50 protein-coding genes and 1 pseudogene (2 of these 51 running past the window's edge) are annotated in these 56676 nt (G+C 72.6%); 16 read left to right on the top strand and 35 right to left on the bottom strand.

Annotation, left to right across the window (positions count from 1 at the left end; all coding sequences use genetic code 11):
- Positions 1-989, bottom strand: a pseudogene (gene abc-f, locus HNR68_RS27690) (ribosomal protection-like ABC-F family protein); it reaches 609 nt to the left of the window's first position.
- Positions 990-1142: 153 nt separating this feature from the next.
- On the opposite strand from abc-f, the gene HNR68_RS21390 reads away from it, so the two are divergent.
- Positions 1143-1748, top strand: a complete 606-nt coding sequence (locus tag HNR68_RS21390; RefSeq protein ID WP_179723541.1) for a TetR/AcrR family transcriptional regulator — start codon at positions 1143-1145, stop codon at positions 1746-1748.
- Positions 1749-2118: 370 nt separating this feature from the next.
- Here the strand turns inward: HNR68_RS21390 and HNR68_RS21395 are convergent, their stop codons facing one another.
- Together HNR68_RS21395 and HNR68_RS21400 are read right to left on the bottom strand one after the other, a co-directional pair.
- A complete protein-coding gene (locus HNR68_RS21395; RefSeq protein WP_179723542.1) occupies positions 2119-2433 on the bottom strand; it encodes a hypothetical protein in 315 nt (104 codons plus the stop codon).
- A gap of 76 nt (positions 2434-2509) precedes the next feature.
- Complete coding sequence (locus HNR68_RS21400) at positions 2510-2797, bottom strand: hypothetical protein (RefSeq protein WP_179723543.1); 288 nt, start codon at positions 2795-2797, stop codon at positions 2510-2512.
- A 526-nt stretch (positions 2798-3323) separates the two neighbouring features.
- On the opposite strand from HNR68_RS21400, the gene HNR68_RS21405 reads away from it, so the two are divergent.
- From HNR68_RS21405 to HNR68_RS21415, 3 genes are all read left to right on the top strand, one after another.
- Positions 3324-4616: a hypothetical protein gene (locus tag HNR68_RS21405; RefSeq protein WP_179723544.1), complete on the top strand. Its 1293-nt coding sequence runs from the start codon at positions 3324-3326 to the stop codon at positions 4614-4616.
- Positions 4617-4910: 294 nt separating this feature from the next.
- Complete coding sequence (locus tag HNR68_RS21410) at positions 4911-5321, top strand: hypothetical protein (protein WP_179723545.1); 411 nt, start codon at positions 4911-4913, stop codon at positions 5319-5321.
- Between the two features lie 81 nt (positions 5322-5402).
- Positions 5403-6740: a hypothetical protein gene (locus HNR68_RS21415; RefSeq protein WP_218888377.1), complete on the top strand. Its 1338-nt coding sequence runs from the start codon at positions 5403-5405 to the stop codon at positions 6738-6740.
- A gap of 129 nt (positions 6741-6869) precedes the next feature.
- Here HNR68_RS21415 and HNR68_RS21420 read toward each other — a convergent pair whose 3' ends face one another.
- The 9 genes from HNR68_RS21420 to HNR68_RS21460 form a co-directional block, all read right to left on the bottom strand.
- Positions 6870-8288, bottom strand: coding sequence for a selenium-binding protein SBP56-related protein (locus HNR68_RS21420; RefSeq protein ID WP_179723546.1), 1419 nt, complete (start codon positions 8286-8288; stop codon positions 6870-6872).
- A gap of 75 nt (positions 8289-8363) precedes the next feature.
- Positions 8364-8885 carry a DinB family protein gene (locus HNR68_RS21425; RefSeq protein ID WP_179723547.1) on the bottom strand — a complete coding sequence of 174 codons (522 nt, stop codon included), beginning with the start codon at positions 8883-8885 and terminating at the stop codon, positions 8364-8366.
- 54 nt (positions 8886-8939) lie between these two features.
- On the bottom strand, positions 8940-10601 hold the full coding sequence (locus HNR68_RS21430) for a GAF domain-containing sensor histidine kinase (RefSeq protein ID WP_281377498.1): 1662 nt from the start codon (positions 10599-10601) through the stop codon (positions 8940-8942).
- A 117-nt stretch (positions 10602-10718) separates the two neighbouring features.
- Positions 10719-11360, bottom strand: a complete 642-nt coding sequence (locus tag HNR68_RS21435) for a response regulator (protein ID WP_179725349.1) — start codon at positions 11358-11360, stop codon at positions 10719-10721.
- Positions 11361-11400: 40 nt separating this feature from the next.
- Positions 11401-11826, bottom strand: a complete 426-nt coding sequence (locus tag HNR68_RS21440; RefSeq protein ID WP_179723548.1) for an FHA domain-containing protein — start codon at positions 11824-11826, stop codon at positions 11401-11403.
- 1101 nt (positions 11827-12927) lie between these two features.
- A complete protein-coding gene (locus HNR68_RS21445) occupies positions 12928-13752 on the bottom strand; it encodes a carbohydrate ABC transporter permease (RefSeq protein ID WP_179723549.1) in 825 nt (274 codons plus the stop codon).
- Positions 13749-14681, bottom strand: a complete 933-nt coding sequence (locus HNR68_RS21450; RefSeq protein WP_179723550.1) for a carbohydrate ABC transporter permease — start codon at positions 14679-14681, stop codon at positions 13749-13751. The genes HNR68_RS21445 and HNR68_RS21450 overlap by 4 nt, the downstream gene beginning before the upstream one ends.
- Positions 14678-16021 carry an ABC transporter substrate-binding protein gene (locus HNR68_RS21455; RefSeq protein ID WP_179723551.1) on the bottom strand — a complete coding sequence of 448 codons (1344 nt, stop codon included), beginning with the start codon at positions 16019-16021 and terminating at the stop codon, positions 14678-14680. The genes HNR68_RS21450 and HNR68_RS21455 overlap by 4 nt, the downstream gene beginning before the upstream one ends.
- Entirely contained in the window at positions 16011-17015 is a 1005-nt protein-coding gene (locus tag HNR68_RS21460) for a zinc-dependent alcohol dehydrogenase family protein (protein ID WP_179723552.1), read from the bottom strand. The genes HNR68_RS21455 and HNR68_RS21460 overlap by 11 nt, the downstream gene beginning before the upstream one ends.
- 121 nt (positions 17016-17136) lie before the next feature.
- Between HNR68_RS21460 and HNR68_RS21465 the strand changes: the two genes are divergently transcribed.
- Complete coding sequence (locus HNR68_RS21465; RefSeq protein ID WP_380574923.1) at positions 17137-18117, top strand: sugar-binding transcriptional regulator; 981 nt, start codon at positions 17137-17139, stop codon at positions 18115-18117.
- A 3-nt stretch (positions 18118-18120) separates the two neighbouring features.
- Here the strand turns inward: HNR68_RS21465 and HNR68_RS21470 are convergent, their stop codons facing one another.
- The 3 genes from HNR68_RS21470 to HNR68_RS21480 form a co-directional block, all read right to left on the bottom strand.
- On the bottom strand, positions 18121-19317 hold the full coding sequence (locus HNR68_RS21470; RefSeq protein ID WP_179723553.1) for an erythromycin esterase family protein: 1197 nt from the start codon (positions 19315-19317) through the stop codon (positions 18121-18123).
- Positions 19318-19996: 679 nt separating this feature from the next.
- Positions 19997-20821: a protein kinase domain-containing protein gene (locus tag HNR68_RS21475; RefSeq protein ID WP_179723554.1), complete on the bottom strand. Its 825-nt coding sequence runs from the start codon at positions 20819-20821 to the stop codon at positions 19997-19999.
- A complete protein-coding gene (locus HNR68_RS21480; protein WP_179723555.1) occupies positions 20818-22659 on the bottom strand; it encodes an ABC transporter ATP-binding protein in 1842 nt (613 codons plus the stop codon). Before HNR68_RS21480 ends, HNR68_RS21475 begins: the two co-directional genes overlap by 4 nt.
- A gap of 375 nt (positions 22660-23034) precedes the next feature.
- On the opposite strand from HNR68_RS21480, the gene HNR68_RS21485 reads away from it, so the two are divergent.
- Positions 23035-24987: a hydantoinase/oxoprolinase family protein gene (locus tag HNR68_RS21485; RefSeq protein ID WP_179723556.1), complete on the top strand. Its 1953-nt coding sequence runs from the start codon at positions 23035-23037 to the stop codon at positions 24985-24987.
- Positions 24984-26534, top strand: coding sequence for a hydantoinase B/oxoprolinase family protein (locus HNR68_RS21490; RefSeq protein ID WP_179723557.1), 1551 nt, complete (start codon positions 24984-24986; stop codon positions 26532-26534). Before HNR68_RS21485 ends, HNR68_RS21490 begins: the two co-directional genes overlap by 4 nt.
- 114 nt (positions 26535-26648) lie before the next feature.
- Here HNR68_RS21490 and HNR68_RS21495 read toward each other — a convergent pair whose 3' ends face one another.
- From HNR68_RS21495 to HNR68_RS21510, 4 genes are all read right to left on the bottom strand, one after another.
- Positions 26649-27584: a LysR substrate-binding domain-containing protein gene (locus HNR68_RS21495; protein ID WP_179723558.1), complete on the bottom strand. Its 936-nt coding sequence runs from the start codon at positions 27582-27584 to the stop codon at positions 26649-26651.
- A 57-nt stretch (positions 27585-27641) separates the two neighbouring features.
- Positions 27642-29072, bottom strand: coding sequence for an Nramp family divalent metal transporter (locus HNR68_RS21500; RefSeq protein ID WP_179723559.1), 1431 nt, complete (start codon positions 29070-29072; stop codon positions 27642-27644).
- 38 nt (positions 29073-29110) lie between these two features.
- Positions 29111-30373 (bottom strand): MFS transporter, encoded by a 1263-nt coding sequence (locus HNR68_RS21505; RefSeq protein WP_179723560.1) that lies wholly within the window; start codon positions 30371-30373, stop codon positions 29111-29113.
- Between the two features lie 159 nt (positions 30374-30532).
- Positions 30533-31516, bottom strand: coding sequence for a hypothetical protein (locus HNR68_RS21510; protein ID WP_179723561.1), 984 nt, complete (start codon positions 31514-31516; stop codon positions 30533-30535).
- 62 nt (positions 31517-31578) lie between these two features.
- Here HNR68_RS21510 and HNR68_RS21515 point away from each other — a divergent pair, with 62 nt between their 5' ends.
- Positions 31579-31761: a PspC domain-containing protein gene (locus tag HNR68_RS21515; protein ID WP_179723562.1), complete on the top strand. Its 183-nt coding sequence runs from the start codon at positions 31579-31581 to the stop codon at positions 31759-31761.
- Positions 31762-31815: 54 nt separating this feature from the next.
- Positions 31816-32898 carry an LLM class flavin-dependent oxidoreductase gene (locus tag HNR68_RS21520; RefSeq protein WP_218889580.1) on the top strand — a complete coding sequence of 361 codons (1083 nt, stop codon included), beginning with the start codon at positions 31816-31818 and terminating at the stop codon, positions 32896-32898.
- Here the strand turns inward: HNR68_RS21520 and HNR68_RS21525 are convergent.
- The 8 genes from HNR68_RS21525 to HNR68_RS21560 form a co-directional block, all read right to left on the bottom strand.
- Entirely contained in the window at positions 32850-33395 is a 546-nt protein-coding gene (locus HNR68_RS21525) for a hypothetical protein (RefSeq protein ID WP_179723564.1), read from the bottom strand. The genes HNR68_RS21520 and HNR68_RS21525 overlap by 49 nt on opposite strands.
- Before the next feature lie 265 nt (positions 33396-33660).
- A complete protein-coding gene (locus HNR68_RS21530; protein WP_179723565.1) occupies positions 33661-34746 on the bottom strand; it encodes an acetate/propionate family kinase in 1086 nt (361 codons plus the stop codon).
- Positions 34743-37160 (bottom strand): phosphoketolase family protein, encoded by a 2418-nt coding sequence (locus HNR68_RS21535; RefSeq protein ID WP_179723566.1) that lies wholly within the window; start codon positions 37158-37160, stop codon positions 34743-34745. Before HNR68_RS21535 ends, HNR68_RS21530 begins: the two co-directional genes overlap by 4 nt.
- A 118-nt stretch (positions 37161-37278) precedes the next feature.
- Positions 37279-38328 carry a Gfo/Idh/MocA family protein gene (locus tag HNR68_RS21540; protein WP_179723567.1) on the bottom strand — a complete coding sequence of 350 codons (1050 nt, stop codon included), beginning with the start codon at positions 38326-38328 and terminating at the stop codon, positions 37279-37281.
- A 67-nt stretch (positions 38329-38395) separates the two neighbouring features.
- Positions 38396-39091 (bottom strand): response regulator, encoded by a 696-nt coding sequence (locus HNR68_RS21545; protein WP_179723568.1) that lies wholly within the window; start codon positions 39089-39091, stop codon positions 38396-38398.
- A gap of 36 nt (positions 39092-39127) precedes the next feature.
- Complete coding sequence (locus tag HNR68_RS21550; protein ID WP_179723569.1) at positions 39128-40360, bottom strand: sensor histidine kinase; 1233 nt, start codon at positions 40358-40360, stop codon at positions 39128-39130.
- Between the two features lie 154 nt (positions 40361-40514).
- Positions 40515-41144 carry an MBL fold metallo-hydrolase gene (locus HNR68_RS21555; RefSeq protein WP_179723570.1) on the bottom strand — a complete coding sequence of 210 codons (630 nt, stop codon included), beginning with the start codon at positions 41142-41144 and terminating at the stop codon, positions 40515-40517.
- Positions 41144-42223 (bottom strand): S-(hydroxymethyl)mycothiol dehydrogenase, encoded by a 1080-nt coding sequence (locus tag HNR68_RS21560; protein ID WP_179723571.1) that lies wholly within the window; start codon positions 42221-42223, stop codon positions 41144-41146. The genes HNR68_RS21555 and HNR68_RS21560 overlap by 1 nt, the downstream gene beginning before the upstream one ends.
- A 141-nt stretch (positions 42224-42364) precedes the next feature.
- On the opposite strand from HNR68_RS21560, the gene HNR68_RS21565 reads away from it, so the two are divergent.
- On the top strand, positions 42365-43177 hold the full coding sequence (locus HNR68_RS21565; protein WP_179723572.1) for an SAM-dependent methyltransferase: 813 nt from the start codon (positions 42365-42367) through the stop codon (positions 43175-43177).
- A 10-nt stretch (positions 43178-43187) separates the two neighbouring features.
- On the opposite strand, the gene HNR68_RS21570 is transcribed toward HNR68_RS21565, so the two are convergent.
- On the bottom strand, positions 43188-44354 hold the full coding sequence (locus tag HNR68_RS21570; RefSeq protein ID WP_218888380.1) for an MFS transporter: 1167 nt from the start codon (positions 44352-44354) through the stop codon (positions 43188-43190).
- Positions 44355-44531: 177 nt separating this feature from the next.
- Here HNR68_RS21570 and HNR68_RS21575 point away from each other — a divergent pair, with 177 nt between their 5' ends.
- Both HNR68_RS21575 and HNR68_RS21580 read left to right on the top strand, forming a co-directional pair.
- Positions 44532-45998 (top strand): amidase, encoded by a 1467-nt coding sequence (locus HNR68_RS21575; protein ID WP_343050312.1) that lies wholly within the window; start codon positions 44532-44534, stop codon positions 45996-45998.
- A gap of 94 nt (positions 45999-46092) precedes the next feature.
- Positions 46093-46851, top strand: a complete 759-nt coding sequence (locus HNR68_RS21580) for an SDR family NAD(P)-dependent oxidoreductase (protein WP_179723573.1) — start codon at positions 46093-46095, stop codon at positions 46849-46851.
- 268 nt (positions 46852-47119) lie between these two features.
- On the opposite strand, the gene HNR68_RS21585 is transcribed toward HNR68_RS21580, so the two are convergent.
- Positions 47120-48313: an acyl-CoA dehydrogenase family protein gene (locus HNR68_RS21585; protein ID WP_179723574.1), complete on the bottom strand. Its 1194-nt coding sequence runs from the start codon at positions 48311-48313 to the stop codon at positions 47120-47122.
- A 95-nt stretch (positions 48314-48408) separates the two neighbouring features.
- Complete coding sequence (locus tag HNR68_RS21590) at positions 48409-49575, bottom strand: CaiB/BaiF CoA transferase family protein (RefSeq protein ID WP_179723575.1); 1167 nt, start codon at positions 49573-49575, stop codon at positions 48409-48411.
- 123 nt (positions 49576-49698) lie between these two features.
- Between HNR68_RS21590 and HNR68_RS21595 the strand changes: the two genes are divergently transcribed.
- Complete coding sequence (locus tag HNR68_RS21595; RefSeq protein ID WP_179723576.1) at positions 49699-50352, top strand: GntR family transcriptional regulator; 654 nt, start codon at positions 49699-49701, stop codon at positions 50350-50352.
- Positions 50353-50368: 16 nt separating this feature from the next.
- On the opposite strand, the gene HNR68_RS21600 is transcribed toward HNR68_RS21595, so the two are convergent.
- Positions 50369-50947: a TetR/AcrR family transcriptional regulator gene (locus HNR68_RS21600; RefSeq protein WP_179723577.1), complete on the bottom strand. Its 579-nt coding sequence runs from the start codon at positions 50945-50947 to the stop codon at positions 50369-50371.
- Positions 50948-51046: 99 nt separating this feature from the next.
- Here HNR68_RS21600 and HNR68_RS21605 point away from each other — a divergent pair, with 99 nt between their 5' ends.
- The gene (locus tag HNR68_RS21605) at positions 51047-52093 is read left to right on the top strand and encodes an alcohol dehydrogenase family protein (protein ID WP_179723578.1); all 1047 of its coding nucleotides are present in this window, start codon (positions 51047-51049) and stop codon (positions 52091-52093) included.
- The gene (locus HNR68_RS21610; RefSeq protein WP_179723579.1) at positions 52090-52950 is read left to right on the top strand and encodes an alpha/beta fold hydrolase; all 861 of its coding nucleotides are present in this window, start codon (positions 52090-52092) and stop codon (positions 52948-52950) included. Before HNR68_RS21605 ends, HNR68_RS21610 begins: the two co-directional genes overlap by 4 nt.
- A gap of 211 nt (positions 52951-53161) precedes the next feature.
- Here the strand turns inward: HNR68_RS21610 and HNR68_RS21615 are convergent, their stop codons facing one another.
- The 3 genes from HNR68_RS21615 to HNR68_RS21625 all read right to left on the bottom strand — a co-directional run bounded on the left by HNR68_RS21615 (position 53162) and on the right by HNR68_RS21625 (position 55974).
- Entirely contained in the window at positions 53162-53722 is a 561-nt protein-coding gene (locus HNR68_RS21615) for a hypothetical protein (RefSeq protein ID WP_179723580.1), read from the bottom strand.
- A 349-nt stretch (positions 53723-54071) separates the two neighbouring features.
- A complete protein-coding gene (locus tag HNR68_RS21620) occupies positions 54072-54932 on the bottom strand; it encodes a 3-hydroxybutyryl-CoA dehydrogenase (RefSeq protein WP_343050313.1) in 861 nt (286 codons plus the stop codon).
- Positions 54933-55173: 241 nt separating this feature from the next.
- Positions 55174-55974 carry an Fpg/Nei family DNA glycosylase gene (locus tag HNR68_RS21625; RefSeq protein WP_179723582.1) on the bottom strand — a complete coding sequence of 267 codons (801 nt, stop codon included), beginning with the start codon at positions 55972-55974 and terminating at the stop codon, positions 55174-55176.
- 112 nt (positions 55975-56086) lie between these two features.
- On the opposite strand from HNR68_RS21625, the gene HNR68_RS21630 reads away from it, so the two are divergent.
- The gene (locus HNR68_RS21630; RefSeq protein WP_179723583.1) at positions 56087-56539 is read left to right on the top strand and encodes a peroxiredoxin; all 453 of its coding nucleotides are present in this window, start codon (positions 56087-56089) and stop codon (positions 56537-56539) included.
- Here the strand turns inward: HNR68_RS21630 and HNR68_RS21635 are convergent.
- A protein-coding gene (locus HNR68_RS21635) for a trimeric intracellular cation channel family protein (protein WP_343050314.1) crosses the window boundary here: on the bottom strand, positions 56534-56676 show its 3' portion. The gene runs 493 nt beyond the window's last position; only the last 143 of its 636 coding nucleotides appear in the window; its start codon lies beyond the right edge, outside the window — the gene reads right to left on this strand; its stop codon occupies positions 56534-56536. The two genes, HNR68_RS21630 and HNR68_RS21635, sit on opposite strands and share 6 nt — an antisense overlap.

Here is a 56676-nt window from a genome sequence, read left to right on the forward strand (position 1 = left end):
CGGTGGCGGCGGCACCGGCTCGGCCAGCAGCCGGCGCAACCGCTCCTCGGCGTTGCGGACCCGGCTCGCCACCGACCGCTGCACGCGACCGCCCGCCCGGTCGTAGGCCATCTTGTTGCCGTCCCGCATCGCCCGGCCCGGGGCGACCTGGCGCGCCGTGGTCGCGACCACCTCGCGGAGCCGCTCGGTCTCGGCCTGCCACTGCGCGTGGGCCTGCGCCCACCGCTGCCGCGCGGCTGCCTTCTCCGCGCGGAACCCGGCGTAGCCGCCGCCGTAGCGGACGACGCGGTGCCGGTCGGCGTCGACCTCCAGCAGGTGGTCGCGACCCGCTCCAGGAAGACCCGGTCGTGCGAGACGGCGACCGTCGTGCCACGACGGGTGCGCAGGTGCTCCTCCAGCCAGGTCAGGGCGTCGTCGTCGAGGTGGTTGGTCGGCTCGTCCAGCAGCAGCACCTCGGGACCCGCCGCCAGCAGCGCGGCCAGCCGCAACCGGGCCTGCTCCCCACCGGACAGCCCGCCGACGGCGCGATCGCGGTCCACCAGCCCGAGACCGAGACCGTGCAGGGCGCGCTCCACCCGGGCGTCGGCGTCGTAGCCGCCGCGCGCCTCGAAGGCGGTGGTGAGCTCGCCGTACTCGGCCACCACCGACTCGTCGCCGTCGGCCATCGCGGCTTCCAGGTCGCGCAGCCGCTGCTCGAGGGCGCGCAGCTCGCCCAGCGCCCGGTCGATGACGTCCTGCACCGTCCGCTCCGGCGGCAGCTCCTCGTCCTGCGCGACGTGGCCGACGCCGCCGTCGGCCTGGACGGCGACCTCACCCGCGTCGGGTCGCTCCTGCCCGGCGAGCAGCCGCAGCAGGGTGGTCTTGCCCGACCCGTTCTCCCCGACGATGCCGGTGCGCTCGCCCACGGCGAGCGAGCACGTCACGTCATCGAGGACGGGCCTGCCGTGGAAGGACTTGCTGATGTTGCGCGCGGTGATCTGCGTGGGCATGCGTGGTCTCCGAGGCGTTCGAGGGGGGCGCGGCCACCAGGGCCGCAGATCGGGACGAACGCGTCAGAAGAGCATCGGCGACCTCGCTAGCGCGACAACAGTTGCGTTGAGCTTGCGCGCGACCGAACCCGACGAGCAACAGGACCTCCTCCGATGAGCCCCGCACCTCCCCCGGGCAGCGTGCGACCGGGCGGCCGCACCGCGCGGACGCGTGCCCGCGTGCTCGCCGCGGTCAGCGCGGAGCTGGCGGAGAACGGCTACGACGCGCTCACCGTGGACGCCGTCGCGGCCCGCTCAGGCGTGCACCGCACCACGGTGTACCGCCGCTGGCGCGACGTCGGCGGCCTGCTCACCGACCTGCTCGATGCGACGACCGCCGACGACTGGCAGCCCGCGGACACCGGCTCCCTGCGCGGTGACCTCGCCGCCCTGAACCGGGAAGTCCAGGCGGCGCTGACGGAACGCCCGTCGGTCGCCGCTGCCGTGATCGCCGCGTCGTTCCGCTCCGCGGAGAACGCGCGGGCGTTGCGGAGGATGTGGCAGGACCGCTACGCCCGCTGCGGCGTCATCGTCGACCGCGCGGTCGAGCGCGGCGAGCTCCCGCCCGACGTCGACGCGCGCGCCCTGCTGGTCGCCGCGACCGCACCGCTCTACCACGAGCTGGTGCTGCTCGGCACGCCACCCGACCCGGGACTCCCCGACCGCGCGGCCGAGAGCGCCGTGCTCGCCGCGTCCGCGGGCGCGTTCACCCGCTCCTGACGCGCGGACGGGCACCCACGGTCCTCCGGGCTCAACCCCGGATCCGATCGCGAAACCTCGGTCGTGCGCACGGGATCACCGGACGCGGCACGACCGACGACCGTGGCGACACCACGACCCCACCGCGACCGCGGGGTCGCGACAGCGCCCCACTCGTCCCGCCACTGCGGAGCCACCGGAGATCCACAGTGGACCACGCGCCCGGCCGCAGTGCGCGCGAGGACGGGCTGCCCAGCGAACACGTCGCCGAACAGCCCGTTCTCATCGCGTCGCGCGGAGCGCACCGCGACAAGGCCCAACCCCTCTCATGGGAGCTCCGCGCGCAACGCCTCACGGCAGGACGGGGGCTGCACCTGCACCCCCAGCACGGTCAGGGCCGGAAGAAGGGCCCGCCCGCACCGCCGGTACCGGAGCCCCCGGCACCAGCGCCACCGACGCCGGTGCCACCGTTCCCGCCGCTCCCGCCAGCGGAACCGGCGGTGGAACCGTCGCCGCCGTCCCCACCGTCGCCGCCACCGGTGCCCCCACCGGTGCCGCCGCCGTCACCGCCGTCGGCGCCCTCGACCACGACACCGCTCCAGCCGCCGGTGGTCGACAACGTGGACAGGGCCGTGCGGGCTGGGAGCAACTCGAGATGCTGCTCGTCGAGCTCCGCAGCGCTCAACTGCCGCTTCTTCTCCAACATCAGGTCCTCCTCGGCCGTCAGAGCGGATGTGGCGGTCCACTCAGGCGTACCCAAGGAGGTGCGGCGTCAAGGCAGATCACCAACCGAAAATCGGCCCGCCGGCGCCACCGATGCCCGGACCACCGATGCCGAAGCCGCCGAAGCCGAAGCCACCGTCGCCGCCAGGACCACCGAGGCCACCCACGTTGCCGTCGCCGCCGTCGCCGCCGTCACCGCCACCGGTGCCGCCGCCGGTGCCGCCGCCGGTGCCGCCGGCGCCGCCCTCGATCACGACACCGTCCCAACCCCCAGCGTGGAACAACGTCATGACCGTGCGCGGCGGCAGGAACTCCAGGCGCTGCTCGCCCAGCTCTTCGATGCTCAACGGTCCAGTCTCATCGAACACTGTGATCCTCCCCAGTTTCGAACGGGCTCGGAGTGCAACGCGGAGATCGATGCCGGACAAGGTCTCGAAAACCCAGACCCCCGATCCGACGCCCCCAGTCAAACGGCATCAGTTCGGAGGGTAGAGGTGCCCGGGATCGGTCGCAGTCCGAAAACCACGAACCGCCGCGACTCGCGGGAAAATGCCTGGTCGCACGCCACGTTGGCGATTCATCACAGAATTGCGGAAGTGGTTGGACACCCTACCGCGAATTGTGGAGGAGAACCCTCGCCGGAAAAGCGATCCGGCCCCGCGGCCCCGATTCGCACCCCCCGGCCGCACCACCTCTGTCCGGCGCGACGGTCGGACCGATCCGCACCCGCGACGGCACCGCAACCGGTTCGGGTGGTCCGCGCCCGCACTTGCTCGCGCCACCCGCTCGGCTACCGCCACCACTGATCCACCCGGCCTAAACTCCCGCACTGTTTGGCCCAGCCGAAACCATTCCGGTTAAGGAGTAGTGCCGATGCGCAATCTCCCGCTTCGGACCGCGAGGGGCAGCCAGGCCCGGCACTGGTGGCCGCTGCCCAGCGCCGCGATGCTCGCGGTCTCGTTCAGCATCGCCGCGGTCCCGACCGCCCACGCGGCCCCGCCGTCCTGCACGCGGACCCCGAACGCCACGGGGGTGGACGTCGTCTGCGACCGCGGCGTCCCGGAGGGCACCACGCTCGAAGGCACCGACGGCAACGACCGCTTCTACATCAACGGCGCCGTGGCGGGCACGCTCAACGCCCGCGGGGGCGACGACCTGATCATCGTGACCGGCCGCAACGGCGGCCACGGCGGCAAGGGCGGCAACGGGTACCTCGACAGCACCGGCCGCAGCGGCAAGGCCCGTGACGGCAGGAACGGCACCGACGGCGGCAAGAACGGCGGCGAGAACGGCGGAACCGCCGGGACCGACGGCGCCCCCGGCCCCAGCGCGCGGGCCGGCGGCAGCGCCGGGACCGGTGGCCACGGCGGGTCGGGCGGCCCCGGCGTCACCGAGACCGGGGTGATCATCGGGGGCGCCGGCAACGACACCATCACCGTCACCGGCGGCAAGGGCGGCAACGGTGGGCGGGGCGGCAACGGCGGCCCGGGCACCGCCAACCCCGCGGACTCCCGGGGCGGCCGCGGCGGCAACGCCGGGGACGGCGGCACCGGGAACCTCGGCCGCATCGAACCCGGCGCGGGCGAGAACACCGTCACGGTGACCGGTGGCGACAGCGGCATCGGCGGCACCGGCGGCACCGGCGGTGACGCGGTCGCCGGCACCCGCAGCGGCAACGGCGGTGACGGCGGCAACGGCGGCGGTGGCGCCACGCACGCCAACGGGCGCGGCGGCACCGGCAACGGGCCGACCGGCACCATCATCAGCACCGGCGTCGACGAGATCACCGTCCAGGGCGGCAAGGGCGGCATCGGCGGCCGCGGCGGCGACGGTGGCAACGGCCACGAGCCGAGCGCGCGCAAGGCCGCGACGACGAGCAACCAGGTCGAAGGCTCCGGCGGGACCGGTGGGACCGGCGGCGCGGGCGGCATCGCCAACGTCGGCAAGATCCTGTCCCAGGGCGGCGGTCAGGCCGTCGTGCACACCCTCCCCGGCGAGGGCGGCCCCGGTGGTGACGGCGGCACCGGCGGCGACGGCATCACGTCCGGTCTCCCGGGCATGCGCGGCCTCGACGGTGTGGGCGACATCGGCGGCAAGGGCGGCGCAGGCGGTGCCGGCGGGTACCTCGCGACCGCCGTCGCGGAGGCCGGGCGCCGCGACTCCTGACGTCGACGGGGGCGCCCGGCCCCCGTCACGGGAACGGCTGTCCGACACCGGATCCGCTGATCCGGCTCGGACGGCCGAGCACCACCCGGAATGCGAGCACCACGCCTCGACGCGACGCACGGCAGTCCCGCGAACGGTGAACCACGAGCGGGTGATTCGAGGTGCACCCCGCCCTCGGTGCTCCTACGTTCTGCCGTGCGCCAGGAACGTGCCACTGGAGCGCGATCCTCGAGGGGGTGGCTTCGTTCCGGTTCTTCTCGGTGAATCCACTGAATCCTTGCGAAGGAGCACCTGATGCCACGAACCTCTGGACCGCTCAGCGACGCCGAACTCGAGGTCCAGCGCGTGGAGTTCCTCCCGGCGCGCACGGTCATGTCGACCTTCTGGCTGCCGTGGAACGGCACCGACGTCGTCGTCCTCGAACCGGTCCTGACCAATGACGTGGTCGTCCTCGACCCGGCCCCGACCACCCACATCGACGCCTACGGTGAGACCGACGTCACCTCCACCGGTGACATCACCGGCGGTGACGGCGGCACCGGTGGCGGCACCGGTGGCGGCCAGGGTGGCGGCAACGGTGGCAACGGCGGTGACGGCGGCAGCGGCGGCGACGGTGGCGACGGCGGCGATGGCGGCGACGGCATCGGCGGCGACGGCATCGGCGGCAACGGCATCGGCGGCAACGGCGGTCCGAACCTGCACTGACGTCTGCCGTCCTGGTGGTGCGCCGTCCGCGCGACGGCGCACCACCTGCCGTTCTGGGGAGAGCACTGACGAGGAGTCGTGATGGTCGCTGAGGGGCACCGCACCGGGGAGCCCGCGGCCGACGAGGGGATCGCGCAGCTCGTGGTGCCGTCCCTGGTCGAGGGGACCGAGCTGATCGGGCAGTACCAGGGATCCGGTCACCGCGAACCGCCCTACCTGGTGCGCCGCGTCGACGGCCAGGTCCTGCAGCTCTCCCACCTGCTCTACCTGGTGGCGGCCGGGCTCGACGGCCGCCGCACCTACGGGCAGCTCGCCGCCGAGCTCAGCTCCGCGTGGAACCGCGAGATCGCCCCGGAGCAGGTGTCCTACCTCGTCGAGAACCGGTTGCGGCTGGCCGGGATCGTGGCGTCCGGTGCTGGGACCGCGCCGGAGCAGCCCGCACCGCTGCTCAAGAGCCGCGACCGCCTGCTGGCGTTGAAGTTCCGCGTCGCGCTGGTGCCCGAGCACGTCGTCGCGGTGATCGCCCGCACCTTCCAGCCCCTGTTCTGGCCGCCGGTCGTGGTCCTCGTGCTGACCGCCTTCGTCGCGGCCGAGACCTGGCTCGCCGTCCAGGGAGGAGTCACCCACCTGCTGGCGGGCGCGCGGGAGATCGTCGACAAGCCCGAGCAGATCCTGCTGGTGCTGGGCGTGATCGTGCTGTGCGGGATGTTCCACGAGTGCGGGCACGTCGCGGCCTGCCGCTACGGCGGTGCGCGGCCGGGCGCGATGGGCGTGGGCATCTACCTGGTGTGGCCCGCGATGTACAGCACCGTCACCGACTCCTACCGGCTGAGCCGGGGCGGCCGCCTGCGCACCGACCTCGGCGGCGTGTACTTCAACGCGATCGCGATGCTGGTGATGGTGCTCGTCTTCGCCGTGACCGGCCTGCCCTGGTTGCTCGTCGCGCTGGTGGCCTGGCAGGTCTCGACGGTCTGGCAGTTCCTGCCGTCGATCCGGCTGGACGGCTACTACATCCTCAGCGACCTGGTGGGGGTTCCCGACCTGTTCGACCGGATGGGGCCGGTCCTGCGCAGCCTGGTCCCCGGCCGTCCGCTGCACCCCCGGGTCCGGGAGCTGAAGCCCTGGGTCCGGTGGGTGATCACGGCCTGGGTCGTGGTGGTGATCCCGTGCCTGGCCTACTGGATCATCGGTTTCCTCGTGCTCGCGCCGTACGTGCTGCCCGTGGTGTGGCAGGCGCTGGGAACGCACGGGGCCGGCGTGGGCAGCGCGGTGCAGGCGGGCGACGCGGCGGCGGCCGTGGTCGGCGTCCTGCGGATGTTCCTGCTGGTGCTGCCGTGGGCAGGCATCACGCTCGTCCTGTACAACCTCGGCCGCAGCGTCACCCGCCGCGTCCGCCGCCGGGCCGCGGCCCGGCGCTGAGTCCCGTCGTCGGCTCCACGGTCCCCTCCGCCGCGCGGGTGTGCACCGGAGGTGCCGACGCGGGACGAGGAGGTGGGCGGTCTTCCGCGGCGTCGCCGAGGCGGTGACGCCCCCGCCGCGCGGGGTCGGTCACGGGTGGCAGTACGAGTCCGAGGAGGCGTCCCCGCCTTCGAGGCGCACCTGGTGCACGCGCAGCCCGCGGAACTGCTCCCCGTGCGGGAAGAACCGCTCGTCGACGCTGAGTCCCCCGGTGGCCGGATCGGTGTCGAGCCCGGCCAGCCACGCACCCACGCCGTCCGGGTAGAACTGGTCGTCCCACGCGCCGTACAGCGAGTTCGTCACGTAGATGCGTCGCCCGTCCCGGCTGACCTCCACCATCTGCGCACCGCCGGACAACGGCTCGTCCGGGGCCGACGGGTGCGCCTGGCGAGCGGTGATGCCGCCGAGGCGGACCGATCCGGTCTCGCGCGGGTTCGCCGGGTCGCTGACGTCGTACTGCTTGAGCTCACCGGTCCCCCAGCACGACACGTACAGGTACCGGTCGTCGACGGAGAGGTCGATGTCGGTCACCAGCGGCGGCACCGCGCCGAAGGGCCGCAGCACCGGCGGGAGCTGCTCGGCCGGCGCCGGCTCGGCGGGCACGGTGATCACCTTCTCCGCGTGCCAGCCGTCGTCGGCGCGGAACCACCGCCACACCGACGCCGACAGGTCCTCGGTGCTCACGACCACGCCGGCGAAGCCCCAGGTGGCGTTCGGGTCGTGCGACGGCCGCAGTTCGAGGACCATCTGGTGCTGCTCACCGAGGTCGACGCGCTGCAGGTGGCGCCCCTCGGCCAGGTCCCAGAAGTGCAGCGCGTGCCCGTACGCGTCGCGCAGCAGCAGCTCCGGGACGACACCGTCCTCCACCATCGACGGCGTGCCCCACTCGCTGGTGATGAGCGTGTTCTGGTTGAGGTGCCACCAGGAGTCGTAGGACAGGTGCTGCGGGCCCCGGTCGGCCTCCCAGGCGCGCACCACGCTGAAGTCGTCGTGGTCGAGCACCGCGATGCCGCCCGGCCCGTCCGCCCCGTCGGCGGCGCCCAGGCAGGACAGGTAGATCCCGTCCGGCCCGCAGTGCAGGGTGTGCGGCCGGGAGTACCCGGCGTTCGCCGCGAGCTCCTCGGCCGCCACGGTCCGCACCAGCTCCGGCTGGCGCGGGTCGGGGTGGGTGTCGTAGACGTGCAGGTTCGACGAGCGGAGTCCGGGCAGCAGCAGGTAGCGGCGCTGCAACCCGTCGGTGTGGTGCCCGGCGTGGGCGAAGGCGCTGCTGCAGGCGTTCCAGCCGAAGTGGTGCAGCTCGTCGCCGCGGGTCGGCACGTCCACCCACCCCACCACGTCGCCGTGGGTCGACGAGTCCGGGTCGGTGTCGACCACGACGAGGGCGTCGGGCCGCTCGGCGGCGCGGTCGAACGCGACGACGTAGGCCAGGCGTTCCGCTGGGGCGGCGATGGCGTCACTCGGGCTGCGGTAGAAGGTCGGATCGACCCCGTGTCCAGTCGCCGAGCTCATGGCGGCTCCTCGACGAGAGCGGTGTTCCCTCCAGCGTGACCCATCTCGCCCGGCGCGGCGAACCGGGACCGCGGCCTACGCCGACGCGGCGCGCAGCAGGCGGAGCTGGCCGATCTCGGCGACGTTCTTCATCAGCTCGGCGTTCACCCAGGCGAGCGAGTGCGCCAGTGTCTTGTCCGGGTCGTCCTGCCACGGGAACGGCGCCGGCCCGTCCAGGTCGGCGTCGGTGAGCCGGCCCAGCGCCGACACCCACTCGTCCCGGAGCCCGCGCAGCCACTCGACCGCGGACTCCGCACCGGGCCACCGGACGTCGGTGCGCTCGGTCGGCGTCCTGCCCTGCACGTGGTCGGTGGCGACCGTCCACCACCAGCCGAGGTGCCAGGTGAGCCAAGCGATGGTGGGCACCGGCACCGGATCGGGTTCGACCTCGGCGAAGTCGGCCACCCACTCGCCGTCGTCACCGCGCCGCACCGTCCAGCAGTGCGCGGCGGGCTCCCACCGGAAGTCCTCGGGCTCCAGCGCGCCGAGGTGCAGCTCGCACAGCGACCAGGTCAGCCCGAACTGCCAGCGCACGAGGTCGATCCGTGTAGCGAGCACGGCGAGACCGTGGCACACCGGGACGACGGTGGGAAAGCGGTTTTCCACCGGCGGTCACCTCGGCGGGGTGAGCGGGGCCGTCCACAGCACCCTGGTCCCACCAGCCGGCAACCGCTCCACGGTGCACCGGCCGCCCATCTGCTCCGCTCGCTCGACCAGGTTGTGCAGCCCGCTGTGCGCGACCGTGTCACCGATGCCGACGCCGTTGTCGGTGACGTCGATGGTCAGGTCGTCCTCCAGCGAGACCGTCACCGACAGCTCCGTGGCCTGCGCGTGCCGCACGGTGTTGCTCACCGCTTCCAGCACCACGGCTTCGGCGTGCTCGGCCAGCCGCGGCGGCAGCACGTCCAGCGGTCCGGCCATCCGCATGGTGATGCGGAGGGGGTTGTCGCCCACCACGTCGGTGACCACGCGCTGCACCCGGGTGCGGAACCCCCTCCGGTGTTCGGCGGCGACCTGCAGGTCGAAGATGCTGGCGCGGAGGTCCTGGATGACGTCGTGCAGCTGGTCGATGTGCTCGGTGAGCCTGGTCGCCACGTCGGGTGTCTTCGCCCGCCGCTGGGTGCCCTGCATGGCCATGCCGATGGCGAACAACCGCTGGATGACGTGGTCGTGCAGCTCGCGGGCGATGCGGTCACGGTCGGCGAGCACGTCCAGCTCGCGCCGCGCCGCCTGCGCCTCGGCCCAGCGCAGCGCCAGCGCGGCCTGGTCGGCGAAGGACGACACCACCAGCAGCTGCTCCTCGTCGAAGCCCTTGGCGCCGGCCCGCCGCACGGCCAGCAGCACCCCGGAGATGGTCCCTTCGGCCCGCATCGGCACCGCGAGCGCCGGACCGAGCTCCACCGCGGCGTGCTCGACGGTGGACAGGTGCGCGACGTGGCGCGGCACCCGCTCGCGGAACACCTGGCCGGTCACCGAACCGTGCACCGGGATCCGCCGCCCGACCAGGTCCTCGACGCCCTCTCCGGCCGACACCGTCACGGTCAGCTCCGCGACCTCCTCGTCGTCGCCGCGGGCGGGCACGGACAGCAGCGCGTAGTCGGCCTCCGTGAGCTCGGCCGCGCGCTCGGCGATCACCTGCAGCGCGTCGATCGGGTCGGTGCCCGCCAGCAGTTCGGCGGTGATCTCCCCGGTCGCGTCCAACCAGCGCTCCCGGCGGCGGAGCTCCTCGAACAACCGGGCGTTGTCCACCGCGATCCCGGCGGCCCCGGCCAGCGCCTGCAGCACCACCTCGTCGTCCTCGGTGAAGGGTCCACCACCGCGCTTCTCGGTCAGGTACAACCTGCCGAACGTCTCCTGCCTGGCCCGGATCGGCACCCCGAGGAAGGTGTGCATCGGCGGGTGGTGCGCCGGGAAGCCCACGGACGCCGGGTGCGCGGAGATGTCGTCCAGCCGCAGCGGCTTGTCCGCCTCGATGACCACGCCCAGCACACCGCGCCCGGTGGGCAGGTGCCCGATGCGGCGCCGGGTCTCCTCGTCGACCCCGTCGTGGATGAACCTGCTGAGCGACCCGTCCGGCGCCAGCACCCCGATCGCGCCGTAGCGCGCGTCGACCAGGTCGATGGAGGTGCGCACGATGCGCCGCAGCACGGAGTCGAGCTCCAGCTCCGAGGAGATGCCCAGCACGGCGTCGAGCAGTGCGTCCATCCGGTCCCGCAGACCGACGATCTCCTCGATGCGTGCTTGGACCTGGGTCAGCAGCTCCTTGAGGCGCAACCGGGACAGGGTGCCCGCGACCGAGGGAGCGCCCCCCTCTCGCAAGTCCCCGGTCCCTGGCGCGTTCGCGCTGCTCACACGTCCACTCTGACAGGCCGGTCGCGACCCGGCGAGTGCTCACGACTCCGGTCGGTGACGCAACCGGGTGGCCAGCACGGCCGCCTGGGTGCGGCTCTGCAGGCCGAGCTTGCTCAGCAGGCGGGAGACGTAGTTCTTGACGGTCTTCTCGGCCAGGAACATCCGCTCGGCGATCTGTCGGTTGGTCATGCCCTGGCGGATGCAGTCGAGCAGGATGCGTTCCTGCCCGGTCAGCTCCGGCAGCTTCGAGGTGCCGTCGAGCTCGGCGCGCAGCTTGTTCACCAGCGCGGTCGCTTCCTGCTGGGTCAGCAGCGATCCGCCCGCCCCGACCTTGCGGATGGCCGAGGCCAGCTCCATGCCCTTGATGTTCTTCACGACGTAGCCGGCAGCGCCCGCCAGCATCGCGTCCAGCAGCGCCTGCTTGTCGCTGAAGGAGGTCAACATCAGGCACTGCAGCCCCGGCAGGCGGGACCGCAGCTCACGGCAGAGCTCCACTCCGTTGCCGTCCGGCAGCCGCACGTCCAGCACGGCCACGTCAGGCCGGACAGTGGGGATGCGGGTCAGCGCTTCGCCCGCGGAGGCCGCCTGCCCGACGACTTCGAGGTCAGCCTCCGAGTCGAGCAGGTCCACCAGTCCCAGTCGCACGACCTCGTGGTCGTCGACCAGGAACACGGTGGTCACCGCGCCGCTGCCCACATCCCCACTGTAAGAGCGTCCGCCCTCAGGTGCCGCTGCGGAACGTGAAGCGGACACGGCCGATCCACAGCTCGTCCCCATCGTTCAGCTCAGCGACGTCCACGGGCTGCCGGTTGAGGTAGGTGCCGTTGAGCGAGCCGCCGTCCACCACGACGTAGTTGCCGTCGCGGAGGTGCAGCTCGGCGTGCACGCGCGACACCGTCATGTCGTCGACCACGATGTCGCAGTCACGATCTCTCCCGATCGTGACCTGCGGGCTCTCCAACGGGAAGCTGGCGCCCGCATCCGGTCCGCGGTTGATGACCAGCCGGGGACGGCCGTCCGACTCCACGGACTCGCGCGGCGCCGGGACGACCTGGGCGCTCGATGCGACGTCCGGCAGGGTCCGGGCCGTCTGGTCCGCCTCCGCGACACCAGTGGCGGCGGAGAGCTGGAACCGGGTGTCCTCCATGGTCGTACTCCTCGCAAACGGGGCAGGGAAGCCGCCCGGGGGTTGCCCGACCGGGGCTGGGCGACTACTGACAGCATGCCGAACGAGCACGCTGCGTCGCCAGGACCTTCGTCCTGAGCACCTCCCGAACCCGCGGTGACGCTTGCCACTCCCAGTGGTACCCGCGGAGACGCAGCCGTCAACGGCGCTTTTCGGGTGGCTCGCGCGCACGGGCACGCTGGCACCCGTCCGCGCGAAGCCGGCACCGACCGGGTGGCGCCCCGATGACACGACGCGACCACCGGAGTCACAGTTCTCACTCGCCCCCCTCCTGACCCACCGGGCGGGTCTCCCCCCCCCAGGAGACGGGTTCCTCTCGGGTCGTCCGGGCGGGAACGGTGGTTCCCGCCCCCTGCACGGACGCCGGACGGCCTCAGGCGCTGTGCGGATCGACGCCCTCGCCGCGACGGGCGGCGACCGCACGAACCGCACGGACTGCCGACGCCGGCTGGTGCACGCCCCCTTCACCCGCCCCGCGACCACGAGCCCACTGCGCCATGATCACCGGATCGTGCGACAGCAAACCGCTCGAAACCCTGTTCGAGCCTGGGCATGATGGACACATGAGCCCGTTGACGACCCGACCGAGCACGACGAGCCAGTTCCGACGTCGACCTCAACCGCGCAGGAGTCCACGATGTGCAGTACCCATCCACTGTGGACAATTTCGGCCAACTACCACACATCGACCGATCAGACCACAGTGGACTCATGACGTGCACACCGAGCGAAGGCCACGACCACTTCATCGGATGAACAGGACAAGGGCGCCGGACTGCACACGCACTGGCCCATCACCGTGACGAAGCAGACCAGCGCTCGGGGGCGAACGTGACCGAGAGAGCTGGAGGGACGCCGCAGACGCACCGAGCGGAGTCCGTTCCGCGCTCCACTGACCACGGGGGACACCACGGAAGAACTCCGGGAGTCCAGGCAGCACCTTGGCAACTCAACAGTGGGAAGAGGAAGGCCAGGAACCGGAGGAAGGGACCGCCGGAACAGAGTGGTGCCCGCCCGGACGTCGTCCAGGCGGGCACCGCTCGGCGGGGGGTCAGCCGAGCATCACTTGACAGCACCCATGGAGAGACCGCGGACGAGGTGGTTCTGCGCAGCCCAGCCGATGATCATCACCGGCAGGGAGGCGAGGAACGCCGCCGCGCTCAACTGCGCCCAGTAGAGCCCCTCGCTGGTGATGAACCCGACCAGGAAGACCGGGACGGTGCCCGCCTGCGCCGCCGTCAGGTTCACCGCGTAGAAGAACTCGGTCCAGGAGAAGATCACGCAGATCAGGGCGGTGGCGGCGATGCCGGGCGCCACCACCGGCAGCACGACCCGGAACAGCAGCGTCGGCAGCCGCGCCCCGTCGATCCGCCCGGCCTCCACCATCTCCTTGGGGACCTCCAGGAAGAACGAGCGCATCATCCAGATCGCCAGCGGCAGGTTCATCGCCGTGTACAGGATCACCAGCGCCCAGACGTTGTCCAGCAGCTTGAGGTTCTGCGAGATCACGTACAGCGGGATGATCGCCGCGACGATCGGCAGCATCTTCGTGGACAGGAAGAAGCCCAGCGCGTCCCGGGTCCCGGGGACCGCGGAGATGGACAGCACGTACGCCGCGGGCACCGCCAGCAGCAGCACCAGCAGCGTGGACACCACCGTCACGAACGCCGAGTTCGCCAGGTACGGCAGGAACCCGCGCTCCAGGACCCCGGCGAACTGCTCCAGCGTCGGGGTGAACACCACCTTCGGCGGGTTGGTGTAGGCGTCGCTCTCCTGCTTGAACGAGGTGAGCACCATCCAGAGGACCGGGAACACGAACAGGATCGCGACCAACCAGGTCAGCCCGGTCAGGGCCCAGCGGCCGAGGGGGTTGCCGGTCCGCATCATCGCACCTCACTCACGCCGAAGGTCCGGAACATCAGGCGCAGCGCGAAGGTCGCCACGACCAGGGTCAGGACCACCACGACCACGCCCATCGCCGAGGACTGCCCGATGTCGAAGCCCTCGAACGCGCGCTGGTAGATGTAGAACGGCAGGTTCGTGCTCGCGGTGCCCGGCCCGCCCTGGGTCATCAGGTAGATCGCGTCGAAGCTGTTCACGATGTAGATCGCGCCGAGCAGCACGGCCAGCTGCAGGTAGCGCCCCAGCTGCGGCAGGGTGATCGACCAGAAGATGCGCCACCGGCCCGCACCGTCGACCGCCGCGGCCTCCAGCACCTCCTTGGACTGGCCCTGCAGACCCGCGAGGATCAGCAACATCATGAACGGCGTCCACTGCCAGATGACCTGCGCCATCACCGAGGCCATCGGGAACTGCGACAGCCAGTCCACATCGGTGCCGAACGCGAAGTTCAACAACCCGTAGGTGGGGTCGAACATCGTCGTCTTCCACAGCAGCGCACCGGCCGCGGGCAGGATGAGGAACGGCGTGATCAGCAGGGTGCGCACCACGCTGCGCCCCAGGAACTGGCGGTCCAGCAGCAGCGCCAGCCCCAGACCCAGCACCATCGCCACCAGCACGCACACCACGGTCAGCAGCACGGTGTTGAACATCGCGCCGCGGAACTGGCTGTCGGTGAAGACGTCGATGTAGTTGCGGAGGCCGACGAAGTGGCGCGAACCCGGGCGCACCAGGTTCCAGGACTGGAACGAGTAGAAGATCGTCAGCAGGAACGGGATCTGGGTGACCAGGATCGTGAACAGCAGCGCGGGCATCAGCGGCGCGCGACGCAACCATGCCTCGCGCGACCACTTGCCAGCGGGTTTCCGGGTCACCGCCTGCGGGACAGCGGTGGGCGTCGTGGCCATCTGCGTCATCGGGTCTCCCGGTAGGCCTCGCCGACGGATTCGGCGTATTCCTGGGACTGCTGCAACGCTTCGTCGACCGTGATCTGGCCCGCGATGGCGGCCGACAGCTGCTGGCTCACCCGCGTGCCGAGGTCCTGGAACTCGGGGATCCCGACGAACTGGATGCCCGGGTAGGGGACCGGGTTCAGCATGGTGTTGCGCTGGTTCGCGCTGTCGATCCCGTCCAGCGTCGCCGGGGCGTAGGCGTGCGCGGCCTCCTGGTACTCCGGGATCCGGTAGGTCGACAGGCGGCACCCCGGCGGCACGCGGTTCCAGCCGAAGGTCTCGCCCACGGTCTGCACGAACCGCTTGTCGGTCATCCAGCGCATGAACCGCCACGCGGCGTCCTTGTCCTTGGCGACCTTCGGCATGGCCAGTGCCCAGGTGTAGAGCCAGCCGCTGGTCTCGGTCCGCGACACCGGGGCCGCCACGTACCCGGACTTGCCGACGACCTCGCTGCTGGCGGGGTCCTCGTTGGTGCCGGCCATGACCGTCGCGTCGTACCACATCGCCGCTTCACCCTGGGCGTACCGCGTGCCGCACTCGGTGAACCCGGCGCTCGAGGCGCCGACCTCGCCGTGCTTGCGCACCAGGTCGACGTAGAACTGGGCGGCGGCGCGGAACTCCGGCGAGGTCAGCTGGGCGTTCCAGTTCTCGTCGAACCAGCGCGCGCCGAACGTGTTCGCCACGGTGGTGAACGGTGCCAGGCTCTCACCCCAGCCGGGCTTGCCGCGCAAGCAGATCCCGGACACGCCCGCTTCCTTGTCGTCCAGACGAGCGGCGAAGTCGGCGATCTGCTCCCAGGTCGGCCGTTCCGGCATGGTCAGCCCGGCCTTCTCGAACAAGTCCTTGCGGTAGGCCAGGAACGAGGACTCGCCGTAGAACGGGACCGCGTACATCGAGCCCTCGTGGGACAGCGATTCGCGGATGCTGGGGATGAAGTCATCGGGGTCGTAGCCCTCGCTGGAGTCGATGTAGGGCTGCAGGTTCTCCAGCCAGCCGTTGGCCGCCCACTGCGGGGTCTCGTAGTTGCTGATCATCACCACGTCGAACTCGCCGCCCTGGGTGGCGGTCGAGGCGGTGATCTTCGCACGCGCCTGGTTCTCCGGAAGCTGCACGAACTTCAGCTTGATCCCGGGGTTCTCGCGCTCGAACTGGCCGGACAACGCGATGGCGTCTTCCATCTGCGGGTTGGACACGATCGCCACGACGAGCGTCCGGTCACCCGTGCCCAGCGCTCCTGCGCCCGCGCAGCCGCTGAGGAGCAGCGCGACGACTGCGAGCACGGCCAGCATGGCTCTACTTCGCATCAACGCCTCCCGGCAGGACCTGCACCTTCAGCCCGGCACCGCTGCGCATCAGGTCCAGCGCGGCGGGGAACTCCTCCAAGGGCAACGTGTCGGTGAGCAGCGTGTCGGTGTCGATGGCGCCCGAGGCGACCAGGTCCAGCGCCGCGCCGTAGCTGTGCAGCACCGCCATCGACCCGACGATGGTGATCTCGTCGTTGTAGATGCGGAACGGCGACACCGAGATCCGCGCCTCCGCCGGGGCGACGCCGAAGACCAGCAGCCGCCCGCCGCGCCGCAGCGAGTCGAACGCCGCCTCGATGGCGGGCGCCGCGCCGGTGCAGTCGACGGCCGCGTCGAAGCGCTGGTCGAGCTCGGCGACGTCGGTGCTCACCGCGACGGCACCGAGCTTCGTAGCGCGCTCCAGGCGAGCCGCGTTGCGGTCGACGACCGACACCCGGGCACCACCGCGCTGCAGCAGCTGCTGCATGAGCAGGCCCATCGTGCCCGCGCCGACCACGAGGAACCGCTCCCCCGCCTCGACACCGATCTGCCGCACCCCGTGCACCGCGCAGGACACCGGCTCGACCAGCGCACCCTGCTGCCAGGTCATGGAGTCGGGCATCCGGTAGGCGGTGTGGGCGGGGATCGCCACGTACTCGGCGAAGGCACCGTCCACGGTGTCCCCGGTGGCGTTCCAGTTCTCGCACAGGTTGCCGTGGCCCGAGCGGCACGGCGTGCAGTAACCGCAGAACAACGACGGGTCGACGGCGACCCGGTCGCCGACCTTCCAGTCGCCCGGGACGTCCGCGCCGAGCTCGACGACCTCGCCGGCGAACTCGTGGCCAGGAACGATCGGGTAGGGCGTGGGTGGGAAGTGCCCGTCGGCGATGTGCAGATCGGTCCCGCAGATGCCGCACGCACCCACCTTGACCACCAGCTGGCCCTCACCCGGTTTCGGGTCGGGCACCTCGCCCACCCTGATCGAACCGGGCCGATCGATGATCGCGGCGCGCATGACACCCCTTCTCCACGGGATCGCTCATATGAGCGGATCACGTCGTTCATCCTCGAAACTTGCCGTGCATTGAAGGATGATCCTGCGTGTGACGTCAACTTTTCATCTTTAACATGCTCATATGAGCACTAGGAGGACGCGGATGAGGTTGACCGACACCATGACGGCCGCCTCGATCGCGCACCGGTTCTTCGTCCAGGGCCGGACCAAGCTGGAGATCGCCCAGGAGTTCGGGATCAGCCGCTTCAAGGTGGCGCGGATCTTGACGGCGGCGCAGGAAGCGGGGCTGGTGCGGGTCGAGTTCGACCTGCCGGTGCCGATCGATCTCGAGCTGTCGGAAGCGGTGCGGACCAGCTACCGGCTGCGCCGCGTGCTGGTGCTCAACCGAGCGCAGTCCAAGGCCGAACGCCCGGAGCTGCGCCGCCGGATCGGGGCCCTGGCCGCGGACCTGCTGGCCGAGACCGCCACCGCGGACGACGTGATCGGGCTGTCCTGGGCGCGCTCGGTCAACGCCATGGCGGAGGCCGTCCGGACGCTGCCGAAGTGCCCCATCGTGCAGCTGTGCGGGGTGCAGGCGGGCATGGACATGCGCGACCGGTCGGTGGAGACCGTGGAGCGGCTGGCCGGCGTCTCCGGCGGGCGCGCCTACCCGATCTACGGCCCCCTGGTGCTCCCGGACCGGCGCACCACCGAGATCCTGCGCAACCAGCCCGGCATCGCCGAGACGTTCGACCAGTTCCGCCACCTGACCAAGGCCGTGGTGAGCATCGGCGCGTGGCTGCCCGACGAGTCGACCGTCTACGACGCCCTCGGCGAGCCCGAGCGGGAGGCGATCCGGCAGCGCGGGGCCACGGCGGAGATCGCGGCACGCCTGTTCGACGCGGACGGCAACGCGTTGTCGACGGGGCTGGCGCACCACGTCCTGGCGATCCGGCACGAGGAGCTCCGCCAGATCCCGGAGGTGATCGCCCTGGGCTACACGGTGCCGAAGGCGCGAGCGATCGATGCCGTGCTGCGTTCCGGCGTGGTGACCACCCTGATCACCGACGCCCAGGTCGCCGAGGTCCTGCTGGACCTCGTCGCCGAGCGGCCGCCGGCCTGAGCCTCAGGCCATCACGAACGAGCTCGGGTGCATCTCGGGCAGGCAGACCACCGCGTCGAAGGCCTCGGCCACGTCCACCGGCATCGTGGTGGTCACGTGCCGGATCGAGGTGGGCCCGGTGGTGGCCGACCGCAGGTCGAGCAGTACGGGTCCGGACTCGCCGACCGCCTGCTCCACGCTGCCCTCGGCCACCGGCTCCAACGGCCGAGCGGTCACCCCGATCCCCAGCCGCGCCTGGTCGTCGAGGTGCATGCCGACGGTCGTCCCGGCGCGGGCGGTGACACCGATGGCGCGGTAGTCCGCCCCGAACTCCTCCGCCAGGTAGCTGCCCAGCGACCAGGCTCGGACGCTGGGCAGCAACCGCATCGGGACGCGCTGGATGTGCAGGTTGTGCGCCAGCACGACGATCCGCTGGTCCGCCCCGTGCAGGTCACGCAGCAGCCGCACCGTCTCGGCCTGGTACGCGTCGCGGGAGGACGACGTGAGCGGAGACGGATCGGGCTGACCGAGCTCGACGAGCTCGCGGAGGTGCTCGTCCAGCCGGAGCGCGCCCAGCGCGTGGTGCCGCGCGAGGCGGTCCTCCGGCCGACTGCTCGGCAGCGCATCGAGCCGGAGCAGCAAGCGGGTCAGGGCGGCGGTGGCCGCGTCCCGCTCCGCCGTGCTGAGCTCGGCGTACTTGGTGGGGGCGACACCGTTGTTGGCCGAGGCGTACGGCTGCGTCGCGGACGTGGCCGCATCGACGAGCTGCACCTGCTCGGGCGCGCGCTCGACCAGGTGCGCGCGCACCAGCCGCAGCGCCGGCAGCACGGACCCGCCCGACCCCGGCACGTCCAGCCCGGCGAACCGGACCCGGCCGCCGACCGCGTTGTGCTCGCGCAGCCAGGTGATCAGCTCTTGGACCTCGACGGCATCGCCGTGCCGGAAGGTGAACCCGTCCCGAGCCACCTCCGCCAGTCCTCCTGGACCGCCGTTGATCCACGCGTCGACCACGAGCCCCTCGGCGAACCCCGATTCGAGCGCGACCACGCTGAACCCGAGCTCGGTCACCAAGAACCGGACGACTTCCGCGCGCAACCGTCCGAACTCGCGGATGTAGTGGTTGTTCTCCCCGATCGCCACCACCCGAGCGTCCCCGACCACCTCACCGAGCGAGGACAGGTCCTCGAGCGACGACCGGCGAACAGCCCCCGGAAGGTTCACAGCGACTCCCCAGCGGTACCGGTGCGACGGCTGCGATTGTGCCTGAGATCCGGTGTCGCCGGGCGGACTTCGCCAGAACCCCACCCGTCTTGTCCCACGGTGCCGAGCGGTCCGACGCGGCGCGTCGGCAGTCGTCCACTCAGGCCAGCTGCCTGAGCCGTCGGGCTGGGTGAGCGCTTCCGAGAAGTGGCCGGAAGGATCGCAGAAGCAGACGCCGCGACCACCGTGGTCGGTGTTGTGCTGTTCCGGGAACTCACGCTGCGGGTCGGCCCAGTGCTGGCGGCCCCTCTCCCGGATCCGGGCGTCGATGCCGTCGACGTCCTCCCCGGTGACGAGGAAGGCGTAGTGCTGCGGTGGGAAGCCGAAGCCCTGGCTCGCCGAACTGGAGCGTGACGCCCGCGCGGGGGGGGACCGTGGGGACCACGCCACCCGGCTCCGCCGGCGGGAGGCCGAACACCTCGGTGCAGCACGAGGCCGACACCTGCTTGTCGCGCGCGGCGACGATCCTGTGGTTCAAGAGGACGGTCCTCGAGGACCTCCCGCACCCGCGCCTCCATGTCCGACGCTGCCCGCCACCGACACGCGACGCGGCGCCCAGGGCGGCACAGCCGTCACACCGCGGTCGAGGTCGAAGGACCAGGCACGCGGCGCTCCCGGGCGCTCACTCCGCCTGGTCACCTCAGGGTGGCTGCTCCTCGCCGGTCGCCTCGGCGAGGACGTCGTGGAGGTGGGGCAGCGTCGGGCGGTCCTCAGGGCGCGGCCGGAGGCATCCGTCGATCGTCTCCGCCAGCGCCTTCGGCAGGCGGCGGGCGGACCGGACCGGTGGCGCCGTCCTCGTCAGCTGCGGGTGGTCCTCGGGGGCGTCGGCGAACGGCTGGCACCCGGTCGCCGACTCGTACAGGACCAGCCCGATGCCCCAGACGTCCGCGGGCGGTCCCACCGTCCCGCCGCGGACCTGCTCCGGTGCCATGCAGCGCGGCGTTCCGGTGCCGCCGCGGCTGGGTCCCGGTGGGCGGGCCACCCCCAGGTCGATCACCCGCGCGCGGCCGAACTCGGCGATGATGTTGCCCGGCTTGAGGTCCAGGTGCAGGTAGCCGCGGTCGTGCAGGTAGCGGATCGCCGAGCACAACTGCTGTCCCAGGTAGCCGAGCTCGCGGGTGGTGAGCCGGCGCTCGCCGTCGTCGAGCAGGCTCTCCAAGGTCGCCCCGCCCAGCGTCTCCATGACCAGCACCGGGGTGCCGTTCGCCGCCTCGGCGACCTCGTAGGCGCGGACGATGTACGGGTGCGTGCACGACAGCAGCAGCTCGCCCTCCGCCACCAGGGCGTCTCCGACCTCGCGCTCCGCGGCGAGGTTCGGCCGCACGGCCTTGACGAAGCACCGGCTGTAGCGGCGGCGGCTCCAGGCGTCGTAGGTGTCGTAGGCCTCCCCGCGCCGGACGTGCTCGATCACCGGGTAGCCGGGCGCGACCTCCTGCCCTCGGCGCAGCGGTCCGGTCCTGGTCACGCCGACTCCTGGGAGACTGCGTCCTGCTGCTGCAGCCGGTACAGCGACGCGTAGCGGCCGTCGCGGTGCATGAGCTGGGTGTGCGTGCCGGACTCGGTGATCCGGCCGTCGTCGAGCAGCAGGATCTGGTCGGCGTCGCGCACGGTCATCAGGTTGTGCGCGATGACGATCGAGGTGCGGTCGACCATCAAGCGGCGCAGCGGCTCCAGCACCCGCGCGCTGGACGCCGCGTCAAGGCCGACGGTGGGTTCGTCCAGCAGCAGGATCGGCGCGTCGCGCAGCATGGCGCGCGCGATGGCGATGCGCTGGCGCTGTCCGCCCGACAGCAAGCTGCCGCGCGCCCCCACCCTGGTGCGGTAGCCCTCGGGCAGTGCGGTGATGAACTCGTGCGCGTCCGCCGCGCGGGCGGCCCGCACCACCTCGCGTTCGGTGGCCCCGGGACGCCCCCACGTGATGTTGTCCCACACGCTGGCGTCCACGGCCAGGACGTCCTGCAGCACCACCGAGATGGTGCCCCGCACCTCCTGCTGCGACGTGGCGCGCAGGTCGACGCCGTCGATGGTCACGGCACCGGAGCGCGGGTCGTAGAACCGCAGCAGCAGCTTCCCCACCGTGGACTTGCCCGAACCGCTGGCGCCCACCAGGGCGAGCACCTGGCCGGGCCGGACCGTGAAGCTGATGCGGTGCACCGCGTCCCGGTCGGTGCCCGGGTAGCGGAAGCTGACCGCGTCGAAGGCCACTTCGCCGCGCACCCGTCCCAGGTGCCGCGGGTGGACCGGGTCCCGCACTTCGGGGACCTGGTCGAGCAGCTCGATGATCCGCTCGGCACCGGCGGACGCCGCGTAGACGGTGTTGGTCAGCCGCCCGAACCCGCGCACCGGGCTGTAGAGCTGGCTGAGGTAGCCCAGGAACACCATCAGACCGCCCAGCGTGATCGAACCGCGGGACAGCTCCCAGGTGCCCAGCCCGATGATGAGCAGCACCCCGCCGAGCTCGAGCAGGTCGACCAGCGGGTTGAACAGCGCGTGCAGCCGGGTGGCCACCATCTCCGCGGCGAAGCTGCCCAGGTTCTCCCGGTGGAAGCGCTCGGTCTCGGCGTGCTCCCGGCCGTAGGCCTTGACCAGCGCGGCGTTGCTCAGGCTCTCCTCCGCGACCGCCCCGATCGTGCCGCTGCGCCGCCGCTTCTCCCGCGAGGCGGCCTTGATGCGGCGGGAGAAGTACCGCGCGGACAGCCAGAACGCCGGGACCGCGATCAACGACACCAGGGCCAGCCGCCAGCTGAGCACGAACATCGCGCCGGTGAACAGCACGATCTTGAACAGGTAGGACAGCGCCTGCGTCGTGCCGGACAGCACCAGGTTCTCGATGGCGGTGACGTCACCGGTGAGCCGGGACAGCGTGTCCCCGACCTTGCGGCGGTCCAGGAACCCGATGGACAGCTCGTGCAGGTGCCCGAACAGGTCGGTGCGCAGGTCCAGCAGGAAGCGCTCGGCGACCCAGGTGGACAGGTACTCGTCGGTGAACGCGACGACCCCGGCCAGCACCGTGATGCCCAGGTAGGCGACCGCCAGCGCGAAGAACAGCTGGAAGTCGCGCGGCACCAGCACGTCGTCGACGAGGACCTTGAACATCCAGATCGCCGCGGTGTCCAGCAGCGGTGCGACCAGGACGAGCAGCACCACCAGCGCCCACCACCGCCGGTAGGGCCGCGCGTGGGGCCAGAACCGGCGGAAGATCTCCCGCACGCCGACCACCGGCACCTGCTCGACCAGGCCGCCGGACTCCGGCGCCGGAACGGACAGCAGCGCCCGCAGCCGGGCCAGCAACGGGATGGTCATGGCTCGTGCGGAGCGGCGCCGCCGCCCACCGATGGGGTCAGTAGATCACCGGGAAACCGGGGTCCAGGGTCCTGGTCCGCGTCCGGTGCCGACCGGTCGTCCGGTGACCGTGGTGGTGGTGGTGATGGTTGTGGTGGCTGTGGTGCCCGTGCCTCCGGCTCGCCGGCACGTGCGCGGTGAACAAGGCGTTGAGCATCGTCCCCTCCCAGGGTTCGAGGTGCGGATCGGCTCTTCCCAGGGTCGCGGCCCAGCGGGGCCCGGAACAGAGACCTTCTTCCCCCTCGGCACCCGGTTTCGACGACGGTCCACGTCGCGGGAGCCCGGCTCGCCTGCCGGGGCGGCCCGGCTGCGCCATGATGCCCCTGGGGGGCCGTGATGTCGGACGAGACCAGCACGTGTGCCGGGGTGGACGTCGGGGGCACGTTCACCGACGTGGTCGTGCACGCCCCCGACCGGCGGCCCAAGGCCGTGAAGGTGCCCACCACACCGTCCAACCCCGCTGAGGGCGTCCAGCGCGGAGTCGCCGTGGGGCTGCCGGGCGCCAGCCCGCGCCTGCTCCCGCACGGCAGCACCACCGCCACCAACGCCGTGCTGGAGCGCAGGACCGCGCGCACCGTCCTCGTCACCACGGCGGGCTTCACCGACGTGCTGCGCATCGCCCGGCAGAACCGCCCCGCGCTCTACGACCTGTCGGTCACCAGGCCGGATCCGCTGGTCCCCCGGGACCTCGTGGTGACCGTCGAGGAACGGATGGGGCCGGACGGGGAGCCGGTCATCACCCTCACCGACGCCGAGGTCGAGCGCGTGGTGGCCGCGGTGCGCGACCTGGAGCCCGAGTCGATCGCGGTGAGCCTGCTGTTCTCCTACGCCGGCGACGAGCACGAGCGGCGGTTGTGCGCGGCGCTGGCCGAGCTGGGCGTGCCCCTCACCCGCTCCAGCGCGCTGCTCCCGGAGTTCCGCGAGTTCGAACGGGCGTCCACCTGCGTGCTCAACGCGGCGATCGAACCGGTGATGCACCGCTACCTGTCCGACCTGGTGTCCCGCCTGCCGGAGCCCGCGATCACCGTGATGACCTCCAGCGGCGGCACCGCGGGCGTCGACTTCGCGGCCACCGCCCCGGTGCACACCCTGCTGTCCGGGCCCGCCGCGGGCGTGGTGGCGGCGGGCGCGGTGGCCCGCTCCGCCGGGTTCGCTGACGCGATCGCCTTCGACATGGGCGGCACCTCCACCGACGTGTGCCTCATCCGCGACGGGCACCCGGAGGTGGTCAGCGGCTCGGAGATCTCCGGACTGCCCTTCCGGACGCCCGCGGTCGGCATCCACACCGTGGGGGCCGGGGGCGGGTCGATCGCCTGGGTCGACTCCGGTGGGGCGCTGCGGGTCGGCCCGCGGTCGGCCGGTGCGGACCCGGGACCCGCCTGCTACGGGGCCGGCGGGCAGGAGCCGACCGTGACCGACGCGCACTGCGCGCTGGGACACCTCGACCCGGCCCGGGAGCTCGGCGGCGGGTTGCGGCTGGACGCCGCCGCGGCCCGCCGGGCGCTGGCCACGCTGCCGGAGTCCGCTGCGGGCGTGCTGGCGGTGGTCCGGGCGACCATGGTGCGGGCGCTGCGCAAGGTCAGCACCGAGCGCGGCGTCGACCCGGCCGGGCTGGCGTTGGTCGCCTACGGCGGTGCCGGTCCGCTGCACGCCACCGCGCTGGCGCGCGAGCTCGGCTGCCCGGCCGTCGTGGTGCCGCCCGCTCCGGGCGTGCTCAGCGCGCTCGGCCTGCTGCTGGCACCGCCCCGCTTCGAGGCCTCGCGGACGGTGCTGGCCGACGCCGGCGACGACCTGTCGCGGGTCCAGGCCGAGCTCGCCGAGGAAGCGCGCCAGGAGCTCGAGAAGCAGCACGTGACCACGGCGATCACGCTGTCCGGGGTGGCCGACATGCGCTACGCGGGCCAGTCGCACGAGCTGCGGGTCGACCTCACCGAGGGCAGCGACCCCGCCGAGCTGTTCCACGCCGCGCACCGCGAGTCCTACGGCTACGAGATCCGCGACGAGCGCGTCGAGGTGGTGACGCTGCGGGTCGTCGCCCGCGGGGAGCCCGTGCTCGCCGCCCCGCCGGGCGACTGGGACCAGGGCAGCCCGGAGCCCCGGCCGGACCGCGAGATCGGCGTCGGCGACCAGACGGTGCGCGCTCGCGTGGTGCCGCGCGCCGCGCTGCGGCCGGGGGACGCGATCACCGGCCCGGCGCTGGTGGAACAACCGGACACCACGACGCTGCTCGGCGAGGGCGAGGTGGCGGTCGTGGACGACGCGGAGAACCTGGTGGTGCGGTGGACATGACCGAGCTGTCCGCGGTGGAGCTGGAGGTCTTCCGGCACGCGCTCGCCGGCGTCGCCGACGAGATGGGCGCGGCCCTGCGCCGCGCCGCCTACTCCCCCAACATCAAGGAACGCGCCGACTGCTCGGCGGCGGTGTTCGACGCCGACGGTGAGATGGTCGCGCAGGCCGAGCACATCCCGGTGCACCTCGGCGCGATGCCCGCCAGCGTCCGCGCGGTCCTGGACACGTGCGGCGAGCTCGAACCGGGTGCGCAGGTGTGCGTCAACGACCCGTACCTGGGCGGCACCCACCTGCCGGACCTGACGATCGTCGCCGCGGTCGGCTACGGGGACCGGTTGCTGGGGTACGTCGCGAACCGCGCCCACCACGCCGACGTCGGCGGCGCGGCGCCCGGCTCGATGCCCGCCTCCGCCACCGAGATCGCGGTGGAGGGCGTGCGGATCCCGCCCGTCCGCATCGCCGACGCCGCTGGTGAGCGCGAGGACGTGGTCCGCTTGATCGCCGCCAACTCGCGCACCCCGGCCGAACGGCGGGGCGACCTGCGCGCCCAGTTCGCGGCCAACCACGTCGGCACCGTGCGGTTGCGCGAACTCGCCCACCGGATGGGCTCGGCGCGGCTGCGCGCGGCGATGTCGGCGGTGTGCGACTACTCCGACCGCCGGGTGCGCGCGGCGATCCGCGAGATCCCCGACGGCTGCTACCGCAACGAGGACGTGCTGGAGGTCGGTGACGGCGTGCCGATCCGGGCGGCGGTGACCGTCTCCGGCGAGGAGGTGGCGGTCGACTTCGCCGGCAGCGCCCGGCAGGTCCCGGTGAACTGCAACGCGGTGCTGGCGGTGACGACGTCGGCGTCGATGTTCGTGCTGCGGATGCTCACCGACCCCGACGCGCCGCCCAACGCGGGGTGCTACCGGGCGCTGCGGGTGAGCGCGCCCGAGGGCACCGTGGTCAACCCGACGTTCCCGGCACCGACGGCGGCCGGCAACGTCGAGACCAGCCAGCGCATCGTGGACGTGCTGCTCGGCGCGTTCGCCCAGGCCGTGCCCGACCGGGTCCCGGCGGCCAGCCAGGGCACGATGAACAACCTGCTCATCGGCGGCAGCGACCCGGCGTTCAGCTACTACGAGACGCTCGGCGGCGGCGAGGGCGGAACGCCCGACCGGCCGGGGATGTCCGGGGTGCACACCGGCATGACCAACACGCAGAACACCCCGGCCGAGGCGGTGGAGCTCGGCTACCCGCTGCGGGTGTGGCGCTACGAGCTGCGCCCCTCCTCCGGCGGCGCCGGCCGCCACCCCGGCGGCGACGGCCTGGTGCGGGAGGTCGAGGCCCTGGCCGACTGCACCCTCACCATCCAGTCCGAGCGCCGCACGCACGCCCCGTGGGGCGTCCGCGGCGGCCGCCCCGGCGAGGTCGGCCGCAACGTCCTGGTCCACGCCGACGGCACCGAGGAGGAGCTGCCGGCCAAGGGCACCTGGCCGCTGCGCCGAGGAGACCGCATCCGCATCGAAACCCCAGGTGGCGGGGGCTGGGGAACGCCCGGCTGAGCGCTACCCTGGAGGTGCGGGCCGGGAGCTCCGCGCTGGCACGTGGAGCATCCGAAAACCCGGCACCGCGGGGCCTCCGACCCGAGCGGCCGGAGGCTTCCGCGTCGTGCGGGGTCAGTGCTGGGCGGGGAGCTCCGGTGACGGGGCCTCGGCCAGCAGGCTGCGCAGCGCGTCCCCGGCGCGGGTGCTGGTGCGGTCGCTGCGCCACCACAGGGCCACCTCGCGGTCGCGGGGCGCGTCGGCGATGGGGACGACCCGGACGCCGTCGGTGTTCGCCACCCGCACCGCCAGGGCGTTGACCACGCCGACCCCGATCCCGCCGCGCACCAGGGAGATCAACGTCTGCGGCTGGTTGGTGCGGAAGACGACGTCGGGCGCCAGCCCGGCCTGTTCGAAGGCCAGGGACGTCTCGACGTGGTCGTTGCCGCGGCCGCTGTTGTCCCCGGCGGTGATCAGCGGCCGCGCGGCGAGGTCCGCCAGCCGCAGCGGGCCGGCCGGGGCCTCCGCACCGGGCACGACCGCCACCAGCGGTTCCCGCCACAGCGGCTGGCAGGTCAGCGCGTCGCTGGCCGGGACCGGCAGCACCGGCCGGACCGCGAGGTCGACCTCGCCGGAGAGCAACGCCGCCTCCAGCTCCAGCGCCGTCCCCTCCTGCAGCACCAGCTCCACCCCGGGGTGGCGGAGCCTGCTCTGCTCCACCAGGAACGGGAACAGGTGCGCCGCCGCGCTGGGGTCGGCGCCGAGCCGCACCGTGCCCCGCACCCGGTGCGCGGCGCGCGCCGCACCGTCGGTGGCCGCCTGGAGGTGCTGGAGCATGCCGTGCGCGTGCGGCAACAGCTCCCGGCCCTCCGCCGTGAGCACCACGGGCGTGCGCCCGCGGTCGAACAGCCGCACGCCCAGCGCCCGCTCCAGTTCGGCGACGTGGGTGCTGATCCGGGACTGCGACCGGTAGAGGGCGTGGGCCGCGGCGGAGAAACCGCCGTGCTCCACCACGGACACGAAGCTGATGAACCAGTCGAGGCGGAAGCGGTACGCCTCCGCGGCCTTCACCGCGACCACCTCATGTCCACCACCCCGTCCGGTCCACCTCCGCCGGCCACATCATCGTCAGGACCCGAACACCTTGTCCAACTGCTGGTGCACGGTCAACACCGCGAGCACGCCGAACAGCAGGATCGACCAGACCAGCGCCACCAGCCGGTAGCCGCGGACGCGGATCGCCTCGGGCAGCATCGTGCGGTTGATCGCGATGAGCAGGCCGGAGTAGATGAACATCATCACCCCGCCCGTGCAGGCCGAGATCGTCGCCAGCAGCAGCGGCTGGCCGAGCCCCGCGATGACGACGACGATGCCGATGACCACCAGTCCCCACACCAGGGCCGCGTAGATCTTGCTCTCCGAGGCCTGCGGGAAGTACGTCGTCTTCAGCACGTCGGCGGCGAGCCGGCTGGTGTAGTCGACGATGCCCAGCGCCGCGGCGAACAGCGAGAACGCGCCCACGATCCAGAAGAAGTAGCCGAACCAGCCGCCGGCCGCGGCCATCATCGCCTCGCCCTCGATGCGCAGGAACGACACGTCGTTGGACGCCTCACCGGAGCCGAAGACGGTCGCGTGCGCCAGCAGCGACATGAAGGTGATGGACAGGAAGGTGATGGCCACGAAGGTCAGCGCCTGCTCCTTGTTCGCGAAGCGCCACCACACCTTCCAGCGGGACAGGTTCTCGTCGGTGGCCGGGAAGATGAACCCGGCCTGGCCGCGCGCTTCGGCCTCGCCGGTCAGCGGCGAGACGATCTTCGGCACGTAGCGGCCCATGCCGAAGCCCTTGTCCCGGATCCAGTTGCTCTGCACCAGGTTCTGGCCACCGCCGGCCCCGGCGAAGGCCAGCGCCCCCATCAGCACGGCGAAACCCAGCTCCGCGGCGGGGAAGCGCGGTTCGGTGACGATCGTCGGCACCGAACGCCACGTACCGGCGCCGATCACGAACAGCGAACCGACCACGATGAGCAGCAGGATGGCGGCGACCTTGACCATCTGCGCCCGCTCCAGCGCGTTGTAGACCGCGGGTGCCAGGGTGAGGATGAGCGCCACGGCCACCAGGATCACCGCCGACACCACCGCGACGTCGCCGCCGAAGGCGTAGGTGAACAGGGTCGCCGAGCTCGTCGCCCACGCCGGCCACAGGTTCGCGAAGTAGGCCATCACCGCGAACACCAGGCCCCAGTGCTTCCACAACCGGCTGAACCCGGTCACCGCGGTCTCCCCGGTGGCGAGCGTGTAGCGCTCGATCTCCATGTTGAGGAAGTACTGCGTGAGCAGGCCCAGCAGCGCGGCCCACACGAAGGTCAGGCCGACCTGCGAGGTGATGTAGGGGAACAGGATGAACTCGCCGCTGGCCAGCCCCACCCCGGCCGCGACGATCCCGGGGCCGATCAGCCGCCACTGCCGGGTCGGCGGTTCCGGCAGGTCGCGCACCTGGGGGCGCGGGATGTGCTTGTCCGGGAAAGCTCTCGCGGGATCGATGGACTCTGAGGAAACCATGTGCACCCCTCCGTGTCGTCTGCTGTGGACAGTGCCGGTCACCGGCTCGGCACGGTCTCCGCCTCGGTCAGGCCGACGGGCTTGCCGACCAGGAACGCGTAGCTGAGCGCGGCGGCGATGGCGATCCCGCTGGCCGCCAGCAGCGCGATGACGAACGAACCCGTCCGGTCGACGATGATCCCGGTGATCAGCGGCGCGAACGCCCCGCCGAAGTAGCCGCCGAAGTTCTGCAGGCTGCCCAGCGACGCGGTGATGCGCTCGGCCCCGACCGTGGTGGCCAGCGACCAGGCGCCGGCGCTGGCGTTGTTCATGAAGAACTGCGCCCCTGAGATGCACACCAGCGCGAGCGTGGTGCTCGGGGTGAGCGCGACCGGGATGGTGCACAACCCACCGAGCAGCAGCCCCGCGCAGATCGGCACCTTGCGCGCGATCATCGTCCGGACCCCGCGCCGCACCAGCAGGTCACCGACGCCGCCGCCGGAGAGCATGCCCAGCGTTCCGGCCAGGTAGGGCACGACGAGCGCGAGTCCGGTGTCGGCCACGCTCAGGCCGCGCTCGCCCTCCAGGTAGGCGGGCAACCACGTCAGGTACAGGTAGACGGAGTAGATGACGCCGGAGAAGCCGATCATCATGCCCCACGTGCTGCGGTGCCGCAGCAGGCTGACCCACTCGCGCACCGACACCGGTTCCGGCGCGGCCTCCGGTTCGGGCTCGTCGGCCACCTGTCCGCGGTCCCGGTAGACGACGAACCAGACCAGTGCGAGCACGATCCCGGCGACCCCGGCCGCCACGAACATGGTGCGCCACCCGTAGCTGAGCATCAGCCAGGTCAGCAGCGGTGGTGCGATGGCGGGTGCCAGCGTCGACGCGGTGTTGAACAGCCCGACCGGCAAGCCGCGGGACTCGCGCGGGAACCAGTCGGCGACGACCTTCGCCCCGCCGGGGAACGCCGGTGCCTCACCCAGGCCGAGGACCAGCCGGCCGGCCAGCATCTGCTTGAACCCGGCGGCCAGCCCGCAGAACGCCTGCGCGGCCGACCACAGCAGCAGACCGCCGCCGAGGACCTTCCGCGGCCCGAACCGGTCGAGCAGGCCGCCGGCGGGCAGCTGCGCGAAGGCGTAGGCCCAGGAGAACACCGACAACAGCAGCCCCATCTCGGTCGGGCCGATGCCGAACTCGTCCTGGACGCTGTTGTTGGCGATGGCCAGCGTGCTGCGGTCGACGTAGTTGACGATGCCGATGAGCACCAGCAGGACGAGCAGCAGCACACGCATCCGGCGGATGCTCTGCGGTGGCCTCATGTGTTTCTCCCGGACGGCGGTGTCCTCTTCGAGCTGACGTGTCCGGAACCACCGCGGCGCGAAGATCGCCCGCCCGATTCCGGCGCTTGACCATAAGCAGCCGTCACACCCCGGTGAAGCGCATGTTTCGCATGCCCGCCATCCGCGGTGCGGATGGGTTCAGCGCCCCTCGGCGCCCCGCACCCGCTCCTCGGCCGCGTCGCGGTCGCGCCGCGCGCGCTCCCGGCGCTGCCGGGCGCTCTTGGTCTCGCGCCGGAGCTCGCGCTGCTCGTCCTCCGCGCGCTCCAGCTCGTCGCGGCGCTGTTCCAGTCGCGCGCGCAGCTCGTCGATCTCGTCGCGCAGCCGCTCGCAGCGCTCCTCGGCGGCGCGCTCCGCGCGTTCGGCGCTCTCCAGCGCGTCCGCGGCCTCGTCGAGCTCGGCCTCGCTGCGCCGCAGCGCGTCGCGGGCCTCCGCCAGCCGTTCCTGCTCGGCCCGCTCGGCCTGAGTCCGCTTGGTCGTGCCCCGGGACTGCTCGGTCGTCCCCCGCCGCTCGGTCGTCCCCCGGGTGTGCTCCTTCGTCCTCCCTCGGGTCGATCCCGCCTCCCGGGGTCGCTCCGCCGGTTCCCGCGTCTGCTGCGCCGGTTCCCGCGTCTGCTGCGAAGCGCGCAGGACCGCGGTGGCGGCGACCTCGTCGAGCCCGAACCCGCTGTACTCCAGGGGTTTGGTGAGGGTGGCGGAGCGGACCGCGCGGGCCGCTTCCGGGTCGGAGAGCGCGGCGGTGAGGGTTTGCTCGACCTGCTCGCGGGTCGCCCCGGTCAGCGGATGGCCGTGCTCCTCGGCGAGGGCCGCGGCGCGTCCGGTGAGGTCGCGCAGGGTGCTGGTGCGTTCCCCGGCCAGGCTGCGGAGGTCGTCGCCGCGCAGCTCGCGCTGGGCCGACCGGAGCCGCTCGCCCAGGTCCAGCAGGGTCTCCAGCGCGTCGGGGTCGCGGTCCGACAGCAGGTTGACCGCCCACGCCGCGGTGGTGGGCTTGCGCAGCTTCTTCAGCGCGCTCGCGAGCTCGCCGTCGCCGCGCTCCTTGGCCTCCGCCGCTGCGCGGTCGCGGGCGGGGACGAACTCGGCCGGGTCGGCGGTGCACAGCTCGCGGGCGACCTGTTCGACGTCCACCGGCTCAAGCTGCCACGGCCACCCGAGGTGCGCGACAGCTCGGGCGCTCGCAGGCTGTGGGCATGAACAGCGTGGAACGCCCCCGCGAGGGCCGCATGATCGGCGGGGTGTGCCGCGGGATCGCCCAGCGGTTCGGCTGGAACGTGGGGCTGGTCCGCCTGGCCTTCGTGGTCTCGTGCGTCCTCCCCGGGCCGCAGGTCCTGGTCTACGTGCTCCTGTGGGTCCTGATGCCGAGCGCCCCGTGAGCCGCGGTGTGGTCTCGGCCGTGCGGGGAATGGCACGGCCCCGGCGGCGTTGACCTGGACGTGCGCCTTTCCGTGCTGGACCGCTCCCACGTGAGCCGCGGGACGAGCCCGCAGCAGGCGTTGCGGGACACGGTCCGCTTCGCCCAGCAGGTCGAGGACCTCGGCTACCACCGGTTCTGGGTGGCCGAGCACCACAGCGTGCCCGGGGTGGCCGGCTCCGCACCCACCGTCCTGGCCGCCGCCGTCGCCGCCGCGACCAGCAGGATCCGGGTCGGCACCGGGGGCGTCATGCTGCCCAACCACCAACCGCTGGTGGTGGCCGAGCAGTTCGGCGTGCTCGGTGCGCTGTTCCCGGACCGCATCGACGTCGGGCTGGGCCGCTCGGTCGGGTTCACCGACGGCATCCGGCGCGCGCTGGGGCGCGGCAAGGAGGCCGCGGACCGGTTCGGCGAGCAGCTGGCCGAGCTGCTGGGCTACCTGCACGGCCGGTCCGCCTCCGGGGTGCACGCCGTCGCCGCCGAGGGGCTGGACCTGCCGGTGTTCCTGCTCGCCACCCGTTCCGGCGCGGAGACCGCGGCGGAGTTCGGGCTCCCGCTGGTCATCGCCGCCGTGCACGGTGACGACCGGATGCTCCGCACGATCGAGCAGTACCGGGCGGACTTCCGCCCGTCGGCGCAGGCCGCCGAGCCGTACGTGGTGCTCGCCCGGTCCGTCGCGGTCGCCGAGAGCGCCGAGCGGGCCCGGCGGCTGCTCGTCCCGGAAGCGTGGGCGACCGCCTACTCGCGCACCCACGGCGAGTTCCCGCCGCTGGAGCCGCCGGAGCAGGTGCTGGCCCGGTCGATGTCCGACCGGGAACGCGCGCTGTTCGACCGCGCCCTGCGCGGCCACGTGCACGGCACCCCGGACCAGGTCGCCACCGCGCTGGACGAGCTGGTCACGCGCACCGGCGCGGACGAGCTCCTGGTCACCACCACCGCCCACGACCCGGCCGACCGGCTCACCTCCTACCGCCTGCTCAGCGAGGTCGCCGGGCTCTCCCCGACCCCGGTGGGCCCGGACCGCGGCGGACGTGACCGGGGGCCCGGTCGTCACGGTGGGTCCAGTGGCGGCTGGAGCGCAACTGCCACGGCACGCTGACCACGAGCACCCCGGCTCGAACCGCAGCCGCCGGGCCAGGCGCGACGAGCTCTGGTCGTGCAGCAGGTCCTCCCACCCGCGCCCGACCACGTACTCCGGGAGGTGGACGCACACCAGGTCGCGGGGCCCGCGCGGCGGATGTGCGTGGCGCGGTCGACGACGGGCCGGGTGATCTCCCGGCACGGCGACTCCACGACCTCCAGCGGGACGCCGACGTCCCACCGCTGCCGCTCCCGGCGCAGGACCTCGGTGTCCCTCTCGTCCACGGTGAGCGCGACCACCGGGTCCGGCCGGTTCGCGCGAGCGAACGCCAGCGCGCGCACCACCTCGGCCAGCGCCACCCACGGCGCCAGGTGCAGCAGCGCGAGCCCGCCGATCGAAAGGACCAGCAGGACCTCCTGCGGGGCGCAGGTGACCGAGGAGAGCGCATCGCTGGCGAAGACGGGCAGCAACGCCTCCGCCGCCCTGTCGCTGCGCAGCGGCCGCCCGAGCAGCAAGCGCTTCCCAGGCTCACGGCCGAGAGCACCGGTCGAGCGCAGGCCGGTCCGGCACGCCGCGCGAGCCGGCCGTGGTCGACCTGCCCGAGGACGCCGTCGACCGTCCACAGTGATCACCGTGGTCGCCGTGCGCGACCGGTCCCGGCCGTGTGCGGGAGTGTGACAGCTCGCGCCGCACGCCGGTCGGGCCGCGGTCGTTGCGAGCGGCACAGCGCTTCGGCGCCACCGCGGGGGTGGCTGGCTCGCGGTCGCGGCGCCGAGCCGACTACGCCCCGAGCGCGGCGCGGGTCTGGCGGGCGATCTCCAGGTCCTCGCGCGCCTGGACCACGGCGGTGCGCACCGAGGCACCGGAGGCGGTGATGTCGGCGTCGGCCGACGCCGCGTCGTTCCGCTCCGGGTCCAGCGCCGTCCCGGCGAACGACAGCGCGTCGCAGACCGCGGCACGCACCGGCGGCTGGTGCTCGCCGATGCCCCCGGTGAACACCACCAGGTCCACACCACCCAGCACGGCCACCATCGCGCCCGCGAACCGCACGAGGCTGCGGCAGTAGACGTCGAAGGCCACCGCCGCGTCCCGGTCGCCCGCCGAGCGGGCGGCCAGCACGTCGCGCAGATCACCCGACGTCCCGGACAGGCCCGCCAGCCCGGAGCGCTTCGCCAGCCCTTCGAAGAGTTCGTGCGGCGCGACCCCTTTCGTGCCGATCAGGTAGCCGATGAGGCCCGGGTCGATCGTGCCGCTGCGCGTGGCCATCACCAGCCCCTCCTCCGGGGTGAAGCCCATCGTGGTGTCCACGCAGCGGCCGTCGCGCACCGCCGCCATCGACGCGCCCGCGCCGAGGTGGCAGCTCAGCACCCGGCCCTCGTTCGGCCGCAGCCCCGTCAGGTCGGCGCCGCGCACCGTCGCGTAGGAGTGCGAGAGGCCGTGGAACCCGTAGCGGCGCAACGACCACGTGCGGTTCCACTCCCGCGGCAGCGCGTAGGTCGCGGCCGCCGGTGGGAGCCCGGCGTGGAAGGCGGTGTCCACGCACACCACCGACGGGGTCCCCGGAGCGATCGAGCGCGCCGCGCGCAGCCCCTCCAGGGCCCGCGGCTGGTGCAGCGGCGCCAGCTCGACCAGCGACGCGAGGTGGTCGACCACGTCGTCATCGGCCACCGTCGCCGCGACGATCCGGTTCCCGCCGTGCACGACGCGGTGCCCGATGGCGTCGGCCCCGTGCGTGTCCAGGAACCGGCGGAGCGGCTCCGGCTCGCCGTCCCACCGCTCCAGGTGCTCGTGGTCGACCACCTCGTCGTCGTCGAGCAGCACGAGCTTCAGGCTGCTGGAGCCCGCGTTGACGGTCAGCACCCTCATCGAGCCGACCACGTCCAGTCCCGCACCTCCGGCAGGTCCTCGCCGTGGGTGGTCACGTAGTGCCGGTGCTCGATCAGCTTCGCCAGCAGCGCCTCCCGCGCGTACGCCGCGCTCGGCCCCAACCGCGGCACCCGGTCGATCACGTCGATGGCCAGGTTGAACCGGTCGATCTGGTTGAGCACGCACATGTCGAACGGGGTCGTCGTGGTGCCCTCCTCCTTGTAGCCGCGGGCGTGGATGTTGTCGTGGTTGTGCCGCCGGTAGGTCAGCCGGTGGATCAGCCACGGGTAGCCGTGGTAGTTGAAGATCACCGGCTTGTCGCGGGTGAAGAGGCTGTCGAACTCGGCGTCGGACAGGCCGTGCGGGTGCTCCCGCTCGTCCTGCAGCCGCATCAGGTCGACCACGTTGACCACGCGCATCCGCAGGTCCGGGAAGTACCCGCGGAGCAGGTCGACGGCGGCCAGCACCTCCATCGTCGGCACGTCCCCGGCGCAGGCCAGCACCACGTCCGGCTCGCCGTCCTGGTCGTTGCTGGCCCAGTCCCAGATCCCGATGCCCCGGGTGCAGTGCGCCACCGCGGCGTCCATGTCCAGGTACTGCGGGGCGGGCTGCTTGCCGGCCACCACCACGTTGATGTAGTCGCGGCTGCGCAGGCAGTGGTCGGCCACCGACAGCAGGGTGTTCGCGTCCGGGGGCAGGTAGACCCGCACGATCTCGGCCTTCTTGTTCACCACGTGGTCGATGAACCCCGGGTCCTGGTGCGAGAAGCCGTTGTGGTCCTGCCGCCACACGTGCGAGGTGAGCAGGTGGTTGAGCGAGGCGATCGGCGCTCGCCAGGACAGCCCGCGGCTGACCTTGAGCCACTTGGCGTGCTGGTTGACCATCGAGTCCACGATGTGCGCGAACGCCTCGTAGCAGGAGAAGAGACCGTGCCTGCCGGTGAGCAGGTAGCCCTCCAGCCAGCCCTGGCAGGTGTGCTCGGACAGCACCTCCATCACCCGCCCGCTGGGGGCCAGCGCGTCGTCGTCCGGCTCGGTCTCGGCGTCCCACGCGCGGGAGGTGGCTTCCAGGATCGCGTTGAGCCGGTTGGAGTTGTTCTCGTCCGGTGCGAACACCCGGAAGTTGCGGGCGTCGGCGTTGCGGCGCACCACGTCCCGCAGGAACTCGCCGAGCACCCGGGTGGCTTCGCCGGTCGTCGCGCCGGGTTCCTCGACCTCCACCGCGTAGTCGCGGAAGTCCGGCAACCGCAGCGCCCGCAGCAGCAGGCCGCCGTTGGCGTGCGGGCTGGCGCTCATCCGCCGGTCACCGGTCGGGTTGTGCTCCTGGATGCGGCGCACCGGGGCGCCGTCGTCGTCGAACAGCTCGGAGGGCACGTAACTGCGCAGCCAGGACTCCAGCAGGCGCAGGTGCTCGGGGTTGCCGCGCGGGTCGCTGATCGGCACCTGGTGCGAGCGCCACGACCCCTCCACCGGATGTCCGTCCACCATGGACGGTCCGGTCCAGCCCTTCGGGGTGCGCAGCACGATCATCGGCCACCGCTGCCGCTGCGTCCAGCCGTCGCGGCGGGCGCGGCGCTGGATCGAGCGGATCTCGTCCAGGCACCGGTCCAGGGTCGCGGCGAACAGGTGGTGCATCGGCTCCGGCGCCGAACCGGACACCAGGTACGGCTCGTAGCCGCAGCCGCGCAGCATGCTCAGCAGCTCGTCGTCGGGGATGCGCGCCAGCACCGTCGGGTTGGCGATCTTGTAGCCGTTGAGGTGCAGGATCGGCAGCACCGCGCCGTCGGTGACGGGGTTGAGGAACTTGTTGCCGTGCCAGCTGGTGGCCAGCGGACCGGTCTCGGCCTCGCCGTCACCGACCACGCACGCCACGATGAGGTCCGGGTTGTCGAAGGCCGCCCCGTAGGCGTGCGACAGCGAGTAGCCCAGCTCGCCGCCCTCGTGGATCGACCCCGGCGTCTCCGGCGCGACGTGGCTGGGGACCCCGCCCGGGAACGAGAACTGGGTGACCAGCCGGCGCAGCCCCTCGTAGTCCTGCGCGACGTCGGGGTAGACCTCGCTGTAGGTGCCCTCCAGCCACGCCGCCGCGACCAGCCCGGGGCCGCCGTGACCGGGACCGATCACGTACATCATCTCCAGGTCGCGCTCCCGGATCGCCCGGTTCAGGTGCGCGTAGACGAAGTTCAGCCCGGGTGTGGTGCCCCAGTGGCCCAGCAGCCGGGGCTTGACGTGCTCGGGTCGCAGCGGTTCCCGCAGCAGCGGGTTGTCCATCAGGTAGATCTGCCCGACGGAGAGGTAGTTGGCGGCCCGCCACCACAGCTGCAGGCCGTCCAGTTCTGGCCGCTCGAGGTGCTCGGACACGGCCGGAGTGGTGATCCACTCGGCGCTGGCGGCTTCGACGCTGGTCTCGCTCATCCGCAGCTCCTTCGCGCTCGTCGGCCCGCCGTCCAGCGTGGGACGCCGAGGCGGGTTCGCAACTCGGCGCGACCCCGCAGACGACCGCGGGCGCGGCTGCGGCCTCCGGAGCGACCGGCTACAGCAGCCGCTCGACGGTGATCTCCGCGGCCGAGCGGTGGGCCGCGGAGATGATGTCCAGCGCCGCCACCGCGTCCGCCGGGTCGACCGGCGGCGGTGCGCCCTCGCGCAGCGCCTTCACGACGCCGTCGTAGAACGCCAGGTAGTCGCCCCGCTCGCTGGGCACGCGGCGGACCTCGTCGCCGACGCCCAGCACGCCCCAGCTCTCCTCGGGCTCGCGGCCCCAGGAGTCGTCCACCGGCCGGCGCCCGGCGCGCAGCGCCGCCTCCTGCGGGTCGACGCCGTGCTTGGTGAAGGTCGCCCGGTCGCCGAGCACCCGGAACCGCGGTCCGGGCTGGGCCGCGACCTTGCTCATCCACAGGTGCGTGCGCACGCCGTTGGTGTGGGTGAGCGCCAGGTAGGAGTCGTCGTCGGCCTGCACGCCCGCCCGGCGGCGGTCGATCTCCGCGTACACCGCCGCGACCGGTCCGAACAGCTGCAGGGCCTGGTCGATGAGGTGGCTGCCCAGGTCGTAGAGGATGCCCGCGACGTCCGCCGCGCCGCCGGAGTCGCGCCAGGTCGGCTTCGGGACCGGCGACCAGCGCTCGAACCGGGACTCGAAGCGGTGCACCCGGCCGAGCGCGCCCTGGTCGAGGAGCTTGGCCACGGTGCGCACGTCGCTGTCCCACCGGCGGTTCTGGAAGACCGTGAGCAGCACGCCCTTGGCCTCGGCGTGCTCGACCAGCCGCCGCCCCTCCACCGCGGTCGGCGTGAACGGCTTGTCCACCACCACCGGCAGCCCGGCGTCGATCGCCTTGGTGGCCAGTTCGACGTGCGTCCGGTTCGGACTCGCCACCACGACCAGGTCCACGTCCCCGGCCAGCAGCGCGTCCACGTCGTCGACCACCGCGGCCTCGGGGTGCTCGGCGCGCACCCGCTGCTGCCGTTCGGGGTTGGCGGTGACCACCGCGGACAACTGCAGCGCCGGGTGCGCGGCGATCAGCGGCGCGTGGAAGACCGCGCCCCCGACGCCGTACCCGACGAGACCGACTCGCAGCGAAGGGCTCATGTCCCCATTAGACCCCGAATCCCGAGCCGCGCCCCGGCCAGGCGGGTGCCGGTCCCGGGCCGTCGCCTCAGGCGGAGGCCCGGCGGAGGTTGCTGTTGTCCTGGCCGGGGCAGACCAGGCCGGTCTCGTAGGCCGTGATCACGAGCTGGGTGCGGGAGCTCAGGTGCAGCTTCTGCATCACGTGGTACAGGTGCGACTTGACCGTCAGCTCCGCCAGGCCGAGGTTGCGCGCGATCTCGGCGTTCGAACCGCCCTTGGCCACCTCCAGCAGCACGTCCAGTTCCCGCTCGGTCAGCGCGCTGAGCTCGCTGCGCGCGTCGCGCACGCCGAGCGCGGCGAAGCGCTGCAGCAGCCGCTTGGTGACCCGCGGGGCCAGCAGCGCCTCCCCGGCCGCGACCGTGCGCACCGCCTTGACCAGGTCTTCCGGGGCGGCGTCCTTGAGCAGGAACCCGCTGGCCCCGGCGCGCAGCGCCGCGTAGACGTACTCGTCGAGGTCGTGCACGGTGAGCATGATCACCGCGGTCTCACCGCCGGTCTCGGCGATGATCTCGGTGGCGGCCCTGATCCCGTCCATGCCGGGCATGCGCACGTCCATGAGCACCACGTCGGGCCGGCGCCGCCGCACCGCGGCCAGCGCTGCCTCGCCGTCAGCGGCTTCGGCGAGCACGCGCAGGCCTGGCTCGTTGTTCAGCAGCGCCACCAGTCCCGCGCGGATCATCGCTTGGTCGTCGACGACCAGGACGGTCGTGTCCTCAGTACCCACGCCGGTCCTCCTCGCTCCGGGCCGACCTGGTTCCGATCAGGTCAGGTCCGAACCTTCCGCGCACGGTAACACGGCTTCGAGGTGAAAACCGTTCAGAACCGGGTGGGCGGTCAAGGTTCCGCCCAGCAGCGCAACGCGTTCCCGCAGACCGATGAGCCCGTGCCCCGGAAGAGGGGACACCGGCGGTGCCTCCCCCGGACCCAACTGGTTGGTCACCTCGATGCGCAACGCGGTCGGCCCGTAGTCCAGCAGCACCCGCGCCCGCCCGGACCCGGCGTGCTTGAGCACGTTGGTCATCGCCTCCTGCACGATCCGGTAGGCGGTCATCTCCACCCCGGACCCGAGCTGGCGGACCTGCCCGCGCCGGTCCACCCGCCACTCGACCTGACCACCGCGGACCGAGTCGATCAGCGCGTCCACCCCGTCGAGGCCCGGCGTCGGCTGCCAGTCCCTCGGGTCCTGGCCGGCCGAGTCGCGGTCGCGCAGCGCGTTGAGCAGGTTGCGCATCTCCCCCAGCGCGCTGCGCGAGCTCTGCTCCAGTTCCTGCAGGGTCTGCCGCGCGTGCTCCTGGTCGCGGTCGATGAGCGCCCGCGCGACGCCCGCGCGCAGGGCCACCACCGAGAGGTTGTGCGAGACGATGTCGTGGAACTCCCGCGCGATCCGGGCCCGCTCGACGGCCGCCGCGTCCGCGGCCAGCTGGTCGCGCGCTTCGTCGAGCATGGTCAGGGTCTGCTCCAGCTGCGCCGCGCGCCGCCGTCCGACCTGCATCGCCCGCGCCCACCCGATGACCATCACCAGGTTGACCACCCCGCCGGTGAGCCGCAGGAAGGCCTCCACCGGGGTCAGCTCGAAGACGAGCACCTGGGCGACCGGGAAGGTCATCCCGAGCGTCGCGACGAGCACCGACACGGCCAGCGACGCGCGCACGCAGACCGAGTAGACCGCGACCAGGATCGCCAGGTTCAGGCCGCCGATGTAGAGCTTGAACAGGGTGAGCACGACGGTGACCGACAGGACCACCAGCAGCACCGTCCACGGCATCCGCCGCCGCAGCACCAGCATCGCGGTGGTCGGCACGCTCACCACCAGCGGCCACCACCAGTCCATCCACGGCGGGTGGTCCCCGATGGACAGGTCGAACCCGTGCGCCACCGCCAGCACCAGCACGAAGGCGATGTCGCCGATGACCGCGCGGTGCGCCACCAGCCGGCTCCACAGCCCCGTTCGCGGGCTCGGCACAGCAGTGCGGCTCAGCACCTGATCGACCATCGGACCTGCCTCACACGGCGCGCGGGTCGGCTCGTGGCGCCGACCGTGAGCAGCCCCGTCCCCGCTCACGACCAAGATCGTGCGCACTGCGCCGCGCAGCCTCATCCGCCGAAAGTGGTAACGGGGAACCTACCCGCCACGCGTGCCGCGTCGATCAGCAGCCGCGCGCGACCCACTCGTCGAAGTGCGTCCGCACCGCGCCGATCGTGGTGCTCTCGCCGTGCCCGGGGCGCACCTCGGTGTCCTCGGGCAGCGGCAGCAACCGGTCCCGGATGGACTCGGTGATGGTGCCGAAGTCCGAGTAGGACCGGCCGGTCGCACCGGGGCCGCCGGCGAACAGCGTGTCGCCGGTGAACACCACGCCCAGCTCCGGCGAGTGCAGGCACACCGCGCCCGGCGCGTGGCCCGGCGTGTGCAGCACGCGCAGGCCGACGCCGCCGACCTGGACCACCTGGCCGTCGGTGAGCTCCCCATCGGGTTCGCGGTCCGGGTGGGTCAGCCGCCACAGCACCATGTCGTCGGGGTGCAGCAGGACCGGCGCGCCGACCGCCGCGGCCAGCTCCGGGGCCACGCGCACGTGGTCGTCGTGCGCGTGCGTGCACAGCACCGCCCGCACCGTGCGGTCGCCGACCAGCTCGCGGATGGCGTCGACGTCGTGCGGCGCGTCGATGACCACGCACTCGGCGTCGTCGCCGACGACCCACACGTTGTTGTCGACGTCGAAGGTCTGGCCGTCCAGCGAGAACGTGCCCGAGGTCGTGGTGTGGTCGATGCGCGCGGCCATCACAGCACCACCACCGAGCGCAGCACCTCGCCGCGTTCCATCTTCGCGAACGCCTGCTCCACCTCGTCCAAGGCGATCTCCTCGCTGACGAACCTCTCCAGCGGCAGCCGCCCCTGCTGGTAGAGCTCCACCAGCATCGGGAAGTCGCGCTCGGGCAGGCAGTCGCCGTACCAGGACGACTTGATCGCCCCGCCACGGCTGAAGACGTCCAGCAGCGGCATCTCCAGCTTCATCTCCGGGGTCGGCACCCCGACCAGCACCACGGTGCCCGCCAGGTCCCGCGCGTAGAAGGCCTGCTGGAAGGTCTCGGGCCGGCCGACCGCGTCGATCACCAGGTCGGCGCCGAAGCCGCCGGTGAGTTCCTGCACGGCCGCGACGGTGTCGGTCTCGGAGGCGTTGACCACGTGCGTGGCGCCGAACTGCCGGGCCCAGTCCAGCTTCGTGGGGTCGGTGTCCACCGCGATGATCCGGCGTGCCCCGGCCATGTTCGCCCCGGCGATCGCGCCGTCGCCGACGCCGCCGCAGCCGATCACCGCGACCGTGTCGCCCGGCCCGGCCCCGCCGGTGTTGACCGCCGCGCCGATCCCGGCCATCACGCCGCAGCCGAGCAGCCCGACCACGGCGGGCCGCGCCGACGGGTCGACCTTGGTGCACTGCCCGGCGTGCACGAGGGTCTTCTCGGCGAACGCGCCGATGCCCAGCGCCGGGGACAGCGGGGTCCCGTCGAGCGTCATCGGGTTGGCGGCGTTGTGGGTGGCGAAGCAGTACTGCGGCCGACCGCGCTTGCACGCCCGGCACAGCCCGCAGACCGCGCGCCAGTTCAGCACCACGAAGTCGCCGGGCTGCACGTCCCGGACGCCCTCGCCGACGGCCTCGACGACGCCGGCCGCCTCGTGGCCGAGCAGGAACGGGTAGTCGTCGCTGATCCCGCCTTCGCGGTAGTGCAGGTCCGTGTGGCACACCCCGCAGGCCTGCACCCGGACCACCGCTTCACCGGGGCCGGGGTCCGGGACGTCGATCGTCACCACCTCGACCGGTCTGCCCTTGCCGGTCGCCACCACTGCGCGCACGTCGGTCACGAGCACCTCCCGGGAGAACGTCGCGGAGGACCCATCGTGGTCTGGGTCACGACGATCAGCAAGGGCGGCACGCGAGCGGACCTGCGGACACCCTGGGTCACGAGCCGGTTACTGTACGATTCCACCGAGGAGGGGAGGACCATGGTCGACGCGCGCAACGCGCCGGTCCGCCAGATGGACATCACCCGGCCTGCCGCCGCCCGCATCTACGACGCGTTCCTGGGCGGGGGGCACAACTTCGGCGTGGAGCGCGACTTCGTCGAGCGCGTCGAGCGGGTGCTGCCGGGCATCGGCGCCTCTTACCGGGAGAACCGCGCCTTCCTGCGCCGCGCCGTGGAGTTCCTGCTGGCCAGCGGGGTGCGCCAGTTCCTCGACCTGGGCTCTGGCATCCCGACCATCGGGCACCTGCACGAGGTGGCGCGGCGGCGCACCCGCGACTTCCGGGTGCTGTACGTGGACAACGAGCCGCTGACCGTCGCGCACAGCAGGCCGTTGCTGGCCGACGAGCCGCGCGCGGAGATCCTGCTGGCCGACTGCCGGGACCCCGAGTCGGTCCTGCGCTCCCCGGAAGCCCGGCGGATGCTCGACCTGCGCGAGCCGGTGGGCGTGCTGATGACCTCGGTGCTGCACTTCGTCCCCGACGCCGACGACCCCGCGGGACTGGTGGAGGCCTACCGGGACGCGGTGGTGCCGGGCAGCCACCTGGTCGTCTCGCACGTGACCGGCACCAGCGAACCGGAGGCGGTCCAGGTGCTGGCCGACTGCTACGCACAGACCTCCGACCCGCTGCACCCGCGGGAGACGAGCTGGATCGACAAGCTCTTCGGCGACTTCGAGGTCCTGCCGCCGGGCACGACCCACCTCGCGGACTGGCGCCCCGACCCGGAGCACCCGGTCGGCGCGGCGGGCCGGTACCGCGTCCTCCACGGCGGGGTGGCCCGCAAGTCGACGTGACGCCCGCCGGTCAGCGGCGGACGAACAGCAGCAGGACGCCCGCCACGATCGCCGCCGCGCCCGCGGCCAGCCAGGCCCCGGCCAGCCCGGCGTGCTCGGCGAGCAGGCCGAACAGCAGCGGTCCCAGGCTGCCCCCGAGGTAGACGCCGGTCTGGGTGAACGAGGTGGCGCTCGCGACCCGGTCCGGGGCGATCTTGGCGACGGCGAAGTTGAGCAGTCCGGGCCACGCCCAGCCGGCGCCGAACCCGATGGACACCCCGACCAGGAACGCCACCGGCGAGCTCACCGCCATCAGGCCGAAGCCGGCCGAGCCGATCACCAGCATCGCGGAGATGACCCGCACCAGGTTCGGGTTGCGGCGGTCGGCGACCACTCCCGCGCACAACCGGATGGTCAGGCCGGTGGCCGAGCCCAGCGACAGCACCAGCCCGGCCGCCGACGGGCTGAACCCGACCTCGACCGCCGTGCTGGTGACGAACGCGCCGAGCGCGTTGGCCGCGGCCGACCCGAGCCCACCGGAGATGGCCAGCAGGAACAGCGCCCCGCGCCGCCCGCCCGGGGGACCGCCGGCCGCGCCGCTGGACGTGGAGCGCTCCGCCTCCGGCAGCCGCGGCACCGCGGTGGCGGCGAGCAGGCCGATCACGCCGGCGATGACGAACACCCACCGCCAGCCGATGGTCAGCGCCACGGCGGGCACCGCCACCCCGGCCAGCAGCGTGGCCGCCGGGATCGAGGACTGCTTGACGCCGAAGCCCATGCCGCGCCGGTTGACCGGGATGCCCTGCGCGATGAGCAGGTTCGACGCCGGCTGGGCCAGCGAGTTGGGCAGGCCGGCCACCCACAGCAGCGCCAGCAGCAGGGCCGAGCTGGGCGCGGCGGCCAGCCCGAACAGGCACAGCGCACTGCCCAGCGCGCCGATCCGCATGCCCTTCCGCGCGCCGATCCTCTCGACGAGCCAGCCCATCGTCCGCGACGACAGCGCGGCGACGCCGAAGAACCCGGCCGCGCCGACGCCCAGCAGCGCCGCACCGAAGCCGAACTCCTGCTGCAGCTGCACGCCGAGCCCGCCCACGAGGAACACCGGGAACACCCCGACGGTGACCACCGCAGCGACCGACGACAGCACGCGCGCGGTCCCGACGCTCCGCTGCTGCCCGACTGCCGCCACTGCGGGCATCCCGGCTCCTCCTCGGCGTCGAGCGGTCCTGGTCACCTCAGCCTGAGAACCCGCATGGTTTTTAGCAACGCTAAGGTGACGTACGCCTCTGCGTGCCCGCTGCCGCCGGCAGGCGGTTGACGTGCGACGCCGGCACCGCAAGAGTCGGTGGAGTCGATCGAGCACAGGAGGACGCGCGTGTCGGTGGTGGCCCCCGGTTCCGGACTGCCCGCCTCGAAGATCCCCGACCTGGTGCTGCTCGACGCGGTCGAGCTGTCCTGGCTCATCTCCCGCCGCGAGGTCAGCTGCGTGGAGGTCATGGAGACCTACCTGGCGCACGTCGACCGGTTCAACCCGCAGGTCAACGCGATCGTCTCCCGCGTCGACGCCGACGAGCTGGTGGAGCAGGCCCGGGAACGGGACCGCGAGCTCGACCGGGGCGAGCGCCGCGGCTGGATGCACGGGTTCCCGGTCGCCGTCAAGGACCTCTCCGACGCCGCCGGGCTGCCCACCACGAAGGGCTCACCGCTGCTCGCCGACTCGGTCGCGGAGGCCGACGCGCTGCACGTGCGGCGGATGCGCGAGGCGGGCGCGATCGTGATCGGCAAGACCAACGTCCCCGAGTTCGGCCTCGGCTCGCACACCTTCAACCCGGTGTTCGGCACGACCCTCAACCCCTACGACACCACGCGCAGCGCGGGCGGCAGCAGCGGCGGTGCCGGGGCGGCCTTGGCGCTGCGGATGCTCCCGGTCGCCGACGGCAGCGACTTCATGGGGTCGCTGCGCAACCCGGCCGCCTGGAACAACGTCGTGTCACTGCGGCCGAGCTTCGGGCGGGTCCCCTCCGAGGGCTTCCTCAGCTCGCCGTCGGTGATCGGTCCGATGGGGCGCACGGTGCGGGACGTGGCGCTGCTGCTCTCCACGATGGCCGGGCCCGACGAGCGCTCGCCGCTGAGCCTCGAGCAGGACCCCCAGCTGTTCGCCGGCCGGTTGGAGCACGACCCCGCCGGCGTCCGGATCGGCTGGGTCGGTGACTTCTCCGGCTACCTGGCCACCGAACCCGGGCTGCTGGAGCTGTGCGCCGAGTCCTTCGCCGCCTTCCGGGAGATCGGCTGCGAGGTCGAGCCGGTGGCCGCGCGGCTGCCGGTCGAGCAGGCGTGGGAGACGTTCCTGCTGTGGCGGTCGTGGACCGTCGGGCGCGACCACGCCGCGCTCTACGCCGACCCCGCCCGGCGCGCGCAGCTCAAGCCCGAGCTGGTGTTCGAGGTCGAGAACTACCACCGGCTCAGCGTCGACGACATCAGCCGCGCGCTGACCGGCCGCGACGCGTGGTACGCGGCGGTGGCGGAGGTGTTCGACGAGTACGACTTCCTGCTCGCGCCGAGCGCGCAGGTCTTCCCGTTCGACGCCGGGCAGCGCTGGCCGCAGCAGATCGGCGACCGGACGATGGACACCTACCACCGCTGGATGGAAGTGGTGGCGCCGTGGACCCTGGCCGGGCACCCGGTGGCCAACCTCCCGGTGGGCTGCGCCGCGTCGGGCCTGCCGATGGGCGTCCAGCTGATCGGCCGCAACCACGGCGAGTGGCCGCTGCTGCAGCTGGCCCACGCCTACGAGCGCGCCACCGACTGGACCCACCGCGTCCTCCCGCCCCTGCTCCGCTGACCGCCGCGCCTGGCCCCGCCGAGCGATCACTGGTTCACTTCGCCCTGGCACTGGTGTCACGATCGCGGCGCAACCACGCGGAAAGGCGGGACGCATGGGCAACGACGTCTTCTCGTTGCAGGACAGGGTCGCTCTGGTCACCGGCGGCGGCCAGGGCATCGGGCTGGAGATCGCCAAGGCGCTGCGCGGCGCGGGAGCGCACGTGGTGATCGCCGAGATCAACCCGGACACCGGGCGCAGCGCCGCCGAGGAGGTCGAGGGCAGCTTCCACCAGGTCGACGTCACGGACTCGGCCGCGGTGGCCGGACTGGTCGAGCGGGTCGTGGCCGACCACGGCCGCATCGACGTCTCGGTGCACAACGCGGGCATGGTCACCAACGAACCGGCCGAGTCCATGTCGGACGAGACGTGGCGGCGCGTGCTGGGGCTCAACCTGGACGCGGTGTTCTGGTGCTGCCGCGAGGTGGGCCGCGCGATGCTGGCCCAGGGCTCGGGGTCGATCATCAACATCGCGTCGATGTCCGGGATGATCTCCAACCACCCGCAGCCGCAGGCGCACTACAACACCTCGAAGGCCGCGGTGATCATGCTGACCAAGTCGCTGGCCGGGGAGTGGGGCGGCCGCGGCGTGCGGGTCAACTCCATCTCCCCCGGCTACACCGGGACGGACCTGCTCAAGGGCGTGCAGGACACGCAGCCCGAGTGGTACTCGCAGTGGCTGGCGCAGACCCCGATGGGCCGGGTCGCCGAACCCCGCGAGATCGGTCCCGCCGCGGTGTTCCTGGCCTCCGAGGCCGGCAGCTTCGTCACCGGCAGCAACGTCGTCGTCGACGGCGGCTTCACCGTCTGGTGACCCTCCCGGGGCGGCGTCCCCGGACGGCCCGCGGCGCGCGGTCCCGCGACTCCGGTGGGAACCAGACGTCCGGTTCCCACCGGGGTCGCACGTCGTCGTGGACCGCAGCTCCAGAGCAGAACCGGCACCGAGTGCCGGGGGTCCCGCGCGCCCACGGCACGACGAGGTGAAGGGCACCGCTCGCCAAGCGGGTCGGCGAGAGGTGCCCGTCACCCCTCAGCTGGTCGGCTGGCGGCACCGCCGCGGGAGGTGAGCCGGGGGCCGCCGATCAGCCGCGGAAGGCGTTCTGGCCGGTGAGGGCCTGGCCGATGGTCAGGGCGTGCATCTCGCTGGTGCCCTCGTAGGTCAGCACCGACTCCAGGTTGGTCATGTGCCGGATCACCGGGTACTCCAAGGAGATCCCGTTCGCGCCGAGGATGGTGCGGGCGGTCCGGGCGACCTCCAGCGCGCCGCGCACGTTGTCCAGCTTGCCGAAGCTGACCTGCTGCGGGACGAGCTGCCCGGCGTCCTTGCGGCGACCGAGGTGCAGCGCCAGCAGCCGGCCGTTCTGCACGCGCACCGCCATGTCGGCGAGCTTGCCCTGGGTGAGCTGGAACCCGCCGATCGGCCGACCGAACTGCTCGCGGGTGGTCGCGTAGTCCAGCGCCGCCTCCAGGCAGGCGCGACCGGCCCCGACCGCGCCCCACACGATGCCGTAGCGCGCCTCGTTGAGGCAGGACAGCGGCCCGCGCAGGCCGGTGACCTCCGGCAGCACCGCGTCCGCGGGCAACCGGACGTCGTCGAGCACCAGCTCGCTGGTGACCGAGGCGCGCAGCGACAGCTTGTGCTTGATCTCCGGGGCGGAGAAGCCCGGCGTGTCGGTCGGGACGACGAAGCCGCGCACGCCCTCGTCGGTCTTGGCCCACACCACGGCCACCGAGGCGATGCTGCCGTTGGTGATCCACATCTTGCGGCCGTTGAGCACCCAGTCGGAGCCGTCGCGCCGGGCGGTGGTGCGCATCGACGCGGGGTCGGAGCCGTGGTCGGGCTCGGTCAGGCCGAAGCAGCCGATCGCCTCCCCCGCCGCCATCTGCGGCAGCCAGTGCTGCTTCTGCTCCTCCGAACCCCACCGCCAGATGGCGAACATCGCCAGCGAGCCCTGCACCGACACCAGCGAGCGCAGCCCGGAGTCGCAGGACTCCAGCTCCTCGCAGGCGATGCCGTAGTCCACAGCGGACAGACCCGCGCAGCCGTAGCCCTCCAGGTGCATGCCCAGCACGCCGAGCTTGCCGAGCTCCCGGGCCAGTTCGCGGGCCTGCGGGAACTCCCCGCGCTCGAACCACTCCGCCACGTGCGGCTGCACGTGGTCGCGGCACAGCGCGCGCACGCTGTCGCGGATCGCCAGCTGCTCCGGGGTGAATTCGGCGTCGATCCCGAGCGGGTCGCGCGGGTCGAACGCGGGGCTCTTTCCACCGGCACTCATTGCGGGTTCCTCCTCGTTCCTCGTGTGAGCCGCGGCAAGCGACGCCTCACGCACTGATCGCGCGAGCGCGCAGCGCCCGACCCGCCCCCGCGCGGTCAGCGGGAGATGTGGGGAAGCGGTTGCGCGGGGTCCTTGAGCCAGGAGAGCACCTCCTGGCCGTGCTCGCCGAGCAGCGGCGGCGGGGTCGGTGCGGCGCTGCCGTGCGCGGAGAAGTCGATGGGCATCCGCACTTGCATCGCCGCCCCACCACCGGGGTCGACCATCGGCCGCAGGCCCAGGGACTCGGCGTAGTGCACCGCCCGCGACAGGTCGTTGACCTGCCCGCACGCGATCCCCACGCGCTGCAGGCGTTCCTGCCAGTCGGCCGCGGTGCGGGCGCCGAGCACGTTCTCCAGCAGCCGGGCCAGCTCGTCGCGGTGCGCGACCCGCTGCGCGTTCGTGGCGAAGCGCGGGTCGTCGGGCAGCTCGACCAGCCCCAGCGCCTCGCAGAGCTTGCGGAACTGGCCGTCGTTGCCGACCGCGACGGCCAGGAAGGCGTCCTCGCAGCGCAGCGTCTCGTACGGGGCGATGCTCGGGTGCCGGTTGCCCATCCGCTGCGGCGCGACACCGGTGGTCAGCAGCCCGCTCATCTGGTTCACCAGCGACGCCAGCAGGCTGGACAGCAGGTTCACCTCGACGTGCTGCCCCTCGCCGGTGAGCTCGCGGTGCCGCAGCGCGGCCATGATGCCCAGCGCCGCGTCCTTGCCGGTGAGCACGTCCACCAGGGCCACGCCGACCTTCGTCGGCGGGCCGTCGGGGTCGCCGGTGATGCTCATCAGCCCGCCCAGCGCCTGCACCACGAAGTCGTAGCCGGGCAGGTCCGCACCCCCGGCGCTGCCGAACCCGGAGATCGAGGTGTAGACGAGCCGGGGGTTGAGCTCGCGCGCGGCGGCGTGGTCCAGCCCGTGGCGGGCCAGGCCGCCGGGCTTGAAGTTCTGCACCATCACGTCGGCGCGGCGGACCAGCTCGTGCGCGGTCGCCCGGTCCTGCGGGTCGTCGAGGTCGAGGACGATGCTGCGCTTGCTGCGGTTGACCGACTCGAAGTAGGAGGAGCTGTGCTCGGTCCAGGGCGGTCCCCACGAGCGGGTGTCGTCGCCGGTACCGGGACGCTCGACCTTGATCACCGTGGCCCCGAGGTCCGCCAGCAGCATGGTCGCGTACGGCCCGGCGAGGACCCGGCTGAAGTCCGCGACGACCACGCCCTCCATCGGCAGCGTTGCCATCCACCCGCCTTTCCCCAGCACGACCGTGCTGGTGGCTTGCGTCACCGCGATTTTGGATCCAATATACAGTTGCGGCGCAGCCGGTCAAGGGATCAGCGGACCACGAGCAACGGAGGACCGGGGATGCAGCGACCACCCACCACGCAGGAGTTCGTCCTCGGCGAGCTGCGCCGGTCCATCGTGTCCGGGGAGCTGGCACCGGGTCAGCCGATCCGGCAGGACTCCATCGCCCAGCGCTTGGGCGTGAGCCGGGTGCCGCTGCGCGAAGCGCTGAAGACGCTGGAGGCGGAGGGCCAGGTCGTCTACCAGCCGCACCGCGGCTACTCGGTGGCCGAGCTGTCGCTGCGCGACCTGCTGGAGGTCTACCGGATGCGGCAGCTGCTGGAGGCGGAGGCCGCGACCGTGGCCACCGAGCGGTTCACCGACACCGACCTGGCACGCATCGCCGACGCCCAGCTGGACGTGGAGAAGGCGGCCGACAGCGACGACCTGGTCGCCATGATCGCGGCCAACCGCCGCTTCCACTTCGCACTGCTGGAGCCGTCGGGCATGCCGCGGCTGCTGCGCGTCGTGCGTACCCTGTGGGACGCCACCGACGCCTACCGCGCGGTCTACTACAACTCCGACGCCAACCGCGCGCGCGTCCGCCAGGAGCACGACGCGATCGTCGCGGCGGCGCAGGAACGGCGGGCCGAGGACCTCGTCCGGATGCTCGACGAGCACCGACAGCACGCGGTCGACGCCCTGCGCGCCACCATCACGCCCGGCGCGGACTGACCGCACCCCCGGCGAGTCAGGCGCCGAGCAGCGCCGCCGCGGCCCGCCGCGCCCGCTCCACCGCCCAGGGGAACTCGGTCGACGCCACGACCGTCGCCCCCTCGTAGAGCAGCAGCGCGCTCTCCGCGAGCCCCGCCGGGTCGGCGACACCGGCGTCGGAGGCGAGCCGCTCGAAGTAGTCGCGCATCCACCGCTTCTGCTCGAGGACGACCGACCGCCCGGGGTGGTCGGGCTCCGGGATCTCCGCCAGCGCGTTGACGAAACCGCAGCCGCGGAAGTCCTCGCGCTCCATCCACGCGCCGAGCGCGTCGAAGGTGGCCAGCAGCTGCTCGCGCGGACCGCTCGCGTGCTCGGCCACCCAGTCCTGCAACCACCGCCGCCAGCGCCGGTCGCGCTCGACCAGGTACGCGGCGACGAGCCGGTCCTTCGACCCGAAGCACGAGTAGAGCGTCTTCTTGGTCACCCCGGCGTCGGAGGCGATGGCCTCGACGCCGACGGCGTGGATGCCCTGCCGGTAGAACAGCTCGGCCGCCACGTCGAGCACCTTCCGGCCGGCCGGGGTCAGCTTCTCCAGCGTTCCAACGACGTCACCCATGCCGCGACGATACCGACCGGTGGGTTGACACGCACGCAGCACCGAGGTCTACGGTGGTAACCACACCGGTCGGTATACCTCGATGGGAGAGCGATCACCATGCGTGCAGTGCTGCTCACCGGCTTCGGAGGGCCGGAGAAGCTGGAGTACCGCGACGACGTGCCCGCCCCGGAGCCCGGTCCCGGCGAGGTCCGGGTCCGCGTCGCCGCGACGGGCATCAACAACACCGACGTCTGGACCCGCGAGGGCGCCTACGGCTCGGCGGAGGACCCGACGAGCACGGCGGGGTGGCGGCGCGAGCCGCTGGCGTTCCCCCGCATCCAGGGCGCCGACGTGGTCGGCCGCATCGACCAGGTCGGGGAGGGCGTGCCCCGGTCGCGGCTCGGCGAGCGCGTCCTCGTCGACCCGATGCTCTACACCGGTGGCGAGCGCGAGCTCGTCGACACCGAGTACCTGGGCAGCGAGCGCGACGGCGGCTTCGCCGACTTCACCACCGTCCCGGCCGGCAACGCCCACCCGGTGCAGAGCCGGCTCAGCGACGCCGAGCTCGCCACCTTCCCGACGGCCTGCACGACCGCGATGCGCATGCTCAACCGGGCTGACGTGCGGGCCGGGGAGACCGTCGTGGTCACCGGCGCGTCCGGCGGCGTCGGTTCCGCCCTCGTCCAGCTCGCGACGCTGCGCGGCGCGCGGGTGGTCGCGGTGACCAGCTCGGCCAAGCGCGAACGCGCGCTGCGGCTCGGGGCGCACGCGACGGTGGACCGCGACGCCCCCGACCTGGCCGCGGCGGTGCGCGCGGAGGTCGGTCCCGTCGACGTGGTGGCCGACGTGGTGGCCGGGCCCGCCTTCGCCCCGCTGCTGCGCGTGCTCGGCCCGCTCGGGCGCTACGTCGTGGCCGGCGGCATCGCCGGGCCGCTGGTGGAGACCGACCTGCGCACCGTCTACCTGCGGCAGCTGCAGTTGATCGGCTCGTCCTTCGGCACGCACGAGGACTTCGCCCAGCTGGTCGACCACGTCCAGCGCGGCGAGCTGACCCCGCTGCTGGCGGGCACCTACCCGCTGCCCGAGCTCCGCGAAGCCCAGCGGGCCTTCGCGGCCAAGGACTTCTTCGGCAAGCTCGTCATCACCGTGGAGGGATCGGCGTGAAGCTCGACGCGCACACCCTCGTCGACGGCGTCCGGCTGGCTCACCGGCACGTGCCGGGGAGCACCGGGGAGGTCCTGGTCTTCGTGCACGGCACGCCGTCGCACTCCCACATCTGGCGGAACGTGGTGCCGGCGTTCGAGGCGGCGGGCCACGGCGTGCTGGTCTACGACCTGCTGGGCTACGGCGCCTCGGAACGGCCGGTCGACCGCGACACGTCCGTCACCGCGCAGGCCGACCTGCTCGCGGAGCTGTTGCGGCAGCTCGACGTCCCGCGGTGCACGCTGGTCGGGCACGACATCGGGGGCGCGGTGGCGCAGCTCTTCACCACCGCGCACCCGGACCGCGTCGAGCGGCTGGCCCTGATCGACTCGGTCAGCTACGACTCCTGGCCGTCGAGCACCTGGCAGCAGATCATCCGCGACCACCTCGACGAACACGCGGCCATGCCGGAACGGGAGTTCGCCGCCATGCTCACCGGCCAGCTGGCGATGACGGTCGCGGACCCCGCCCGGATGACCGGCGAGACCCTGGAGGCCTACTTGCGTCCACATCGGACGCCGGTCGGCCGGGCGTCGTTCTTCGAGCACCAGGTCCGCCACTACGACTCGACGCCGACCCAGCGGGTGGCTCCGCTGCTGGGCACCCTGACCGTGCCGACCCGGGTCATCTGGGGCGCCGAGGACCGCTGGCAACCGGTGGACCACGCCCACCGCCTGGCCCGGGACATCCCGAACGCCACCCTCGCCACGATCCCCGACGCGGGCCACTTCCCCATGGAGGACGACCCGTCCCGCGTCACCGAGGAGCTCTTCACCCTCCTCAGCACCCCCGCGCACCACCACGCGGGACGCTGCTGAACGGACGACCGAGACGAAGGCAGGACGTGGGTCGGGCCTGGTCCTGGTGATCCGCACATCGCGCAACACCGCGCGAAGATCACGACCAGGCCCGAAACCGCGCGAGACCTCGCCTCGGGAACCGAGGTGTCCACATCGGATCGATCGCCACGAGCGCCAGCGGGCCACGGTCGAGCGGATCGATGGGGACACTGCCGAAGGGCACTGGAGATCACCTGCTGCGGGGTGGTCCGTTCCAGCCACCGGACGCGGGAGGCGGGGGCTGGTTCCTGCGCCGCAGACCAGGCGGGGGCGGATCGTCCCTCATGAACTCCGCGAACCGCTGAGCTTGCACGGCGCGTCGGTGGTGGACAGCGGCGTGGAAGTAGCGGTTCGAGGCAGGCAGCCACGAGCACACGATCCCTGTGACGCCCAGTGCGCCGACGAGCGCGCTGAACGCCTTCAGCCCGAGGCCCCACGCCGGGTCGAGGAACCCGAACGGGACGAGAACCGCGTAGCAGCCGGAGAGGACGGTGAAGAAGACTCGCCAGCCGTTGTGCCCGGAGCGGACCTTCCAGCAGCCGAACACGAGGATCCCGGCGACTGCGACACCGAAGACCACGCTCGCGATGACGGCACCTCCGGTGGTGAGCGCAGCGAGCAGCCAGTAGAGCACCGCGTCCGTCGCCCACGCTCCGACTGCCAGTTCCAGAGCGGCAGGCCGCTGGGGCGCTCGGCCGGGCGGCGAGAAGTGAGCGCCACTCGGTCGGCCCGGGTACAACTGGTCAGTCATCGTGGCCCTCCAACCACGTCATGTCGGAGAAGTCCACGTCGTCAGCCCACGTGACACCGCGATCGCGGCCATCGCGCGTTTCCTGTTGTGGTTGCTCATGTTCACCCCGCTGGTCGACACCTCGCGTCAGAATCCGCTCCAGCGCCTCAGAACCACGCAGTGTCGCATCGCGAAACGCCTGCTCTTCGTCGCGCAGCGCGGCGAGGGAACGCTGGCGAGGCGAGACCGGGGACGAAGGTCGTGGAACGCCCCGCTTCCAGTCCAGCGAGCGGACCGCCCACCGAGGAGGCGTCCTGCGCGAGGGCGCCTCCCGCCGTTGCCGCGGAAGGCGCCCTCGCTCCGGGCCGCGTCAGTTGTAGTCGTAGAAGCCCTTGCCGGACTTCTTGCCCTTCAGGCCCGCGTCGACCATGCGGCGCAGGAGCGGCGGCGCCGCGTAGTTCGGGTCGCCGTACTCCTCGAACATCGAGTCCGCGATCGCCTTGAGCGTGTCCAGGCCGACCAGGTCGGACAGGCGCAGCGGGCCCATCGGGTGGGCGCAGCCCAGCACCATGCCCTTGTCCACGTCCTCGGCGCTGGCGAACCCGCCCTCGACCATCCGGATCGCCGACAGCAGGTACGGCACCAGCAGGGCGTTGACGACGAACCCGGAGCGGTCCTTGGCCCGGATGGTCTCCTTGCCCAGCTGCTCGGTGGCGAAGGCGGCCGCACGCTCGACCGTCTCCTCCGAGGTCAGCAGCGACGGCACCAGCTCGACGAGCTTGAGCACCGGGACCGGGTTGAAGAAGTGCACGCCGAGCACCTGCTGCGGCCGGCCGGTGGCACCGGCCAGCTTGGCGATCGGGATGGACGAGGTGTTCGAGGCCAGGATCGCGTCCGGGTCCGACACCACCTCGTCCAGGTCGGCGAACAGCTTGGTCTTGAGCTGCTCGTCCTCGGCGATGGCCTCGATGACCATGGAGCGGTCCGCCAGGTCGCTCAGGGAGGTGGTGAAGCGCAGTCGCTCCAGCGCGGCGTCGCGGTCGGCCTCGGTGAGCTTGCCGTTCTGCACCGCGCGGTCCAGCGACTTCGACAACCGGGCCCGGCCGGCGGTGGCGGCGTCCTCGTTGACCTCGCACACGACGACGTCGAGCCCGGCCCGCGCGCCGACCTCCGCGATGCCGCCGCCCATCTGCCCGCCGCCGACGACTCCCAGGCGTTCGATCTTGGTCACCACACGATCCTTCCCGATTCCGGCTGCGCTGCCTCGCCGATCATGCCAGGAGAGGCGGTTACTGGCCGGTAATACGTGCGCTAGACCACGTGATCGCCTGCGCGGACGGGCGGCGCGGAGCCGGCCCCACGCCCCCACGGCTTCCCGGCTCCGCGCGGTCGAACCCCCCGATCCGACCCTGACCCCCGAAACGCGTTCAGGTTACCCCACGTTCCGTGCACGACCGCATGCGCTCCGAACATCACTGCGGTTGGCAGGTGGGGCACCACAGCGTGCCGCGCCCGCCGATCCGCGTCCGCCGCAGCGGCGTCGAGCACCGCGGGCACCGCGGGTCCGGCTCGTCGCGGTGCCCGGTCAGCCAGGCCGCGTCGTCGGGCACGTGCCCGGCCCGGACGGCGGCACGCAGCATCGCGCGCATCTCCCCGTGCATGCGTTCCAGGTCGTCGGAGCTCAGCTGGGTCGTGGTCCGGTTCGGGTGGACGCGGGCGCGCCACAGCAGCTCGTCGGTGCAGATGTTGCCCAGCCCGGCGAGCACGGACTGGTCCATCAGCGCCGCCTTGGTCCCGCGCCGGGTGCGGGTGAGCCGCTCGCCGAACTCCCCGAGGCCGATCCGCTGCGCGTCCGGCCCGAGCTCGGCCAGCAGGTCGTCCACGTCGTCCTGCCTGCGCGCCAGGTGCAGCCCGGTGAGCTTGCGCATGTCGTGGTACCGCAGCTCCCCGGCGGAGAAGTCGAACACCACCCGGTCGTGCTGGTGGGCCTCGGTGCCGTGGTCGCACCACTCGAAGCTGCCGGTCATCCCGAAGTGCGCCACCACGACGGGTTCCGCCGGCGTCGCGTTCGGCGCGCCGCCGGTGGGGATGAGCAGCCACTTGCCGTGCCGCCGCGGCTCGCCGAAGTACCGGCGCCGCACCGCCTCCCGGAACTCCTCGCCGCCCACACCGCGCAGCACCTGCGCGTCGTGCACGCGGACGTCGCGCACCTGCCGCTTCTCGGCGTGCCGCGCGACCCGGCGGAAACCCTCGACGTCCGGCAGCTCAGGCATACCACCGACTACCCCACCGAGGGGTCCACCGGAACCCCGAGCGCCCGCGCCGCCACCCGGTCGGCGCGGTCCTCCCCCTACCCTGGTCATGATCGACCGGGAAGGAGCGAGGATGCGCGAGGGTGACGTGGTGCCGGACTTCGCGCTGCCGGACCAGGACGGCGAGGAGCGCACGCTCTCCGGGCTCGTCGCCGGTGGCCCGGTCGTGCTGTTCTTCTACCCTGCGGCGATGACCACCGGGTGCACCAAGGAGGCCTGCCACTTCCGGGACCTGGCCGCGGAGTTCGCCGAGGTCGGGGCGCAGCCGGTGGGGATCAGCGCGGACCAGGTCGGCAAGCAGCGGCGGTTCGCCGAGGCGCACGGGTTCCCGTTCCCGCTGCTGTCCGATGCCGACGGTGCCGTCGCGCGCCGGTTCGGCGTAAAGCGCCGGTTCGGGCCGCTGCCGGTCAAGCGGCACACCTTCGTCCTCGACGAGCAGCGCCGGGTGCTGGCGGTGATCCGCAGCGAGTTCCGCGTGGAGGCGCACGCCGACCAGGCCCTGGCGGTCCTCAGGCAGCGCTCATAGCGAGCCCCCACCGCGCGCCAGCGGCGCACGCCAGCCGTAGTGCAGGGCGAGCAGCCGCACCACCACCGCCAGCAGCGCGGCCAGCGCGCTGGTGATCGGCGTCAGCGTGCCCGTGACCGCCAGCACCGCGACGAGGC

The sequence above is a fragment of the Saccharopolyspora hordei genome (genome assembly GCF_013410345.1).
In the GTDB taxonomy this organism is placed as follows: Bacteria; Actinomycetota; Actinomycetes; order Mycobacteriales; family Pseudonocardiaceae; genus Saccharopolyspora; species Saccharopolyspora hordei.

Excerpts from the sequence above, each read along its gene's own strand:
- HNR68_RS21390 (WP_179723541.1), top strand. The coding sequence starts at position 1,143 with ATGAGCCCCGCACCTCCCCCGGGCAGCGTGCGACCGGGCGGCCGCACC.
- HNR68_RS21395 (WP_179723542.1), bottom strand. The coding sequence starts at position 2,433 with ATGTTGGAGAAGAAGCGGCAGTTGAGCGCTGCGGAGCTCGACGAGCAG.
- HNR68_RS21405 (WP_179723544.1), top strand. The coding sequence starts at position 3,324 with ATGCGCAATCTCCCGCTTCGGACCGCGAGGGGCAGCCAGGCCCGGCAC.
- HNR68_RS21410 (WP_179723545.1), top strand. The coding sequence starts at position 4,911 with ATGCCACGAACCTCTGGACCGCTCAGCGACGCCGAACTCGAGGTCCAG.
- HNR68_RS21415 (WP_218888377.1), top strand. The coding sequence starts at position 5,403 with ATGGTCGCTGAGGGGCACCGCACCGGGGAGCCCGCGGCCGACGAGGGG.
- HNR68_RS21420 (WP_179723546.1), bottom strand. The coding sequence starts at position 8,288 with ATGAGCTCGGCGACTGGACACGGGGTCGATCCGACCTTCTACCGCAGC.
- HNR68_RS21440 (WP_179723548.1), bottom strand. The coding sequence starts at position 11,826 with ATGGAGGACACCCGGTTCCAGCTCTCCGCCGCCACTGGTGTCGCGGAG.
- HNR68_RS21445 (WP_179723549.1), bottom strand. The coding sequence starts at position 13,752 with ATGATGCGGACCGGCAACCCCCTCGGCCGCTGGGCCCTGACCGGGCTG.
- HNR68_RS21450 (WP_179723550.1), bottom strand. The coding sequence starts at position 14,681 with ATGACGCAGATGGCCACGACGCCCACCGCTGTCCCGCAGGCGGTGACC.
- HNR68_RS21455 (WP_179723551.1), bottom strand. The coding sequence starts at position 16,021 with ATGCGAAGTAGAGCCATGCTGGCCGTGCTCGCAGTCGTCGCGCTGCTC.
- HNR68_RS21460 (WP_179723552.1), bottom strand. The coding sequence starts at position 17,015 with ATGCGCGCCGCGATCATCGATCGGCCCGGTTCGATCAGGGTGGGCGAG.
- HNR68_RS21465 (WP_380574923.1), top strand. The coding sequence starts at position 17,137 with ATGAGCACTAGGAGGACGCGGATGAGGTTGACCGACACCATGACGGCC.
- HNR68_RS21480 (WP_179723555.1), bottom strand. The coding sequence starts at position 22,659 with ATGACCATCCCGTTGCTGGCCCGGCTGCGGGCGCTGCTGTCCGTTCCG.
- HNR68_RS21485 (WP_179723556.1), top strand. The coding sequence starts at position 23,035 with ATGTCGGACGAGACCAGCACGTGTGCCGGGGTGGACGTCGGGGGCACG.
- HNR68_RS21490 (WP_179723557.1), top strand. The coding sequence starts at position 24,984 with ATGACCGAGCTGTCCGCGGTGGAGCTGGAGGTCTTCCGGCACGCGCTC.
- HNR68_RS21500 (WP_179723559.1), bottom strand. The coding sequence starts at position 29,072 with ATGGTTTCCTCAGAGTCCATCGATCCCGCGAGAGCTTTCCCGGACAAG.
- HNR68_RS21505 (WP_179723560.1), bottom strand. The coding sequence starts at position 30,373 with ATGAGGCCACCGCAGAGCATCCGCCGGATGCGTGTGCTGCTGCTCGTC.
- HNR68_RS21515 (WP_179723562.1), top strand. The coding sequence starts at position 31,579 with ATGAACAGCGTGGAACGCCCCCGCGAGGGCCGCATGATCGGCGGGGTG.
- HNR68_RS21530 (WP_179723565.1), bottom strand. The coding sequence starts at position 34,746 with ATGAGGGTGCTGACCGTCAACGCGGGCTCCAGCAGCCTGAAGCTCGTG.
- HNR68_RS21535 (WP_179723566.1), bottom strand. The coding sequence starts at position 37,160 with ATGAGCGAGACCAGCGTCGAAGCCGCCAGCGCCGAGTGGATCACCACT.
- HNR68_RS21540 (WP_179723567.1), bottom strand. The coding sequence starts at position 38,328 with ATGAGCCCTTCGCTGCGAGTCGGTCTCGTCGGGTACGGCGTCGGGGGC.
- HNR68_RS21550 (WP_179723569.1), bottom strand. The coding sequence starts at position 40,360 with ATGGTCGATCAGGTGCTGAGCCGCACTGCTGTGCCGAGCCCGCGAACG.
- HNR68_RS21555 (WP_179723570.1), bottom strand. The coding sequence starts at position 41,144 with ATGGCCGCGCGCATCGACCACACCACGACCTCGGGCACGTTCTCGCTG.
- HNR68_RS21565 (WP_179723572.1), top strand. The coding sequence starts at position 42,365 with ATGGTCGACGCGCGCAACGCGCCGGTCCGCCAGATGGACATCACCCGG.
- HNR68_RS21570 (WP_218888380.1), bottom strand. The coding sequence starts at position 44,354 with ATGCCCGCAGTGGCGGCAGTCGGGCAGCAGCGGAGCGTCGGGACCGCG.
- HNR68_RS21580 (WP_179723573.1), top strand. The coding sequence starts at position 46,093 with ATGGGCAACGACGTCTTCTCGTTGCAGGACAGGGTCGCTCTGGTCACC.
- HNR68_RS21585 (WP_179723574.1), bottom strand. The coding sequence starts at position 48,313 with ATGAGTGCCGGTGGAAAGAGCCCCGCGTTCGACCCGCGCGACCCGCTC.
- HNR68_RS21590 (WP_179723575.1), bottom strand. The coding sequence starts at position 49,575 with ATGGCAACGCTGCCGATGGAGGGCGTGGTCGTCGCGGACTTCAGCCGG.
- HNR68_RS21595 (WP_179723576.1), top strand. The coding sequence starts at position 49,699 with ATGCAGCGACCACCCACCACGCAGGAGTTCGTCCTCGGCGAGCTGCGC.
- HNR68_RS21600 (WP_179723577.1), bottom strand. The coding sequence starts at position 50,947 with ATGGGTGACGTCGTTGGAACGCTGGAGAAGCTGACCCCGGCCGGCCGG.
- HNR68_RS21605 (WP_179723578.1), top strand. The coding sequence starts at position 51,047 with ATGCGTGCAGTGCTGCTCACCGGCTTCGGAGGGCCGGAGAAGCTGGAG.
- HNR68_RS21615 (WP_179723580.1), bottom strand. The coding sequence starts at position 53,722 with ATGACTGACCAGTTGTACCCGGGCCGACCGAGTGGCGCTCACTTCTCG.
- HNR68_RS21625 (WP_179723582.1), bottom strand. The coding sequence starts at position 55,974 with ATGCCTGAGCTGCCGGACGTCGAGGGTTTCCGCCGGGTCGCGCGGCAC.
- HNR68_RS21630 (WP_179723583.1), top strand. The coding sequence starts at position 56,087 with ATGCGCGAGGGTGACGTGGTGCCGGACTTCGCGCTGCCGGACCAGGAC.